The following is a 55,571-nucleotide window of genomic DNA, read 5'->3' as shown; positions in this document are numbered from 1 at the left end:
GTCATCATCTCCGCCCCCGGCACCGACGTCGACGGCACGTTCGTGATGGGCGTGAACGAGGACACCTACGACTCCGCCACGATGAACGTGATCTCCAACGCGTCCTGCACCACGAACTGCCTGGCGCCACTGGCGAAGGTGTTCAACGACCGGTTCGGCATCGAGCGTGGATTCATGATGACCGCGCACGCCTACACCGCCGACCAGAACCTGCAGGACGGCCCGCACAGCGACCTCCGTCGTGCCCGCGCCGCCGCGATCAACATCGTTCCGGCCTCCACCGGCGCGGCGAAGGCGATCGGCCTGGTCCTGCCCGAGCTCAACGGCAAGCTCAGCGGCTCGTCCTACCGCGTGCCCGTGCCCACCGGCTCGATCGTCGACCTCACCATCATCGCCGAGCGCGACGACCTGACGGTCGAGGAGATCAACGCCGCCTACCGCGAGGCAGCGGCGCAGGGGCGTCTGCAGGGCATCCTGGAGTACACCGAGGACCCGATCGTGTCCAGCGACATCCAGCTCAACCCGCACTCCTCGATCTTCGACTCGGCGCTCACCAACGTCAGCGGCAACCTCGTCAAGGTCTCGAGCTGGTACGACAACGAGTGGGGCTACTCGAACCGCCTGGTCGACCTCACCGAGTACGTCGCCGAGCGTCTCTGATCCCCATGGCGCTGCGCACCCTCGACTCACTGGGCCCGCTCCAGGGCAAGCGCGTCATCGTCCGCTGTGATCTGAACGTCCCCCTCCAGGACGGTCGGATCACGGACGATGGTCGCGTCCGGGCGTCCCTGCCGACGCTGAAGACGCTGATCGAGGCGGGAGCACGCGTCGTCGTGTGCTCCCACCTGGGTCGTCCCGACGGCTCGCCGGATCCGAAGTACAGCCTGGCGCCCGTTGCGGATCGGCTCTCGGACCTGCTCGGGCAGACGGTCGCGTTCGCGAGCGACACCGTCGGCCTGAACGCGCGCGATCACGTGTCCGAGCTGCAGGACGGCAGCGTCGTGGTGCTGGAGAACCTGCGGTTCAACCCGGGCGAGACGGCGAAGGACGATGAGATCCGCCGTGCGTTCGCCGCGCAGCTCGCGCAGCTGGGTGATGCGTTCGTCTCGGACGGGTTCGGAGTCGTGCACCGCAAGCAGGCGAGCGTCTACGACCTCGCCGAGCTGCTGCCCTCCGCCGCGGGTCTGCTGATCGCCGCCGAGCTGGACGTGCTCGACCGTCTCACCGAGAATCCGGAGCGGCCGTACGCGGTCGTGCTGGGCGGGTCGAAGGTCAGCGACAAGCTCGGTGTGATCTCGCACCTGCTGCCGCGCGTGGACCGGCTGCTGATCGGCGGGGGAATGCTTTTCACGTTCCTCGCCGCGCAGGGACACCCCGTGGCATCCAGCCTGCTCGAGAAGGACCAGCTCGACACGGTGCGCGGTTACATCGCCGCGGCCGAGCAGCACGGCGTCGAACTCGTGCTGCCGACCGACGTGGTGGTCGCGGAGTCCTTCTCCGCGGATGCCGCGCACGAGGTCGTGGCTGCGGATGCCATCGAGCAGAGCTCCTTCGGCGCGTCCGGGATCGGGCTGGACATCGGCCCGGACACGGCCGCGACCTTCGCGGACGCGATCCGCGGAGCGAAGACGGTGTTCTGGAACGGACCGATGGGCGTGTTCGAGTTCCCGGCGTTCGCCGCCGGCACTCGTGCCGTCGCGGAAGCGCTCACGGAGGTCGACGGCCTCAGCGTCGTGGGCGGCGGCGACTCCGCAGCCGCCGTGCGCCAGCTGGGATTCTCGGACGATCAGTTCGGGCACATCTCGACGGGCGGAGGCGCCAGCCTCGAATTCCTCGAGGGCAAGAAGCTACCGGGCCTGACGGTCCTCGGATGGGAGTGAACCCGTGACCACCGCACAGAACCGCCGTACACCGCTGATCGCCGGCAACTGGAAGATGAACCTGGATCATCTGCAGGCCGTCGCGACCGTGCAGAAGCTGCACTGGACGCTGAAGGACGCGGGGCACGAGGGCGACTCCGTCGAGGTGGCGGTGTTCCCGCCGTTCACCGACATCCGCAGCGTGCAGACCCTCATCGACGCCGATCAGATCCCGTTCGCGCTCGGTGCGCAGGACCTCTCGGCGCATGACTCCGGCGCCTACACGGGCGAGGTGTCCGGCGCCTTCCTCGCCAAACTCAACGTGGGCTACGTCATCATCGGCCATTCCGAGCGCCGCGAGTACCACCACGAGGACGACGCGCTGGTCAACGCCAAGGTGAAGGCGGCCGTCAAGCACGGTCTCGTGCCGGTCATCTGCGTCGGCGAGACGGCAGAGGACCTTGAGAAGTTCGGAGCCAGCGCGGTTCCCGCCGGTCAGCTCGAGAAGGCGCTGGAGGGGGTGCCGGCATCTGCCGACATCGTCGTCGCCTACGAGCCGGTGTGGGCCATCGGCTCCGGTCAGGCGGCGACGCCCGCTCAGGCGCAGGACGTCTGCGCGGCGCTGCGCGGAGTGCTGACGCAGGTGCTCGACGAGGATGCCGCAGCGCGCACGCGCGTGCTGTACGGCGGCTCGGTGAAGTCGGGCAACATCGCCAGCTTCATGCGCGAGCCGGATGTGGACGGCGCCCTGGTGGGCGGGGCGAGCCTCGTGGTCGACGAGTTCGCCGCCATCGTGCGCTTCCAGAAGCACGTCGGCGTGTGAGTCGGCGGGGTGCGCGCGCACCTCGCCGTATAATTGACCGCTAGACGGGCTTCCCGGCCCCGGCGAAAGGCTTCTCCGTGCAGGTTCTCGAGTTCGTTCTGCAGGTGCTGGTGGGCATCACCAGCGTGCTGCTGACGCTCCTCATCCTTCTTCACAAGGGCCGCGGTGGCGGCCTGTCCGACATGTTCGGCGGCGGCATGTCCGCCGCCGTGGGCTCCTCCGGGCTCGCCGAGCGCAACCTGAACCGCTTCACGATCGTGCTCTCGCTCGTGTGGTTCATCGCGATCGTCGCGCTCGGACTCATCACGAAATTCCAGGTGATCTGATGGCAACCGGTGGAAACGCGATCCGTGGCACGCGGGTCGGCTCTGGCCCGATGGGCGAGCAGGATCACGGCTACCACGCCGACCGCATCGCGGTGTCGTACTGGGACGGTCTCGGCAACGAGACGGTGCGCTACTTCGCTGCGGGTCTGCCCGACGAGGAGATCCCCGAGATCATCGATCACCCGCAGTCGGGACTGCCGGCGGGACGCGACCGCGAGAACCCGCCTGCGCTGGCCAAGGCCGAGCCGTACAAGACGCACCTCGCGTACGTCAAGGAGCGGCGCACGGATGCCGAGGCCGAGCAGCTGCTCGAGGACGCCCTCACGCAGCTGCGCGAGCGTCGCGGCGGCCGCTGAGCCGCTGCACGGCGTCACTGCCCAAGAGAAGAACCCCCGGAGCCTCGGCTCCGGGGGTTCTTCTGCAGTGGAGGGGATGACGGGAATCGAACCCGCGTCATTAGTTTGGAAGACTAAGGCTTTACCATTAAGCTACATCCCCGAATTCTCGGAGGATCTGTGCCCTCTCGGGTGCCCGGCGGACCGGAGCACCTCGTAAAGCATAGCGGACGGAGCGACGTGTTCCGTCCGTTAGACTCGACAGGGCCGTTCCCGTGTGCGCGGGTTCAAGCCGGGGCGTAGCTCAGCTTGGTAGAGCGCCCGCTTTGGGAGCGGGAGGTCGCAGGTTCAAATCCTGTCGCCCCGACCACGGTCCGAAGACTTCACGACCGCGCCGTTCGCGCGGAAACCACAAGGAGACACACCAGCATGGCCAACAGCACCGTCGAGAAGCTGTCCCCGACCCGGGTCAAGCTCACCATCACGGTCACCCCGGAGGACCTCAAGCCCAGCATCGCGCACGCGTACGAGCACATCGCTCAGGACGTGCAGATCCCCGGCTTCCGCAAGGGCAAGGTCCCCGCTCCGATCATCGACCAGCGCGTCGGCCGTGGCGCTGTCATCGAGCACGCGGTGAACGAGGCTCTCGACGGCTTCTTCCGCGAGGCGGCCGCCGAGCACAAGGTGCGCATGGTGGGCCGTCCCGCCGCGGACATCACCCAGTGGCCGAACGAGAAGGACTTCTCCGGTGACCTGCTGGTCGACATCGAGGTCGACGTGCGTCCGGAGATCGAGCTTCCCGACCTCGAGGGCATCACGCTGACGGTCGACGCCGTCGAGGCGGACGAGGCTGCCATCGACGCCGAGCTCGACAGCCTCCGCGCACGCTTCGGCACCCTCATCCCCGTCGACCGCCCGGCGGCGACGGGCGACTTCGTCGAGCTCGACCTCGTCGCCACCATCGACGGCGCCGAGATCGACCGCGCCGAGGGCGTGTCGTACGAGATCGGCTCGGGCGAGCTGCTCGAGGGCATCGACGAGGCGCTCGACTCCCTCACCGCTGGGGAGGAGACCACCTTCCGCTCCACGCTCGTCGGCGGCGACCACGCCGGTGAGGAGGCCGAGGTCTCCGTCACCCTCAAGGCCGTCAAGGAGCGCGAGCTGCCCGAGGCCGACGATGACTTCGCACAGATGGCGTCGGAGTTCGACACGGTCGCCGAGCTGCGCGAGAGCCTGGCCGAGCGCGTCGCCCAGCAGGGCGTGTTCGCCCAGGGTGCCGCTGCACGCGATAAGCTCATCGAGACGCTGCTCGAGCAGATCGAGATCCCCGTCCCCGCGCAGGTCATCGAGGACGAGGTGCACGCGCACCTCGAGAACGAGAACCGCCTCGAGGACGACGTGCACCGTGCCGAGGTCGTCGAGGCGAGCGAGAAGCAGTTCCGCACGCAGGTGCTGCTCGACACCATCGCCGAGAACGCCGACGTGCAGGTCTCGCAGGAGGAGCTGAGCCAGTACCTCATCCAGTCGGCCGCGCAGTACGGCATGGCGCCGCAGGAGTTCGTCGAGGCGCTGCAGGGCGCCGGGCAGCTGCCCGCGCTCGTCGGCGAGGTCGCGCGCAACAAGGCCCTGGCCGCTGCGCTCGGCAAGGTGAGCATCGTCGACAGCAACGGCCAGAAGGTCGACCTGTCGGAGTTCATCGGCGACGCCGAGGACGAGGACGCCGCGGAGGCTGAGGAGGCGCCGGCCGACGAGGCTCCCGCCGCCGAGGAGAAGCCCAAGAAGGCTCCGGCGAAGAAGAAGGCTCCGGCGAAGAAGGACGCCGCCGACGCTGAGGCTGATGCGGAGAAGCCCGCGAAGAAGCCCGCCGCGAAGAAGGCACCGGCCAAGAAGGCGGCGAAGAAGGACGAGGCCGAGACGGCCGAGTGATCATCGCATGATCGTGAGGAGAAGGCGGATGCTGCACAGCATCCGCCTTCTTCTGTCTGCCGCCCCGCCACGCTGATATGCCGACGGCGAACACGGCCGGGCGCGCGCGCCGCCGCCGGTAGATTCGAATCACCGAAACACGGAAACAGGAGCTGACATGGCTGAACCCCTGATGGCGACGAGCGTCTTCGACAGGCTGCTCAAGGACCGCATCATCTGGCTGGGCTCTGAGGTGCGCGATGAGAACGCGAACGAGATCTGCGCGAAGATCCTCCTTCTCGCCGCCGAGGACTCTGAGAAGGACATCTACCTCTACATCAACTCTCCCGGTGGTTCGATCACCGCGGGCATGGCGATCTACGACACCATGCAGTTCGTGCCCAACGACATCGTCACGGTCGGCATCGGCATGGCCGCGTCGATGGGGCAGCTGCTGCTGACCAGTGGCACCAAGGGCAAGCGCTACATCACCCCGAACGCACGCGTGCTGCTGCACCAGCCGCACGGTGGCTTCGGCGGCACCGCGAGCGACATCCAGACCCAGGCTCAGCTGATCCTGTCGATGAAGCGCCGCCTGGCCGAGATCACCGCCGGCCAGACCGGCAAGTCGGTCGAGCAGATCAACGCCGACGGCGACCGCGACCGCTGGTTCACAGCCGACGAGGCCCTCGAGTACGGCTTCGTCGACCACATCCGCGAGCACGCCAGCGACGTCACCGGCGGCGGCGGCACCGGCGCAGACCAGTAAGGAAGGAACACACGCATGCACACCCCCACCTTCCGCGCTGCCGGAAACCTGCCCTCCAGCCGCTACGTGCTGCCGCAGTTCGAAGAGCGCACGGCCTACGGCTTCAAGCGCCAGGACCCGTACAACAAGCTGTTCGAGGACCGCGTGATCTTCCTCGGCGTGCAGGTCGACGACGCGTCGGCCGATGACGTCATGGCGCAGCTGCTCGTGCTGGAGAGCCAGGACGCCGAGCGCGACATCACGATGTACATCAACTCGCCCGGTGGCTCGTTCACCGCGATGACGGCGATCTACGACACCATGCAGTACGTCGCCCCGCACATCCAGACCGTTGTGCTGGGTCAGGCCGCTTCGGCCGCATCCGTGCTGCTCGCCGCCGGCACCCCCGGCAAGCGCCTCGCGCTGCCCAACGCTCGCGTGCTCATGCACCAGCCCGCGATGGGCGAAGCGGGGCAGGGACAGGCCTCGGACATCGAGATCCAGGCGCGGGAGATCCTGCGGATGCGCACCTGGCTCGAGGAGACCATGGCGCACCACACCGGCAAGAGCGTCGAGCAGGTCAATCGCGACATCGACCGCGACAACATCCTCTCGGCCCCCGAGGCGCTGGAGTACGGCATCGTCGACCAGGTGCTCACCTCCCGCAAGCGCGGCTGAGTCCGCTTCACCGACGCCCCCTCTGAGGGTCGCCGCTTCTCGCAGATGCGATTCTGCCGAGCAGTGGCGGCGACTGGAGGGGGCGTCGCCGCGCTCACCGACCAGAGGGAGCCAGCGCGGGCCGGGGTCGATGCGGGCCTATGTGCGCAGCACGGGCGTGTGGCGGCGACGCCGCGGGTGGAGTGTGGACAGTCTCGGCGTGCGCCACTTCTGCTCGGCGTCCCACCAGGCCGGTCCGCGGATCTGCGGGAGACCGCCGTTCATGCGGATCTTCCACCCGGATTGGCCAAGCGATCGGTGGTGCCACCAGCACAGTGGCACGCCATTGTCGGTGTGGGTGGGGCCGCCGCGGGCGTGCTCGATGACGTGGTGGATCTCGCACCAGGTCGCCGGGACGTGGCATCCGGGAATCAGGCATTCTTTGTCTCTGGCGACGATCGCCCGGCGCTGGTGAACGGTGAACACCCGGTCCGTGGTCGTGATCCCCACGATGCGGCCTTCGTCGAACAGTACGCGTTGGATGGCTCCGGTGCAGGCGGTGTGGGTGGCGACGTGCAGGGGGACGGCGGTGTCGGATCCGGGCAGGGTTGCCCAGCCGGTGCCTGCCGCCAGATCGGCGGCGTCGACGTGCACGACCAGGGTCGGGGCGGCGCCGCCGAGTGTGGGCATCTCGCTGTGGCGGGCGGCGATGCCGAGGGCGGCGGCGAGGGCGTCGTGGCGTTTCTGGGCGGGGGTGCGCGGGTCGATCAGCTTGCGCGGATCGCTGTTGAACGCGTCGTCGCTGTAGGGGTCGTCGTCGACGAGGGTGAAGTGCACGCCCGTGTCGGGTGCGCCGCCGACTTTGGGGTTGTTGTACGCGTCTTCGATGAGCTGCCATTGCGCGGCGACTTCGGGGGTGAGGTTGCCGTGCACGGGGTGCACACCGTCGCGCAGCCGCCCGATCGTGATCGACCGGCGCGCCTGCGCCCGCTGATCCGCCGGCTCCGCCCCGTCCGGGTCGAGCATGATCGCGAGGGTCGCCGCGAACTGCTTCAGATCCTCCGCCGACGCCCGCGGCGCCCGCCCACCATCACCGTCACCGTCACCGTCACCGTCGTGGTCGTGGTCGTGGTCGGCGTCGGGGAGCGCGTCGCCGCGGGCGAACGCGGCGAGGTTCGCATCCGCCCACATCCGCTGCTCGACAGTGATGCGATCCCGCGCCTGCTCCAGCGGGCCGACCGCCGCCAACAGACCGGCGAGACCGACGGCGCCGTCCAGCAGCGCCTCGCGAAGGGCCGGCCAGCGGGCCGGCATCCGCTCACCCGACACCAGACTCGTCTCACGCTGCACCGCCTCGCCCGCCCGGATGACCCGCGCCGCAGTGGGCGCGTCCACGAGCACCGCCCGGCGCAGCATCTCGTTCATGCCCCGGCATCCGAACCGATGCCCGAACTCCGCATCCGCCGTCGCGACCGTCTCGACGATGCCCGCCTCCGCCAGCCGCGAGATCTCCCCGAGCCCAGCCAGTGCCTCCGCCCGCTCCGCATCCACCAGCCCCGCCAGCACGCCACCCGCCAGCAGACCACGCAGGCCTGCGGCGACCTGAGCGAGAACATCAGCGGGGCTGCTCATACCTCCAGTCTGACGGGGGCCACCGACATCGCCCGGCCCGATATCCCACAGCGAATGCGCACCTGGACAGCGCGACGCTGCTCATATGAGCAGAAATGCGCGCGTGTGTCGGCGGTCTTCTAGGCTGGACGTCGGAAGGAGGATGCCGTGGACGAAGAACTGCTCATGGTGCGCGTCGCCGAGCTCTCGTACGACGAGAGCAAGACGCAGGACGAGATCGGAGCCCTCCTCGGCATCTCCCGCTGGAAGGTCGGCCGCCTGCTGCTGCAGGCCAGGGAGCGCGGCATCGTCCGCATCGAGATCGTGCATCCGCGCGCCCGTCGGCTGAGCCTGGAGCGAGCCCTCGTCGAGAGGTTCGATCTGCGCGACGCCGTGGTCGTGCCCGCTCCGGACGAGAAGGACCTCGTGCTCGAGCGAGTCGCGCGTGCGGCCGCCGACATGCTGACGGCGCTGCGACCCGCCCCGCGCACGCTCGCGGTGAGCTGGGGCCGCACCCTGACCGCCGTCGCAGACGCGCTGCCCGAGGGGTGGACGCACCGCGTCACGGTGGTGCAGGCGAACGGCGGGGTGAGCCTGAACCGTCGCGCCGGCGGCGCGGCATCCCTCGCGGGAACGATCGCCCACCGCGGTGGCGGTCAGGCCATCCTGCTGCCCAGTCCCGCCATCCTCGAGCGCGTCGAGACCGCGCAGGCCATCGTGTCCGACCGCACGGTCGCCGCCGTACTCGCGCAGGCCGCGGCCGCCGACACTCTGCTCTTCACCGCCGGGCCAGCCGATGCGGGCTCCGCGCACGTCGAGAACGGCTACCTCACGGCCGACGACATCGTCGAGCTCGCCCGGCGCGGGGCGGTCGGCGACGTCCTGGGCCGCTACATCGACGCGGACGGCAACGTCGTCGACCCGCAGCTGGACGCGCGCACCGTCGGAGTCGACCTCGCGCAGCTGCGCGCCGCCCCCCGATCCATCTTCGTCACCGCCGGTGCCGCCAAGCACGACATCGCGCGTACAGTCGTGAGCAACGGCCTGTGCAGCATCGTGGTGACCGACGAATCCACCGCACGCGAGCTCTTGGAGGAGACGTGACGACAACAGAACTGGCCCGCCGCAACGCGGTCGACGTGCTGGGCGGTGAGCCCGACGACGCCACCCTGCGCCGTTTCCTGCACGGCCTGCCCGGCGTGGATGCGGTCGGCCTCGAACAGCGCGCGGCGGCGCTGGGCACTCGATCGATCAAGACCACGTCGAAGGCGTGGGCGCTAGACCGCATCATCTCGCTGATCGATCTCACCACGCTCGAGGGCGCCGACACCGCGGGCAAGGTGCGCTCGCTGGTGGCCAAGGCGAAGACCCCGGATGCCGCCGACCCGGCCACTCCGCGGGTCGCAGCAGTCTGCGTGTACGGCGACATGGTCGGCCATGCCGTGGAGGCGCTCGGCGCCCTGCACGGAGACCCCGATGACGGCGGCATCGCCGTGGCCGCCGTCGCCACCGCGTTCCCCTCCGGGCGCGCGTCGATGGCGGTGAAGCTGGCCGACACGCGCGATGCCGTGGCCGCAGGCGCCGACGAGATCGACATGGTCATCGACCGCGGCGCGTTCCTCGAGGGCCGCTACGGACTCGTGTTCGACCAGATCGCGCAGGTGAAGGAGGCATGTCGCCGGGAGGACGGCAGCCACGCATCGCTGAAGGTCATCATGGAGACCGGCGAGCTGAACACCTACGACAACATCAAGCGCGCCTCGTGGCTGTCGATCCTCGCGGGCGGCGACTTCATCAAGACCTCCACCGGAAAGGTGCAGCCGGCGGCCACACTGCCCACCACGCTGCTCATGCTCGAGGTGGTCCGGGACTGGCACCGCGGCACGGGGGAGCGCATCGGGGTCAAGCCCGCCGGTGGCATCCGCTCGTCGAAGGACGCGATCAAGTACCTCGTCACGGTCGCCGAGACCACGGGCGAGGACTGGCTGCAGCCGCACCTGTTCCGCTTCGGCGCCTCGAGCCTGCTCAACGATGTGCTGCTGCAGCGGCAGAAGCTGATCTCCGGACACTACTCCGGACCCGACTACGTGACCATCGACTGATGCTTCGACAAGCTCAGCAACCCCTGGAGTTCTGATGTCATTCCTGGAATATGCTCCCGCGCCGGAATCCACGGCGATCCTGAACCTCAAAGACAGCTACGGACTGTTCATCGACGGAGAGTTCGTCGCCGGTGACGGCGACAGCTTCCACACCATCTCACCTGCAGACGAGAGCCGCATCGCCGAGGTCGCCTCGGCATCCGACGCCGACGTCGACCGCGCCGTCGCCGCCGCTCGCCGCGCCTATGACGAGGTCTGGTCGAAGATGAGCGGCCGCGACCGCGGCAAGTACCTGTTCCGCATCGCGCGGCTGGTGCAGGAGCGCGCACGCGAGCTCGCGGTCGCGGAGAGCCTCGACAACGGCAAGCCGATCAAGGAGAGCCGCGATGTGGATGTGCCGCTGGTGGCATCCTGGTTCTTCTACTACGCGGGGTGGGCCGACAAGCTCGACTACGCCGGACTCGGCGCGAACCCGCGCGCGCTCGGCGTCGCCGGTCAGGTGATCCCCTGGAACTTCCCGCTGCTCATGCTGGCGTGGAAGGTGGCTCCGGCTCTCGCGGCCGGGAACACGGTGGTGCTCAAGCCTGCCGAGACGACACCGCTGACCGCGCTGATCTTCGCCGAGATCCTGCAGCAGGCGGACCTCCCGGCGGGCGTGGTGAACGTCGTCACCGGTGCGGGCGCCACCGGTGCCGCTCTGGTGCGGCATCCGGATGTCGACAAGGTCGCGTTCACCGGCTCGACGGGCGTGGGTCGCGACATCGCCAAGGCGGTCGCGGGCACCCGAAAGAAGGTCACCCTCGAGCTCGGCGGCAAGGCGGCGAACATCGTCTTCGACGACGCGCCGATCGATCAGGCCGTCGAGGGCATCGTGAACGGCATCTTCTTCAACCAGGGGCACGTCTGCTGCGCCGGCAGTCGACTGCTCGTGCAGGAGTCCATCCACGACGAGGTCATCGATCGGCTCAAGAGCCGCCTCTCCACCCTGCGCATGGGCGATCCGCTCGACAAGAACACCGACATCGGCGCGATCAACTCCGCCGCGCAGCTCGCCCGCATCCGCGAGCTCAGCGACATCGGCGAGGCGGAGGGCGCTGAGCGCTGGAGCGCGGATTGCGCGATCCCGGAGAAGGGCTTCTGGTTCGCCCCCACCATCTTCACCGGAGTGGAGGCGTCGCATCGCATCGCCCGGGACGAGGTGTTCGGACCGGTGCTGTCGGTGCTCACCTTCCGCACCCCGGCAGAGGCGATCGCAAAGGCCAACAACACCCCGTACGGGCTGTCGGCCGGGATCTGGAGCGACAAGGGATCGCGCATCCTCGCCGTCGCCGACCGCCTGCGCGCGGGCGTGGTGTGGGCGAACACCTTCAACCGCTTCGACCCGTCGAGCCCGTTCGGCGGATACAAGGAGTCGGGATACGGCCGCGAGGGCGGCCGGCACGGACTGACCGCCTACCTCAAGGGAGCCTCGGCATGAGCATGCGAGCCAAGCAGACCACCCGACTCAGCGTCCCCAAGACGTACAAGCTCGCGATCGGCGGAGCGTTCCCGCGCAGCGAGTCCGGGCGCACCTACGAGGTGCTCTCACCGAAGGGCGCATTCCTCGCGAACGCGGCGAAGGCGTCGCGGAAGGATGCCAGGGATGCCGTCGTCGCCGCGCGTGCGGCGGTGAAGGGCTGGTCGGGTGCGACCGCCTACAACCGCGGCCAGGTGCTGTACCGCGTCGCGGAGATCCTCGAGGGGCGTCGCGCGCAGTTCGTCGCCGAGATCGTCGATCAGGAAGGCGCGAGCGAGACTGCCGCTGCCGCGCAGGTGGATGCCGCGATCGACCTGTGGGTCTGGTACGCCGGCTGGTGCGACAAGTACGCACAGGTGGCGGGCAACGCCAATCCCGTCGCCGGACCCTACTTCAACATCTCGGTGCCGGAGCCGACCGGCGTCGTGGCGACGGTGGCACCGCAGGACTCCGCACTGCTGGGCATCGTGGCGGCGATCGCGCCGGCGCTCGTGACCGGCAACGCCGTGGTCGTCGTCGCCAGCGAGCGCTACCCGCTGTCGGCGATCAGCCTCGCCGAGGTGCTCGCCACCAGTGATCTGCCCGGGGGAGTGGTGAACGTGCTGACCGGCTCGCCCGCGGAGATCGCGCCGTGGCTGGCATCCCACGCCGACGTCGACGCGCTGGATCTCTCGGGCGCCGGAGAACTGGACTGGGTCGATCTCGAGATCGCCGCCGCCGAGACGCTCACGCGAGTGCTGCGCCCCGGCGACGTGTCCGCGAGCCTGGACCGCATCACCGCGTTCACCGAGACGAAGACGGTCTGGCACACCAAGAGCCTGATCTGATCCTCGCCCTCGACTCCGGGGCGGGTGCGGCGCTCCTGCGCGCCAATCCGCCCCGGCGTCGGAGGCACCGGTTAGGCTCGAATGACGATCTCATCTCCCGAGGAGGACGCGCATGGCTCGCATCGGTGAAAGCGCTGACCTGTTCAAATGCTCTTTCTGTGGAAAGAGTCAGAAGCAGGTGCAGCAGCTGATCGCCGGACCCGGCGTCTACATCTGCGATGAATGCGTGGAGCTGTGCAACGAGATCATCGAGGAGCGGATGGCCGAGGCCGGCAGCGGTCCGGTGGCGGACTTCGAACTGCCCAAGCCCCGCGAGATCTTCTCGTTCCTCGAGGAGTACGTGGTCGGTCAGGAGCCAGCGAAGCGCTCCCTTGCGGTGGCGGTGTACAACCACTACAAGCGCGTCCGCGCGCGCGGTACCCTGCAGCCGGCCGAGCAGAAGGCCGAGGATGTGGAGGTCGCCAAGAGCAACATCCTCATGCTCGGGCCCACCGGCTGCGGCAAGACCTACCTTGCGCAGACCCTCGCCAAGCGGCTGAACGTCCCGTTCGCCGTCGCTGACGCCACCGCGCTGACCGAGGCGGGGTACGTGGGTGAGGACGTCGAGAACATCCTGCTGAAGCTGCTGCAGGCCGCCGACTACGACACCAAGCGCGCCGAGACCGGCATCATCTACATCGATGAGATCGACAAGATCGCGCGCAAGGCCGAGAACCCCTCCATCACCCGCGACGTCTCGGGCGAGGGCGTGCAGCAGGCGCTGCTGAAGATCCTCGAGGGCACAGTGGCGTCGGTGCCGCCGCAGGGCGGGCGCAAGCATCCGCACCAGGAGTTCCTGCAGATCGACACGACCAACGTGCTCTTCATCGTCGCCGGCGCCTTCGCCGGTCTTGAGGAGATCATCTCCGCGCGGGTCGGCAAGCACGGGGTCGGCTTCGGTGCGCCGCTGCACGACAAGGGCAAGGACCTCGACCTGTTCAGCGAGGTGCTGCCCGAGGATCTGCACAAGTTCGGGTTGATCCCCGAGTTCATCGGGCGCCTGCCGGTGGTCACCTCGGTGTCGCCGCTCGACCAGGCCGCGCTGGTCGACATCCTCACGGGTCCCCGCAACGCGCTGGTCAAGCAGTACCAGCGCATGTTCGAGCTCGACGGCGTGCAGCTGGAGTTCGAGGAGGACGCCCTGCGCTCGATCGCCGATCTCGCCGTGCTGCGCAAGACCGGTGCCCGCGGGCTGCGTGCCATCCTCGAGGACGTGCTGGGCCCGATCATGTTCGAGATCCCGTCGGCCGAGGACGTGTCGAAGGTCGTGGTCACCAAGGCCGCCGTCGACGAGGGCGCTGCGCCCACGGTCGTGCTCACGCGCAAGCGCAAGAGCGCCTGACCGGCGTGCTGTGACGGTTGCGGGCACCATCGTCACCCTCGGTGGTGGCGGGTTCTCGATGTCGGACGACGGCCGTTCGTCCATCGATGACCTGCTGCTCGATCTGAGCGGACGTGAGACGCCGAAGCTCTGCTTCATCCCGACGGCGAGCGGGGACTCCGTCGACTACTGCCGCCGATTCGAGGCGGCCTTCGAAGGGCGGGCCGAGACCTCGGTGCTGTCCCTGTTCGGCAACTCGGTCTACGACTACAGCGACCCCCGGACGCTCCTCGAGCACGACGTCATCTACGTCGGCGGGGGATCCACGGCGAATCTGCTCGCGATCTGGCGTCTGCACGGCGTTCCCGAGATGCTCCAGCGGGCAGCAGCCGCAGGCGCGATCCTGGCCGGGATCAGCGCGGGCATGAACTGCTGGTTCGAGGCCTCGTCCACGGACTCCTTCGGATCGCTCGCTCCTCTCGATGATGGGCTCGCGTTCCTGCCCGGAAGCGCCTGCCCCCATCATCACGATGAGCCCGGTCGGCAGGCGCTGTACCGCGACTGGGTCGCCTCGGGGGCACTTCCCGCCGGGCACGGGGCCGACGACTACACCGCGATCGTGTGGCGCGACGGCGAGATTGTCGAAGCCGTCGGCGAGCGCTCGGGACGGAGGGTCGTGCGCGTCGAGCGCGACGCCGAGCACGAGATACCCGTCCGTCGGCTGCCGGCGGTGCGGGGCACGTGAACGACGTCCTGCGTCCGTCGCCCTGGCAGGTGGTCCACAGCGAGCGGATCGTCGCCGACCGCTGGATCGACCTGCGCGCGGACACCTGCATCGACGCACAGGGGCGCACGATCAGTCCGTACTACGTCCTCGAGCCCGCCGACTGGGTCACCGTGCTCGCCCTCGACGAGAACGACCGCGCGATCGCCCTCGAGGAGTACCGCCACGGTGCCGGCGTCGTCGGGCTGGGATTGGTGGGCGGCGCGGTGGACGAGGGTGAGGATCCTCGGGATGCCGCACTGCGAGAGCTGCGGGAGGAGACCGGGTGCATGGCCGCCGAGATCATCGACCTCGGCAGCACGTGGGCGAACTGGGGCAACCAGACGAACCGCTCGCATCACTTCCTCGCACGCGGATGCCGCCGCGTCGCCGATCAGTCCCTCGATGACACCGAGATGATCGTCGTTCGCACCGAGGATCTCGAGGATCTGGGTGCGCGTCTCGAGCAGAGCTATCACCTGCTGACGTGGCTCAAGGCGATGAATCATCTGCGCGCCGAACGCGCGAGCTGAGCAGCCCCACACCCCCGTAACGGCCCCCGGCCGAAATCAGAACCGCTCCTGCTTCCGGTATGACTTTCTGCCGCCCGAACGCGGATCAGGCGGCACGAACTCATACCGGAGCGAGAAGCGGTTCAAGGGGGGGGGCGGGGGATACGCCTGACGTGGCGGGGGACTCAGGCGTCGAGACCGCGACGCTTGAGCAGCGGTGCGATCTCGGCATCCCGGCCGCGGAAGTCCCGGTACGCCTCCAGCGGATCCTTCGAGCCGCCGACGCCGAGCAGCCGCCGCCGGAAGCGTTCGCCGTTCTCGCGCGTGAGGCCGCCGTTCTCGCGGAACCACTGCACGGTGTCCGCGTCGAGCACCTCGCTCCAGATGTAGGAGTAGTAGCCGGCGCTGTACCCGCCCGAGAACACGTGCGCGAAGTAGGCGGAGGAGTAGCGGGTCGGCACGACGGGGTTCAGCAGACCGATGTCGTTCAGGGCGCTGCGCTCGAACGCGGTGACGTCCTCGATCTCATCATCCGGACCGATGTGGTGCCACGCCTGGTCGAGCCAGGCCGCCGCGAGGTACTCGCTCGTCGCGTGGCCCTGGTCGAAGGCCTCTGCGGCTCGGAGACGCTCGACGATCTCGGCATCCAGGGGCTCACCGGTCTGGTGGTGCCGGGCGTAGTTCTTCAGGACCTCCGGCCAGAGGATCCACATCTCGTTGACCTGGCTGGGGAACTCGACGAAGTCGCGGAACACGTTCGTCCCAGAGAAGTGCGGGTAGGTGACGCGCGCGAAGAGCCCGTGCAGCGCGTGGCCGAACTCGTGGAACAGGGTCGTGACCTCGTCGAGGGTGAGCAGCGTCGGCAGGTCGTCGCCGGGCCGCGCGACGTTGAGGTTGTTCGCGACCACGGGCAGCGTGCCGCGCAGCGCGGACTCGCTGACGATCGGATTCATCCACGCGCCGCCGCGTTTGGAGTCGCGCGTGTACAGGTCGAGCACGTACAGGCCCACCGGCGTGCCATCCGCGTCGTGGACCTCGAACACGCGGGCGTCGGGGTGGTACGAGGGCAGGTCGCGTCGTTCGGTGAAGGTGACGCCGTACAGCTGCGTCGCGGCGAAGAACACGCCGTCGCGCAGCACCCGCTCTGCCTCGAAGTACGGGAGCAGCGCGGCGGTGTCGATGTCATACCGCGCCTGTCGCACCTTCTCGGTGTAGAACGCCCAGTCGTGCGCCTCGAGCGGGAACGGCTCCTCCTCGGTGTCATCGATGATCTGCTGCAACGCTGCGCGCTCGCGCTCGGCGTTGCGCGCAGCGGGCGCAGCGAGGTCGCGCAGCATCCGCTCGACCGCCTGGGGTGAGCCGGCGGTCTCGTCGGCGGTGATGTACGCCGCATGCGATTCGTAGCCCAGCAGTGCCGCGCGCTGGGCGCGCAGCGCGGTGATCTCGCGCAGCACCGCCCGGTTGTCGCGTTCGTTGCCGCGCGCGGCACGCGCGAGGGAGGCCTGCATGATGCGCTGTCGTGTCTCGCGAACCGTCAGCGCGGCGAGGTAGGGGTGTCCGGTGAACAGCGGAAGCGCGACGAGGTGTCTGCCGTCCAGGCCGCGATCCGCCGCCGCGCGAGCGGTCGCGCTCAGCTCGCCCGCCGAGAGCCCGTCGAGCTCGGACGCGTGGTCGAACACGACCGCGAGGTCGTTCGTGTCGCCGAGGAGATTTCTCTCGAACGTCGTGCTCAGCGTGGACAGGTGCTGGTTCAGGGTGGTCAACCGCGCCTTCGCCTCGTCGTCGAGCGCGGCACCGGCATGCGTCATCTCACGGAAGTGACGCTGCACGAGGTAGCGCTGCTCTGCGCTGAGGTCCCCTCGCTCGGCGAGGTGCTCGTGCACGGCGGCCACGCGGTCGTACAGGCGCCCGTCGAGCAGGATCGCGTCCTGGTGCGCGGCCATCAGCGGCGCGAGCTGCTCGTCCACCGCCTGGATCTCGGGCGTGGCATCGGCGGAGCTGACGGTGTAGAAGGTGTGCGCGATGCGGTCGAGCAGTGCGCCGCTGCGCTCGAGCGCATCGATCGTGTTCTCGAACGTCGGCGCGCCGGGCTCGCCGGTGATGGAGCGGACCTCGTGAAGGTGCTCGGCGAACGCGGCCTCGAAAGCGGGCAGGTAGTGCTCGGGCCGGATGCGGGCGAAGTCGGGCAGCTCGTAGGCCAGCGGGGGCGGCGACAGCAGCGGATTCTCGGCCTCGATCATCCGAAGAGTTTACGGGGCCGGTCGGCCCTGCGCCGGTCCGCCGCGGTTCAGCTGCTCAACCGGGCCATGACGGTCTGCAGGGCGTCCACCACGCGCCGCACGCTGCGCCGCCGCAGGGCTTCCGGACGCGCCAGCACGTCGATGAGGCGGTGCGTGCTGACGCCCAGCAGCGGGATGCGCACGATCTCGCGGTCGTCGACGCTGCGGGAGGTGTAGCGGGGGAGCAGCCCGATGACATCGCCTGCGGCGACGGCTGCGGCGACGGCGCCGTAGTCGTTGATGCGGTGCTGCACGCGCGGAGCGACGTGCGCGACGGCGGCGATCGCGCGCAGCACGTCATCGGGGGAGTAGCCGATGCGACTGGTCACCCACCGCTCGCCCGCGATGTCCGCGGGCGACACCGACGAACGATGAGCCAGCGGATGCGACGCGGCGACGGCCACATCGAGGGGTTCGCGCACCAGGGTGAGGCTGCGCACACCCTGCGCCGGCCACGGCTCGGAATGCTCCATGCGGTGCGCGAGCACCAGGTCGTACCGCGCCGTGAGCGCCGGGAACTCGCTCTGCGCGACGTCCTCGTCGGTGAGCTCGACCGACGGCCCGTCGTCGCCGGCCGCCAGCTCGCGCAGCAGCGCGCCGAACAGGGCCTGGCCCGCGCTGTGGAAGCCGCTGACGCTGACCACGCCGGTGCTGTCCTGTTCGAACGCGTCCAGCGCGCTGCGCGCCGCGGCCATGGCATCCAGCGCCTCGGCCCCTGCCTCGGCGAGCACCCGCCCGGCGGCAGTGAGCGCGAGCGTGCGGCCCTGCCGCTGCGTCAGCGGCGTGCGGAACTCGCGCTGCAGCACGGCCAGCTGCTGCGAGACCGCCGAGGGCGTGACGCGAAGCGCTTCGGCGACGGCCGTCACGCTGCCGAGGGCACCGAGTTCTCGCAGGATCTGCAGCTGGTGAAGCTCCATCCCTCGATCCTACGATTCAGTTCGGCTTCATCGATCCTGCAGGAAGTGGGTGTTGCTCTTCACGATCGGCTGCGGTGGGATCGGAATATGAAGGCACTGTTCAAGAGCGCACCCCGCGCGGGATTCGAGCTCACCGAGCGGCCGGATCCGGTCGCGGGCACCGGCGAGGTCGTCATCCGGGTGCTGCGCACCGGCATCTGCGGCACCGACCTGCACATCCTGCGCTGGGACGACTGGGCGGCGTCGGCGATCCAGACGCCGCTGATCCCCGGCCACGAGTTCTACGGGGAAGTCGTCGAGGTCGGCGACATGGTGCACGACATCGCCGTCGGGGACCGCGTATCGGGCGAGGGGCACATCGTCTGCGGCACCTGCCGCAACTGTCGTGCCGGGCGTCGGCAGATGTGCATCCGCACGATCGGTCTCGGCCTGCAGCGCGACGGTGCCTTCGCGGAGTACCTCTCCCTTCCCGCCACGAACGTATGGGTGCACCACGACGATGTGACGCCCGAGCTCGGCGCGATCTTCGATCCGCTCGGCAACGCCGTGCACACCGCGCTCACCTATCGGGTGATAGGTGAGGACGTGCTGGTGACCGGATGCGGGCCCATCGGGCTCATGTCGATCGCCGTCGCACGTCACGCCGGCGCTCGCTTCATCGTCGCCACCGACGTCAGTGCCCCGCGGCTGGAGATGGCCGAGCAGATGGGTGCAGATGCGGTCGTCGACGTGTCGCAGCAGGACATCCGCGACGTCCAGCGCGCACTCGGGATGCGGGAGGGCTTCGACATCGGGTTCGAGATGAGTGGGGCGCCCGCGGCGCTGCCGGCGATGATCGACAACATGAACCACGGCGGGCAGATCGCCATGCTCGGCCTGCCGAGCGCTGGATTCGACATCGACTGGGGCAAGCTCGTGACCCACATGCTCACGATCAAGGGGATCTACGGTCGCGAGATGTTCGAGACCTGGAACGCCATGGGGGCCATGCTGCAGACCAGTGCCGCGCTGCGCGAATCCATCACACGCGTGATCGCCGACGTGATCCCCGCACGCGACTGGGAGCGCGGGTTCGCCGCAGCCGAGTCCGCCGGCACCGGCAAGATCATCCTCGACTGGACCGAACTGTAAGAGACGACGGAGCTGTCATGTACACCACCTTCAAGGAACACCTGCAGGCCGAGCTCGCCGGGATCGAGCAGGCCGGGCTGACCAAGCACGAGCGCGGGATCTCGGGTCCGCAGCGCGCGGAGATCGTCACGGGTGGAGAGGAGGTGCTGAACTTCTGCGCCAACAACTATCTCGGTCTCGCCGACGACCCGCGCATCCTCGACGCCGCCCGTGGCGCGCTCGACGAGTGGGGCTACGGTCTGGCGAGCGTGCGGTTCATCTGCGGCACGCAGGATCAGCACCTCGAACTCGAGCGCCGCCTCGCCGCGTTCCTCGGCACCGACGACGGGATCCTCTACTCCTCCTGCTTCGACGCCAACGGCGGGGTGTTCGAGACGCTGTTCTCGGCAGAGGACGCGATCATCTCCGACGAGCTGAACCACGCGTCGATCATCGACGGCATCCGGCTCTCCAAGGCGCGTCGGCTGCGCTACCGCAACCGCGACATGGCCGACCTCGAGGCCCAGCTGCAGGCGGCATCCGATGCGCGCTTCCGCGTCATCGTCACCGACGGAGTGTTCTCCATGGACGGCTACATCGCCCCGCTGCGGGAGATCTGCGATCTCGCCGAGCGCTACGACGCCCTGGTGTTCGTCGACGACTCCCACGCGGTCGGCTTCGTCGGGGAGAACGGCCGCGGCACTCCCGAGCTGTGCGGCGTCTCCGACCGGGTGGACATCTACACCGGCACCTTCGGCAAGGCGCTCGGTGGCGCGTCCGGCGGATACGTCGCCGCGCATCGCGACATCGTCGCGCTGCTGCGCCAGCGCTCACGGCCCTACCTGTTCTCGAACACGCTCGCGCCGTCGATCGTCGCGGGAACGCTCACCGCACTCGACCTCGTCGAGGGGTCGGCGGATCTGCGCGCGCGGCTGCGCGAGAACGCGGAGCTGTTCCGCCGGCGGATGACCGAGGAGGGGTTCGAGCTGCTGCCCGGCGAGCATCCCATCGTCCCGGTGATGTTCCACGACGCCGCGCGCACGGCGCGCATCGCGGAGGAGATGCAGCGCCAGGGCGTGTACGTGACGGCGTTCAGCTTCCCGGTGGTTCCGCGCGAGCAGGCCCGCATCCGCGTGCAGCTCTCCGCGGCGCACACGAGCGAGCAGGTCGAGCGCTGCGTGGCGGCGTTCGTCGCGGCGCGGGCGGCGGTCAGCTGACGCTGCTCGGCCAGTAGCGCCGGCGCAGTCGCGCCCAGTCGTTGCCGGGCAGGTGCGGGTACAGCAGTGAGGCGCCCAGGCAGTACTTGCTCACCGCGTGCGGCCGGATGCCGTTCTGCAGCAGCATCCGGTCGAGCGCGCCCGCTGCGGCATCCGACTTCGTCTCCACGAGCACGTCCGCGGGCCCGTCGATGCGGTGCTGGGGCGACGACCAGCTCAGGTCGCTGTCGAGGGTGATGCGATGCGCGCCGTCGGTCAGCGTGCTGCGCCGGTACACCGTCTTCAGGACCGGATGCAGCCGCGCGGCGTCCATGTCGGTGATCGCCTCGCTGAACGCGCTCGCACGCGCATCGAGTTGGTCCCGCGCGAGCGGGTCGTGCGGGATGCGCTGTTTCACCGTGCGGCCGCGCAGTCCCTTCGATTTCACCTCGAGCAGGCAGTCGCCGGAGTCGCAGTACAGCCGCGTGCGCACCTTGAAGCGGTTCCGGCGGCGCTGCACGTGCTGGCGGAAGAGATCGAAGCGCGGCGAGTCGAAGTACATCGTGCGGTAGCGGAACGACCGCCGCCCGTCGATGGTGAGCACCCGCCAGTCATCCCCGAGCCGGTCGAGCAGCTCGGCGAGCAGCGGCTGGGGTACGAAGTACTTCCGGTCGACGCGGCTCAGCAGCGAGGCCGAGGCGTCGAGCTCGGCGAGGGAGATCGGCGCGCGCTCGCCGAGCATCGAGGCCGTGCTCACGCCAGCACCCGCTCATCCGCCGGCACGCGCACCGAGGAGTCCGTGATCTCGGTCGGGTCGGCGTCCGTCCGGCCGGCATCCGGCTGCGCCACCGCGCGCTCACGTGCGGCGGGATCGACCCGGAAGCGCACGTCCACCACGGTGATCTCTCGCACGAGGTCGACCTCGCGCACCTCGACCCGCAGCGTGGATGCGCCCAGCAGGGTGCGCAGCGCCCGCGTGAGTGCCTCCTCGTCGGTGTACGCGCGATCGAGAATCATGCACTGGTGCCGGGTGCGCCCGCCCACCCAGGATCCGTCGACGACGAACATCACCAGCAGCATCAGCGCCGACAGTGCCGGCGTCACCCACGCCTCCGCAGGGTGCAGACCTGCCAGCAGACCCAGGGCGAGCGCGACGAAGTAGTAGGCGATCTCCTGCTGCGTGATCTGATCCGAGCGCAGCCGGATGATCGAGAGGATGCCGAACAGCCCGATCCCCAGCCCGATCCCCACCTCGACGGAGCTCAGGGCGATGGTCACGGCGAGCACACCGACGTTCAGCGCCACGTACGACAGCAGCAGGTCGCGCCGACGATGCCGGCGGAAGTACAGCACGTAGGCGAGCAGGGTGATGGCGACGAGGTCGGTGATGAGGGCGACGATCAGAGACATGGGAACTCCTCCATTGGTTCTCTTCGATGCTCTCGACCCGCGGTGAGGGGCGGGTGAGGGCCGGATGAGAGAGTTCACATGTACGGTGCCGTCCTCGCGCTCATCACGTTCAGGCGCCCGTGCACAGCCGGTAACCGGCCCCGCGCACCGTCTCGATCCGGTCGGCACCGAGCTTGCCGCGCAGATAGCGCACGTACACGTCGACGACGTTCGAGCCCGGATCGAAGGCGAAGCCCCACACCCGGCTCAGCAGCTGCTGTCGGGTGAGCACCTCGTCGGGGTGGCGGAGCAGCGTCTCCAGCAGGGAGAACTCCCGTGTGGTGAGCTCGACGGTCCGCTCGCCGACGCTGGCCCTGCGCGTGCGCAGATCCAGGGCGAGGTCGCCCGCGCGCAGCACCACCGCCTCGGTGGCGCTCTCGGAGACCAGGCGCAGGCGGATCCGCGCGAGCAGCTCGTCGAAGGCGAACGGCTTGCGCATGTAATCGTCGGCGCCGCCCGACAGTCCCGCTACCGTGTCCTCGACGGCGTCGCGTGCGGTGAGGATGATGATCGGCATCTCGACGCGCTCCGCCCGCAGCCGTCGCAGCACGCTGAACCCGTCCAGACCCGGAAGCCCGATGTCGAGGACCATGAGGTCGAAGTCGCCGCTGCGCGCGAAGGCCACCGCCTCGTTGCCGTCCGCTACGGTCTCTGAGCGGAACCCGTTCGCACGCAGGCCCTTCTCGATGAACGACGCGATGCGCTCCTCGTCCTCTGCGACCAGGATGCGGTTCATCGGTGCTCCTCTCGAGCGTGCGGGATATCGATGCGGAACGTCGCCCCGTGGCCGGGAGTGGAGCTCACGCTCACGCTGCCGCCGTGCGCCTCGACGATGCGCGAGACGATCGCGAGGCCCAGACCGCTCCCGGCGTGCCGGGCGCCCGCACCCCGACGGAAGCGGTCGAAGATATGCGGCTGCTCTGCGAAGGGGATGCCGTCGCCCTCGTCGCGCACCCACAGGCGCAGATGCCCCTGGTCGCATGTGCCGCCGATCGCGATCGCCTCACCCTCACCGGTGTGCTGTACGGCGTTGGCGGCCAGCTGCAGCAGGCACTGGGTGAGGCGCTGCTCGTCGACGAGCACCTCGCCCTCGGGAACCGCGTCCAAAGCCCAGGCGCGCGGCGCGAGAGCAGTGGCCTTGGCCAGGGTCTCCACGACGAGATCCGCGGCGTCCGTCGATGCCGGGATGAGGAAGTCGGGCCGCTCCGAGCGCGCGAGCAGGATGAGGTCATCCACGAGCCGCGACATCCGCCGCAACTCGTCGTCGACCAGCCGCAGCGTCTGCTCGCGTTCGACCGGGTCGTCGCCCATCAGCTCCAGATGCCCCCGGACCACAGTGATAGGCGTGCGCAGCTCATGCCCGGCATCGTCGAGGAAGCGCCGCTGCCCGTCGAAGGCGGACTGCAGCCGGTCCAGCATCCGGTTGAAGGTCACGGCGAGCTGCGCGACATCGTCGGTACCGGACACCTCGATGCGTCGGCGCAGATCGCCGCCGTCGATCTCAGCCGCAGTCTCGCGCATCTCGCGGATCGGGGTGAGCGCGCGACCCGCGACGAGCCATCCCGCCCATGCCGCCAGCAGCAGAGCGAAGCAGCCCGCCGCCGCCATGGTGAACACCGTCGACCAGGCCTCGGCCTGCTCCGGGCCGAGGAATTCCACCACCACGAGCACACCAGGCGAGTCGTCACCGCTCACCTGCACCGGAATGGCCGCGTACATGGCGGGGCCGGCCGAGGTCTGCACGCGCCCGAACGTCGGCTCGCGCACCGCGCGTACCTCGGATAGGAAACTCTGCGAGCGGTCCAGGCGCACGAGCGGTTCAGCGTGACTGCGCCGGTCGGGGATGCCGTCGACGATGCTGAACAGGGTCTCGTGCGTCTCGGCGACGTGCTGGCTGAGGTAGCCCGTGAGCAGCTCGCGCGTGTCGGTGGCGGCAGCGCCCTCGCGCGCGTCGGCGCCCTCGGCATAGGCGCGCAGCTTCGCTGCCTCGTGGGTCAGTTCGAGAGCGGCCGTGGACTCCACGCGCGCGAACAGTGATCTGCCGGTCACGAAGATGATGGCGACCAGCGCCAGCGCTACGACGCACAGCGTGGCGGCGAGGATGCGGGTGCGCACTGTGGCCCCGCGGCGACGGCGCTCACCCATCGCCGTCATCATCGCCGTCATCATCGCCGTCATCGTCAGCGCCGTCATCATCAGCGCCGTCATCGTCAGCGCCGTCATCGTCATCGTCGTCGCCGGCCTCGTGCACGGGCGCGGGAGGAACGACGACCGCGTCTGAGGGGGTGGCGGATGGCGAGGGGGCCCGGGTTCCGCGCGCGTCGGGGATCGGAGTCGGCGAGTCCGTCCCGGACGGTGAGCCGGATCCGGGGGGAGTCGCCGGTGTCACGACGATGGCGGGCCCCAGACGAGGGGCGGGTGCCGCGGCGACCTGATCGACGAACCACCAGACGCCGCCGACGAGCAGCACGCCTGCCGCCGCGCCGACGATCGTCCACCGAGACACCACCTCTTCAGTCTCGCTCAGGTCACCGGACGGGAGGTGTCGATGAGAGACTTCTCACCAGCGGAAGGACGCAAAGAATCGTTTGCAAATCAAGTCTTGCAAAGGAGTCTTTGCAAAGCTATCGTTGCACCATGGTGAACGACGACCAGGTCCGCACGCTCGACGCCGGCGCGCTCAAGGCGCTCGCCCACCCCCTGCGGGTGCGGATCTACGACCTGCTCAGCGAGCGGGGACCGCAGACGGCGAGCAGCCTCGCCACGATCATCGGCGAGACGTCCGGGTCGACCAGCTATCACCTGCGTGCGCTCGCCGCTCATCAGCTCATCCGCGAGGTGCACGATCGCGGCACCGCACGCGAGCGCTGGTGGGAGCGTCCGCGCGGCCGCGTGAACTTCCCCGGACCGGACGAGACCATGACGCCGGCGAGTCGGGCCGCCGCGCAGATCGTGACGTCGGAGTTCCTGCGGCTGCGTCACGAGACCCTCATGGAGTACATCAACCGCCCGGAATCCGCCCAGCCGGAGGGCTGGAAAGATGCCGGACTCGTGATGACGACGATGCTCGACATCACGCCCGAGCAGATGACGGAGCTCAAGAACGAGCTCAGCGCCGTGGTGGATGCCGCCATCGAGCGCTACCGCGGGCAGGACTCCCAGCCCGGCACCCGACGCGTGACGCTGCGCGCCGAGGTCTTCGATCTTCCTGCGGCGCCGCGCCGCAGCACCCGCGATCAGGAGTGACCATGACCAGTGCGACCCTTCGCATCGCCACCCCCACCGCCCTCGAGCGCGCTCTGCAGCGCCTCTCCATCGCTCTGGCGCGCTACGTGGAGCGCCGCGTCGCACAGCGCGCGGAGCGTCGTGAGCTCGCGCTCGACCTGCTGCGCGAACAGCACGCCCGACGCCAGGATCCCCGCGCGCTCGACATCGCCCTGCTCGCGATCGGATCCCGTCCCCGCCCCTGACCCGCCGGTGCCGGCAGCCGCGACGGTCAGTCCTGGAAGGGCCGCGCGATCACGTCGCCGGATGCCGTGAGCAGAACCTCCCACCCGGCATCCAGCTCGGCGATCGGGCGGCCCTCCAGCCAGGTGAGCGTCCAGTTCCCCTTCGACGGGCTCAGGGACCCATTCGACGGGCTCAGGGACCCATTCGACAGGCTCAGGGACCCATTCGACAGGCTCAGGGACCCATTCGACGGGCTCGCCGACAGCCGGCCTTCGACCTCCGCGATCGCCGGGCGCAGCGCGGCCGGAACCGAGGCCGGCGGCTCAGCGCCGACCTGCCACCTCGTGCCGAGCTGCATGATCAGGCCTCGACCGGTGCGAGCTCGATCGCGGTGACGACGAGCTCGTCGCCCTCCACGAATTCCAGCTCCGCGATGCGGCCGACCGCGCGCAGGTCGTCCGCCGCCGCGCGCAGCGCATCCAGCGTCGCGGCGGGCGCCTGGATCGTCGCGGTGCGCACCGGCGTCTTCTGCGACGCCTTCGCCTCGGTCTTCGCGCGGCGGATGCCGATCAGGGCTGCACTGGCCGCGGAGAGCACCGATGCGTCCCCGTTCGACGGGCCAGCCGTCCCCTCCGACAGGGGCTCCGGCCACGGTGCGGTGTGGATCGAGCCCTGCTCGAACCACGACCATGCCTCCTCGGTCGCGAACGATACGATCGGCGCCAGCAGACGCAGCAGCGTCGACAGCGCCAGACGCAGGGCGAGGGCGGCGGACGCCTGACCGACGTCGGTCCGGTCGTAGGCACGCTCCTTCACCAGCTCCAGGTAGTCGTCGCAGAACGTCCAGAAGAACGCCTCGGTGACCTCCAGCGCCTTCGCCTGGTCGTAGTTCTCGTACGCCGCCGTCGCCTCGCGCACCACCTGGTCGAGAACCGTGAGCATCGACGCGTCCAGCGCGTGCGTGACCTGCGCGCCCTCGGGCACCGGGAACGACAGCACGAACTTCGCCGCGTTCAGGATCTTGATCGCCAGCCGGCGCCCGATCTTCACCTGCGTCGGGTTCTGCGGGTCGAACGCGGCGTCCATGCCCAGCCGGCTGGACGCCGACCAGTACCGCACCGCATCCGAGCCGTGCTTGTCGAGGATGTCGGCGGGCGTGACGACGTTGCCCTTCGACTTCGACATCTTCTTGCGGTCGGGGTCGACGATGAAGCCCGAGATCGCGGCGTTGCGCCACGGCGAGCGGTGATCCTCGAGCGTCGAGCGCAGCATGGTCGAGAACAGCCAGGTGCGGATGATGTCCTGACCCTGCGGGCGCAGATCGAACGGTGCGACGGTGTTCCACAGCTCCTCGTCGCGCTGCCAGCCCCCGGCGAGCTGCGGGGTGAGCGATGAGGTGGCCCAGGTGTCGAAGATGTCCTGCTCGGCGTCGAACCCGCCGGGAACCCCGCGCTGATCCTCGGTGTACCCCTCGGGCATGTCGGTGGTCGGGTCGATCGGCAGGCTCGCGAGCGACGGGGTCAGCACGCGCTCGTAGTCGCGCTCGCCGTTCTCGTCCAGCGCGTACCACACCGGGATCGGCACGCCGAAGAAGCGCTGGCGCGAGATCAGCCAGTCTCCGGTGAGACCGCCGACCCAGTTCTCGTAGCGCACCCGCATGAAGTCCGGATGCCACGTGAGGGCGCGTCCGTTCTCGAGCAGCTGCTCGCGCAGCCGCGGATCGCGGGCGCCGTTTCGGATGTACCACTGCCGGGTCGAGACGATCTCGAGCGGACGATCGCCCTTCTCGAAGAACTTCACGGCGTGGTTGAACGGCTTGCCGACCTCGAGCAGGTCGCCGGACGCCTGCAGCTGCTCGACGATGCTCTTGCGCGCGCTGAAGACCGTCTTGCCGGCGAGCTCGGCGTAAGCCGCCTTTCCGGCCTCGGAGGCGATGGCCTCGGGGGCCTCGGCGAGTACGCGGCCGTCCTTGCCCAGGATCGTGCGGTTGGGCAGGTCGAGCTCCCGCCACCAGATGATGTCGGTGACGTCACCGAACGTGCAGATCATGGCGATGCCGGAGCCCTTGTCGGGCTGCGCGAGGTGGTGCGCGAGCACGGGAACCTCGACGTCGAAGATCGGCGTGCGCACCGTCTGGCCGAAGTAGGGCTGGTAGCGCTCGTCGTCGGGATGCGCGACCAGGGCCACGCAGGCGGGCAGCAGCTCAGGACGGGTGGTCTCGATGTGGATGTCACCCGACCCGTCGCTCTTGTGGAAGGCGACGCGGTGGTAGGCGGCCTGCTGCTCGCGGTCCTCGAGCTCGGCCTGCGCGATCGCGGAGCGGAAGTCGATGTCCCACAGCGTCGGTGCGAGCGACTGGTACGCCTCGCCGCGCTCGAGCCCACGCAGGAACGCGAGCTGGCTCTGCCGGATCGTGTCGTCGGAGATGGTGCGGTAGGTCTGCGTCCAGTCGACGCTGAGACCCAGCTGGCGGAACAGCGCCTCGAACTGCTTCTCGTCCTCGACGGTGAGCTTCTCGCACAGCTCGATGAAGTTGCGACGGCTGATCGGCTGCTGGTCGGCGGCGCGCGAGGACTTGTTGTCGCCGCCCTCGAACGGCGGGGTGAAGTCGGGGTCGTACGGCAGCGACGGGTCGCACCGCACGCCGTAGTAGTTCTGCACCCGGCGCTCGGTGGGCAGGCCGTTGTCGTCCCAGCCCATCGGGTAGAAGACGTTCTTGCCGCGCATGCGCTCGAAGCGCGCCTTGATATCGGTGTGCGTGTACGAGAACACGTGGCCGATGTGCAGACTGCCGGATGCCGTGGGCGGGGGAGTGTCGATCGAGTACACCCCGTCGCGTCCGGATGCCACCGCTTGGGCCCGGTCGAAGAGGAAGGTGCCCTGCGCGGACCACCGCTCACCCCACTTCGCTTCGAGGCCTTCCAGTGCGGGCTTGTCAGGGATGCTGGACATGACGGTCTCCTCGAGCGATGTATGCGGCACTGTGTGAGCGTGCCTGAGTGTGGGTTGTCCCGCGAGTCTACTTGCTTCCGTCATTCGGCATGTAGATCGACTGAGTCCAAGAACGGCCGTAGAATGGAGCGTTCCCCTTCCGCACTCACAGAGGTTCCTCAATGCCTTCCTTCCCCGTGCGTCGCCTGCTGTCGCTGACCGCTCTCGCCGCAGCATCCGCCCTCGTCCTCTCCGCCTGCGCCGCACCCGCCGACTCCGGCAGCGAGGGTGGGGGCGACGAGCTGGTCTGGGCGATCGAGGGCGCCAACCTCTCGGCCGGGCACATGGACCCGCAGACCAGCCAGCTCGATGTGTCGGCGATGGTGCAGCGCCAGGTGCTCGACTCCCTCGTCTTCCAGCAGCCCGACGGCTCGTTCTCGCCATGGCTCGCCAAGAGCTGGACTGTGTCCGACGACGGGAAGACCTACACGTTCGAGCTGCGTGACGATGTGACGTTCTCGGACGGCACCCCCTTCGACGCCGCTGCGGTGAAGGCGAACTTCGATCGCATCGCCGATCCCGCGACGAAGTCGGCGCAGGCGGCGAGCATGCTCGGCGGCGAGCTGTACGCCGGCACCGACGCCACCGCCGACTACACCGTCGAGGTGCACTTCACCCAGCCCTACGCGCCTTTCCTGCAGGCCGCCAGCACCGCCCAGCTCGGCTTCTGGTCGCCGAAGGTGCTCTCGGACTCCGCCGACCAGCTGAAGGCCGGTGGCCCCGATGTCACCGTCGGCACCGGTCCGTTCGTGCTCAGCGAGTACACCGCGGACCAGGAGATCGTCTACACCCGCAACGACGACTACGCCTGGGGTCCGGAGGGCTCCCAGGCGCCGAAGATCAAGACGCTGCGGGTCGAGCTACTGCCCGAGGCGTCCGTCCGTGCCGGGGTGCTCTCCTCCGGGGAGGCCGATGTGGCCAGCCAGCTGCCGCCGAACACGGTCGCCGACCTCGGCGATGACATCTCCGTGACTGCCAAGGAGTATCCGGGCCTGCCGTACTCGCTGTTCCTCAACGAGAAGTACGGCGTGTTCGCCGACCAGAAGGTGCGCGAGGCATTCTCCCGCGCGATCGACATCGACACCGCGGTGGAGAAGATCTTCTTCGGCGAGTTCCCGCGGGCATGGAGCATCCTCGGCCCGACCACCCCGGGTTACGACCAGAGCCTCGAGGGCAGCTGGCCCTTCGCCCCCGACAAGGCGAACGCGCTGCTCGACGAAGCCGGGTGGACGCAGCGCGACAGCGACGGCATCCGCATGAAGGACGGCAAGCGCCTCTCGGCGCGGTGGATCGCGTGGACGCCGATCTCCGATGACCGAACGGCACTCGGCAACGCGATCCAGTCCGACCTGAAGGAGGTCGGGTTCGAGGTCGTCCGCGAGAAGCTCGAGCCCGCGGCGTACAACGAGCAGTACGGGCCGAAGACGTACGACATCACCGACTGGGACTTCTCGGGCGTGGACGCCGACCTGCTGCGCAGCCACCTCGGCACCGAGGGCTTCCAGAACGCCTCGCAGGTCAGCGACCCCGCCGTCGACGCGCTGCTGCAACGGGGTCTGTCGACGACCGACACCGCCGAGCGGGGGAAGATCTACACCGAGCTGCAGCAGTGGAACGCGCAGCACGTCGCGATCGTGCCGATCTACGTGTCTTCCCTGATCACCGGGGCATCGAAGACGGTGGACGGTCTGGACTACGACCTGTACGGCCGCCCGCTGTTCTACGACGCGAGCGTCAGCCGCTGACGTGCCACGGATCCTGACCAGGACCGCCGGGATCGCCGCATCCGTCATCATCGTGCTCTGGGGCGCGGCGACCCTGGCGTTCCTCGCCTTCCGGATCATCCCGGGCGATGCCGTCTCGGTCATGCTCGGACCGCAGGCGCAGGTCAGCGAAGCGGTCAAGGCCGCGGTGCGCGCCGAGCTCGGCCTGGACCGGCCGCCGCTCGAGCAGTATGTGGGCTACCTGGGCGGATTGCTGCGCGGTGACCTCGGTCAGTCGTACCAGCTGCGGATGCCGGTGAGCGAGGTGATCGGACGCCAGCTCGCGCCCACCCTGCAGCTGACAGCCCTCGCGCTGCTCATCGCGCTCGTCCTCGCCGTGATCGCCGCTCTCGTCGCGCGGCGGGGCGTCGCGCGCGGGATCGTCGCGACGGCGGAGCTGATCGTGCTGTCATCCCCGGTGTTCTGGATCGGCATCCTGCTGCTGGCGGTGTTCGCCTTCGGGCTGGGCTGGTTCCCCGTCGCGGGCACCCGCAACCCCGCGACCATCGTGCTGCCCGCGCTCACGCTCGCCCTGCCGGTGGCAGCGCTGATCGGGCAGGTGCTTCGTGACGGCGTGGACGAGGCTGAGCGACAGCCGTTCGCCGAGACGGCCCGGGCCCGCGGCGCGGGCCCATCCCGCCTCCTGCTGCACCACTCGCTGCGCCACGGGGCCGCCAACGCGCTCACCCTCACCGCGTACCTGGTCGGGTCGCTGCTCGGCGGTGCGGTGCTCGTCGAGACCGTGTTCGCCCGACCCGGGCTCGGCCGGGTCACCCTGACCGCGATCGTCGACCGGGACCTTCCGGTGGTCGCGGGAGTCATCATGCTCAGCGCGCTGGTGTTCGTCGTCGTCAACGTGATCGTCGAGCTGCTGCATCCGATCATCGATCCGCGGCTGACCGTCGCGCGGGGGACGTTCGAGGCGCCGGCCATTCAGGAGCGGCGATGAACGCGCGCCGGGCCGCGGTGGGAGCGGCCGTGCTCTTCCTCGCCGTCGTCGCGCTCGCCGCGCTGCTTCCGGATCTGCTGGCCGCCCACGATCCGCTGCGCGCGGATGTCGGCAGCGCTCTGCAGGCGCCGAGCTGGGCGCATCCGTTCGGGACCGACCAGTCCGGTCGCGATGTCTTCTCGCGGGTCGTGCACGGCGCCGGCCGCTCGGTCGGCATCGGCCTGCTCGCGACCGTGCTCGCCGTGGGGATCGGCCTGGCGCTCGGATCGCTGTCGGGTGCCGCGCCAAGGGCGATCGACAGCGCGGCGATGCGCGTGACCGACATCCTGCTCGCCTTCCCGGAGTTCCTCGTCGCGCTGATCGTCGTCGCCGTGCTCGGGCCGGGCGGGGTGAACGTCGCGGTCGCGGTGACCGTCGCGGCGGTGCCGGTGTACATCCGGCTGGCGCGCACGCAGACCAGGACTCTGCTCGTCGCCGAGCACGTCGAGGCCGCGCGCATCCTCGGCGTGGGCAGAGCGCGTGCCTTCGTGCGGCACGTGCTGCCCGGAGTGCTGTCCACGTTGAGCGTGCTCGCCACGATCGGCATCGGATCCAGCATCCTGGCCGCCGCCGGTCTCAGCTTCCTCGGCCTCGGACCGGCCGAGCCGGCTCCGGAGTGGGGGCTGATGCTCTCGGGCGGACGCAACGTGCTGGGACGCGCCTGGTGGATCTCGGTCTTCCCCGGCCTCGCGATCACCCTGACCGTGATCAGCGCGACCGTGATCGGTCGGGCTCTTCGCGCACGTGCCGAGGGGAGGGCGCTGTGAGCGCGATCAACGCGGTGGCCGTGCGCGGGCTGCGCATCGAGATCGGCGGGCGCCCGGTGGTCGACGACGTGAGCTTCCGGATCGCGCCGGGCGAGTGCGTGGCGATCGTCGGCGAGTCCGGGGCCGGGAAGTCGCTCACCGCTCGCGCCCTGCTCGGGATGCTGCCCGAGGGCGCCCGGATGACGGCGGACGAGCTGACCGTCGACGGCGCCGCAGCCCCCGCCTACGGCGCGCCCGGGTGGCGCGCGCTGCGCGGACGACGCATCGCCCTGGTCGCGCAGGACGCACTCGCCGCGCTGGATCCGCTGCGGCGGATCGGTCGGGAGGTCGCCGAGCCGTTGGAGATCCACGCTCTGCACGCGGGCCGGCGCGACGAGCGGGTCCGCGAGCTGCTGGGATCCGTCTCGCTGCCCGAGCCCGAGCGGTACGCCCGCGCATATCCGCACCAGCTCTCCGGCGGCATGCGACAGCGCGCGCTGATCGCCTCGGCTCTCGCGGGCGAGCCCGCGGTGATCGTGGCGGATGAGGCGACGACCGCGCTGGATGCCACCGTGCAGGCGCGCGTCCTCGCGCTGCTGCGATCGATCGCCGACCAGGGGCGCGCAGTGCTGCTCATCAGTCACGACTTCGCCGCCGTGCGTCGCGTGGCCGACCGCGTGCTGGTGATGCGCGACGGGTGCATCATCGAGGAGGGGACGACGGAGGAGATCCTGCGCGCCCCGCGCGCGGAGTACACCAGCGCGCTGGTGGCGGCGAGCACGCCGACGCCGCGCACGGCGCGGGGGGCGGACGACGTGGCAGGGGAGGTGCTGCTGCACGCACGGGGTGTCAACAGGAGATTCGACCGGCCCGCGGTCGTGGAGGCCTCCTTCACGCTGCCAGCCGGCCGCACCCTCGGGATCGTCGGCGAGTCCGGCTCGGGCAAGACGACGCTCGCGCGGATGCTGGTCGGCGTCGAGCGCCCTGATACCGGTTCTCTGGAGTGGGTGCGGCCCCAGCGCAGGCAGCTCGTGCATCAGAACCCGTTGGGCGCCCTCGACCCGAGGTGGAGCGTCGCGCGATCACTCGATGAGGCACTGCAGGCCGCCCGCGTGCGGCGCCGCGACCGCCCGCGGGCCGCCGCTCAGCTGCTGGCGGAGGTCGGACTCGATGCGGCGCTCGCCGAGCGGCGCCCGCGGCAGCTCTCCGGCGGGCAACGTCAGCGGGCGGCGATCGCGCGTGCTCTCGCCGCCGACCCGCAGGTTCTGGTGCTCGATGAGCCGGTCTCGGCGCTGGATCCCACCGTGCGCTCCCGTGTGCTCGATCTGCTGGCTCGGCTGCAAAAGGATCGCGCGCTGACCACGGTGCTCGTCTCGCACGACCTCGCCGTGGTCGCCGCGGTCTGCGACGACGTGCTGGTGATGCACGCAGGAGAGATCGTCGAGCAGGGCACGGTGGCCGACGTGTTCGCCGATCCTCGGCATCCGTTCACACGGGAGCTGCTCGCGGCAGCCCACTGACGCCGACCCTCGCGAGGAGGCGCTTCACAGCCACGCCGAGGCAATCTCACAGCAACTTCCCAGCTTTGCTACGGTGGGCAGGGACGTGACTATGGCGTCGCGTTCGGAAAGGAAAGCGCATCATGTCCCCGGTCCTGCTCATGCTGATCGGCCTGGCGATCTTCGCCGTCGGCTATCTCGTCTATTCCCGATACCTCTCCCGTCGCGTCTTCCGCCTCGACGACTCGTTCGCGACTCCCGCGCACGAGCTCAACGACGGCGTCGACTACGTGCCCACCAACAGGTTCATCCTCTGGGGGCACCACTTCACCTCCGTCGCGGGCGCCGCCCCGATCGTCGGCCCCGCGATCGCCGTCATCTGGGGCTGGGTGCCCGCCTTCCTCTGGGTCACCCTCGGCACCGTCTTCTTCGCCGGCATGCACGACCTGGGCGCGCTGTGGGCCTCGGCCCGCAACAAGGGCCGCTCGATCGGCGCGCTTTCCGGACGCTACATCGGCAAGCGGGGGGCGGGTCTGTTCCTGGTGGTCATCTTCCTGCTGCTGCTCATGGTGATCGCGGCCTTCGCCGTCGTCATCAAGAACCTGCTGATCTCCACCCCCAGCGCCGTGATCCCGACCTGGGGAGCGATCGGCGTGGCGCTGCTGGTGGGCGTCGCGGTGTACCGCCTGCGCTGGCCGCTGCTGCCTGTCACCGTGGTGGGCGTCGTCGCCCTGTACGCGCTGATCGTCCTCGGCGACCAGGTTCCGGTCGTGCTGCCCGACGACTTCCTCGGGATGGGACCGGCGACGTTCTGGATCCTCGCGCTGTTCATCTACGGTGCGATCGCCTCGCTGCTGCCGGTGTGGGTGCTGCTGCAGCCGCGTGATTACATCAACGGCGTGCAGCTGTTCGTCGGTCTGATCCTGCTGTTCGGATCGGTGCTCACCGCCACCCTTTTCTCGGGTGCTGCGCCCGAGATCGTCGCACCGGCGATCAACACGGCGGTGCCGGACGGCACGCCCAGCATGGTGCCCCTGCTGTTCGTCACGATCGCCTGCGGTGCCATCTCGGGCTTCCACGGGATGGTCTCGTCGGGCACGAGCTCGAAGCAGCTCGACAAGGAGACTGACGCCCGCTTCGTGGGCTACTTCGGTGCGATCGGTGAGGGGCTGCTCTCGCTGGGAACGATTCTGGCGGTCATCGCCGGCTTCCGCACCGTCGCGGAGTGGAACGAGGTCTACAGCGCTTTCGGCGCCGGCGGCGTCGGAGCCTTCGTCACCGGCGGCGGAGCGCTCATGCAGGCCGGCATCGGCCTGCCCGCCTCCCTCAGTGCCACGGTGCTGGCCACGATGGCCGTGCTGTTCGCGGCGACGACCATGGACACCGGCATGCGTCTGCTGCGCTTCGTCGTGCAGGAGATCGGCGACGCGGTCAAGGTGCGCATCAGCAAGGTGCCCGCCACGATCGTGGTCGTGGTGGTCGGTCTCGGCCTGACGTTCTCGCAGGGTCTCGGCGGTGACGGCGGACTGCGCATCTGGCCGCTGTTCGGAACCACGAACCAGCTGATGGCCTCGCTGACGCTGTCGATCATCGCGGTCATGCTCATCCGCAAGCGGCGCAACCCGCTGCCCGCGATGATCCCGCTGGTCATCGTCTTCGTGCTGTCGTTCTGGGCCGCGATCGAGCAGCTCGCCTCGTTCGCCGATCCCGCCAAGGCGGACTGGCTGCTGTTCGCGCTGGATGTCATCATCATCGCCTCGAGCGTCTGGGTCGCCGTGGAGGCGGTGCTCGCAATGCGGCGCGCCGCCCGCGAGGAGCCCGAGCACGAGGACGAGGACGCCCGGCTCGTGGCGGTGCGCGAGGAGGTCTGATCGATGCATCGCACTGAGGCGGCCCGGCGTCTGCGCGGGCGCTGGGCCGCCTTCAGCCGCGCACTCGCGGAGTACTACGCTGGGCCGTACCGTCAGATGCTCGCCCGTGAGCAGCGCGACGAGGACGACCTGTTCACGCTGATCGTGCTCAGCGAGGCGCTGGGCGTGCCCGACCCGGCGGCATACTACAGCGCCGAGCTCATGCCGCTCGTGGCCGGTGACTTCCATCGCTGGCATCGCCGGATGGGCATGCCGCGCTCGCCCCTGAACCACGTCTCATGCTGCTAGAGGTACTGCAGCGTGAGCTGCTGTTCGTGGGAGGCAAGGGCGGCGTCGGCAAGACGTCGCTGTCGAGCGCGCTCGCGCTGGCGCGGGCACGCACGGGAGTGCGGGTGCTCGTGGTCTCCACCGACCCCGCACACAGTCTGGGTCATCTCTGGCGGCGGATGATCGGCGATGAGATCGTCGCGCTGGCGCGCTTCCCCGACGGCGGCGTGCTCGACGGTGTCGAGATCGATCCCGCCGCCACCGTCGAGCGTCACCTTGCCGCCGTGCGCGAGACGATGCTGCGTCTTCTGCCCGAGCAGCAGCATGGCGCAGCTCACGCTCACCTCGAACGTGCCCGCGTCGCCCCGGGCAGCCACGAGTCCGCGGTGCTCGAGCGCATCGCCGAGCTCGCCGAGGTCGGTCGGCGCGACTACGACCTCGTCGTCTTCGACACCGCCCCTTCCGGGCACACGCTGCGTCTGCTGGCCCTGCCGGGGCAGCTGGCGGGGTGGACGGAGTCGCTGCTGCGAAACCGGGACCGCTCGGAGCGGTACGCCGCCGCGATGCGCGGGCTGACCGGCCGCAGTGACGCGCAGGGCGAGTCCGAGGCCACCCTGCGGCGCACGCTGGAGCGCCGTCGAGCGCGCTTCGATGCGCTGGGCACCGCGCTCTCGGATGCCGCGCGCACGGGCTTCGTCGTCGCGTTCGTCGCCGAGGCGCTGCCGGTCGCCGAGACCCTCGATGTGGTCGAGGTGCTGGGCGCCCTGCACGTCGACGTGGCCGCGCTCATCGCCAATCGCCGCTCGCCGGCGGATGCCGGGGAGCTGCTGCATGCCCGGCGCACGGCCGAGGACGCACAGCTCGAGCGGGTGCGCGCACAGGTGCCTGGCACGCCGATCATCGAGGTCCCCCTGATCCCCGGCGAGCTCACCGGCCAGGCCGTGCTGGAGAGGCTCGCGGGTCTGCTGCTCGCACCCGCGTTGTGAATCGCGGCGGCGGTCCCGACGGCAGTTGACACGGGACCGCAGTGCGACCTAGATTGCTAGCATGCAAGCGAAGCAGCAGAAGGTGCAGTTCAACGTGTACCTGCCGCCGGACCTGGTGCGGGCAGTCAAGCACCGCGCCATCGACGACGGACTCAGTCTCTCGGCGCTCGTCGAAGCGGCGCTGCGCGCGCACATCCAGGAGGGATCATGACGTCCGCAGTCACCGTGACCGTCCAGCAGGTCGTCTTCACCCGCGACGCACCGCGCTGGCATGCGCTCGCCGACGCGCTGGGACTCGCGGCACCGTTCGCGCCCTCGCCGGAATGGGGGGAGTTCGTCGGTGACGGAGTGCTCGCGGTGCATCACAGTGCAGCCTGCGCCGACCGCGTGGAGCTGAACGTGCTCGTGCGCGACCTGGATGCGGTCGAGAAGGCGCTCGCCGGGCACGACGTCACACGCGGGGAGATGGCCGGCGTCGGAAGGATGCTCACGGTGCGCACCCAGGCGGGCGTCGAGCTCGCGGTGTTCGCGGGGGCGCGGGCGACAGCGGGTGAAGTGGCGGTGCAGCCGATCTGGTTCCAGGACGACATCGCCGAGGCGCGGGCCATCCTGGAGGCGCTGGGCATGCGCGCGGAGATCGCGGCGGATGCCGGAGGATGGGTGCAGCTGCGAGCGGACGGAGGGGGCACGGTGGGCCTGCACTCGGCATCCGGACGCAGTGAGGCCGACGGCGCGGGCTTCGGCCTGTCGTTCGAGGTGCGCGGCGACCTGGACGCACTCGCTACACGTCTGCGCGAGGCGGGCTTCGACGCCTCGGTCGTCGACGAGGCGTACACGCGCACCATCCGCATCACGGAGCCCGCCGTCACGATCAACGCCGCTCAGACCGACCTGCACGGCTATCACCGCGAGTCGTGACCACTCGCCGGCTGTAGAATGGCTGCACAAGCTGCGATCCGGCCATCACCGGGGAGCTCTCGGAAGAACGCTTCGACCCTTCGTCACGCTCGAAGGCAGAGGCAAGTAGAACCGAGCGGGGCAGGCCCGTCATCGCCGCAGTGAGAGTGGCTTCGCGAGAAGCACGCAGGGTGGTACCGCGGTCCGTGGAAGCACGGGTCGTCCCTGCAGCAGCATCCGCCAGCCACCCAGCACAGACCACTGCGAGAGACGATGACCTACCCCCAGTCTTCCTTCGGTGCAGCAGCCGACGCCGTCAGCCCGAGCCCGCGCTTCCCAGAGATCGAGCGCGACGTGCTCGAGTTCTGGAAGGCCGACGACACCTTCCGCGCCTCGATCGCACAGCGCGAGGGCGCCGACGAGTGGGTCTTCTACGACGGCCCCCCGTTCGCCAACGGACTGCCGCACTACGGGCACCTGCTCACCGGATACGCCAAGGACCTCTTCCCGCGCTTCCAGACCATGCTGGGCAAGAAGGTCGATCGGGTGTTCGGCTGGGACACGCACGGCCTTCCCGCCGAGCTCGAGGCGATGAAGCAGCTCGGCATCACCGAGAAGAGCCAGATCGAGGAGATGGGCATCGACGTCTTCAACGCGAAGGCGCGCGGCTCGGTGCTCGCCTACACCCGGGAGTGGGAGGACTACGTCACCCGCCAGGCCCGCTGGGTCGACTTCGAGCGCGGGTACAAGACGCTCGACCTCGGCTACATGGAGAGCGTGCTGTGGGCGTTCAAGACCCTCTACGACAAGGGCCTCGCCTACGAGGGCTACCGCGTCCTGCCGTACTGCTGGCGCGATGAGACGCCGCTGAGCGCGCACGAGCTGCGCATGGACGACGACGTCTACCAGGACCGCCAGGATCCCTCGGTCACGGTCACATTCCCGCTGGTCGGCGCGAAGGCCGAGACCCTCGGACTCACCGCAGTGCGCGCCCTGGCCTGGACCACCACGCCGTGGACGCTGCCCACCAACCTCGCCCTCGTCGTCGGACCTGCGATCGAGTACGTCGTTCTGCCGGGCGGGCCGAACGGCGCCGCCGACATCGTGCCCGGCGACGATCCGGCCGAGAGCGACGCGCACCGCTACCTGCTGGCCCGCGACCTGCTCGGCGGGTACGCCAAGGACCTCGGCTACGAGTCCGCTGAGGAGGCGCTCGCCGCCGTCCAGCAGACCCTCCTCGGCAAGGAGCTCGAGGACGTCGCGTACGACCGCCTCTTCGACTACTACGCCGACGCCGAGACGTGGGGCACCGAGAACGCCTGGCGGGTTCTCGTCGACGACTACGTCACCACCACCGACGGCACCGGCATCGTCCATCAGGCGCCGGCGTACGGTGAGGACGACCAGCGGGTGACCAACGCCGCCGGCATCCCCACGATCCTCTCGCTCGACGACGGCGGCCGCTTCCTGCCCTCGGTGACCGACGTCGCCGGTCAGCTGTGGATGGAGGCGAACACTCCGCTCATCCGTCTGCTGCGCGCGGCGGGACGGATGCTGCGCGAGCAGAGCTATGTGCACTCGTACCCGCACTGCTGGCGGTGCCGCAACCCGCTGATCTACAAGGCCGTGTCGAGCTGGTTCATCCGTGTCACCGACATCAAGGACGACCTGCTCGCCAACAACGAGCAGATCACCTGGGTGCCCGAGAACGTCAAGCACGGCCAGTTCGGCAAGTGGCTCGAGGGCGCACGCGACTGGTCGATCAGCCGCAACCGCTATTGGGGTTCGCCCATCCCGATCTGGAAGAGCGACGACCCCGAGTACCCGCGCGTCGACGCGTACGGCTCGCTCGAGGAGCTCGAACGCGACTTCGGTGCTCTGCCGCTGGGTCCCGATGGCGAGATCGACCTGCACCGGCCGTACGTCGACGACCTCACGCGGCCCAACCCCGACGACCCCACCGGCAAGAGCACCATGCGCCGCATCGAGGACGTCTTCGACGTGTGGTTCGACTCGGGCTCCATGCCGTACGCGCAGGTGCACTACCCGTTCGAGAACCAGGAGTGGTTCGACAGCCACTCGCCGGCGGACTTCATCGTGGAGTACATCGGGCAGACCCGCGGCTGGTTCTACGTGATGCACGTGCTCTCGACCGCACTGTTCAACCGTCCGGCGTTCACCGGTGTGAGCTGCCACGGCATCGTGCTGGGCAGCGACGGCTACAAGATGTCGAAGTCGCTGCGCAACTACCCGGACGTCAGCGAGGTGCTCGACCGCGACGGGTCGGATGCCATGCGCTGGTTCCTCATGTCGAGTTCGGTGCTGCGCGGCGGCAACCTCGCCGTCACCGAAGAGGGCATCCGGGCCGGCGTGCGTGAGTTCCTGCTGCCGCTGTGGAACTCGTGGTACTTCTTCGCCACGTACGCGAACGCTTCCGGTGACGACGGGTATGTGGCGACTTGGCGCACCGACTCCACCGACGTGCTGGACCGCTACATCCTGGCCCGACTCGGCGACCTCGTGCGCGATGTGCGCGCCGACCTGGAAGGGCTGGACTCCACCACGGCATCCGCTCGTCTGCGCGACTTCGCCGAGGTGCTGACCAACTGGTACATCCGTCGCTCACGCGACCGCTTCTGGGAGGGCGTCGGCGAAGACCCGCGCACTCGCGAGGCGTTCGACACGCTCTACACGGTGCTCGAGACGCTCACCCGCGTGGCGGCGCCGCTCGTGCCGCTGATCAGCGAGCGCGTGTGGCAGGGCCTGACCGGCGGGCGCAGCGTGCATCTGACGGACTGGCCGGACGCTGATGCGTTCCCCGCCGCCGACGACGTGCGCGACGCGATGGATGCCGTGCGCGAGCTCTCCAGCGTCGGCAACGCGCTGCGCAAGAAGGAGAAGCTGCGCGTGCGCCTGCCGCTCGCCCGGCTCACCGTCGTGTCGCCGCTCGCCGCCGACCTCGCGCAGTTCGAGGGCATCCTCCGCGAGGAGCTCAACGTGAAGTCGGTCGAGCTCGTGCCGCTGGCCGAGACCACGGCATCCGAGTACGGCATCAGCCACCGCCTCAGCGTCAACGCGCGCGCGGCCGGCCCTCGCCTCGGCAAGCAGGTGCAGCACGTCATCAAGGCCGCCAAGGCGGGGATGTGGACCGAGGAGGGCGGCGTGGTGACCGCCGACGGCATCGTGCTGGAGCCGCACGAGTACGACCTCGTGCTCGAGACCTCCGGACGCCCCGAGGGTGAGGCGCTCGCGCTGGTTCCCGGCGGCGGATTCATGCTGCTGGACACTGCGACGACCCCGGAGCTCGAGGCGGAGGGTCTGGCCCGAGACGTCATCCGCGCCGTGCAGGACACGCGCAAGAACGCCGGTTTCGACGTGAGCGACCGGATCCGCCTCGAGGTGCGCTTCGACGACGCCGCCGACGGCGATGCCGTGGCATCCGCCTTCGAGGTGGCGAACGTCGCCGGCGAGACCCTCGCGCTCGAGCACGGGCTGCTGCGGGCGGGCGAGGAGCTGGCCGAGAGCGAGTTCTCCGCCGTCATCGCGAAGGGCACCTACGCGAACCGCGGCGACTTCGCTGTCGCCGTCAGCCGGATCGGAGGAAGCAGTGAGTGACATCCAGCGCGCCGACGTGGTCTACGAGAAGCTGCTCGAACGGGCGGGGGAGCGGTGGGTCCAGCCGCGCAAGGAGCGGGTCGCCCGCATCCTGACCCTGCTCGACGACCCGCAGCGCACCTACCGCGTCGTGCACATCACCGGCACGAACGGCAAGACCTCCACTGCGCGGATGATCGAGAGCCTGCTGCGTGCTCACGGCCTGCGCACCGGCCTGTTCACCAGCCCGCACCTCAAGCGCTTCACCGAGCGGATCATGATCGACGGCGAGCCGATCGCCGACGCGGCGATCGCCGACGCGTGGGACGAGATCGAGCCGTTCATCGGCATCGTCGACGCCGAGCTCGAGGCCGCCGGCGACGCCCCGCTGACGTTCTTCGAGCTGCTGACGGTGCTCGCGTTCGTGGCGGCATCCGATGCGCCGGTCGACGTGCTCGTGCTGGAGGTCGGTATGGGCGGGTCGTGGGACTCGACCAACACGGCGGACGGCGACGTCGCGGTGTTCGCCCCCATCGACATGGATCACGCCGACCGCCTCGGTGACACCATCGAGGCGATCGCGGAGGTCAAAGCGGGGATCATCAAGGACGGCGCGGCGGTCGTCTCCGCCCAGCAGCGCCCCGAGGTCGCCGCGGTGCTGCGCCGGGCCGCCGCCGAGAAGGACGCGAGCATCGCGTTCGAGGGCGAGGAGTTCGGCCTCAGCGCGCAGAAGCTCGCCGTCGGTGGCCAGCTGATCGGCATCCGGGGCCTCGCGGGCGAGTACGCAGACGAGTACCTGCCGCTGTACGGCGCGCATCAGGGTCACAACGCCGCGCTTGCCGTCGCGGCCGTGGAATCGCTCATCGGCGCCGGGTCGCAGCGCGTGGCCGGCGACATCCTCGCCGACGGTCTGCAGCACGCCACCTCGCCCGGGCGCCTGCAGCTGGTCGGCATCGCGCCGACCGTGGTGGTGGACGCCGCGCACAACCCGCACGGCGCCGCGGCGCTCGCCCGCTCTCTAGACGACAGCTTCGACTTCGACGAGTGGGGCCTGGTGCTCGGCGTCTTCGCCGACAAGGACGCTGCGGGCATCGTGGACGAGCTGCTGCCGCAGGTGGCGGAGGTGTTCGCCACCGCTCCGGATTCCGAGCGCGCGGCGGACGCGGATGCCATCGCCGACCTCGTCGAGGAGCGCGGGCGTCGAGCCAGCGTGCACCCCACGCTGGCCGATGCCGTCGACGCGGCGCGGGAGTGGGCCGCATCCGCCGAGCGCCGTGCGGTCGTGATCGCCGGGTCGATCGTGCTCGCCGGCGAGGCGCTGCTGCTCTCGGAGGACGATGACTGGAAGTCCGGGTGGCGCGCATGAGCGCGGGCGGAGGCGGCGGCCGTGCGGGCGACGCCCGTGCGCGAGGTGCCCGTCCGGCGCGCACGGCCCGTCCGGCGCGCACGCTCGCGCAGAAGCTCGGCGCGATCGTGCTGGGCTTCGAGGCGCTCGTCGCACTCCTCGCCGGCATGGTCATCCTCGGCCTGAACGCGCTGCCGGCCGCCATCCCGTCGTGGTGGGGGATCGTGGCGGGCGTCGCCGTCGCGGTCGCGCTCGTTGCGGTCTCGGGTGCGATCACGCGCCCCTGGGCTGTTCCGGCGGGGTGGGCGCTGCAGGGGGTCATCGCGCTCGGCGGGCTGCTCGAGCCGGCGATCGTCTTCGTGGCGCTGATTTTCGGCGGCATGTGGGCGTATGCGACGATCGGTGGGGCCCGCATCGACCGCAAGCAGCCGACGGGCCCGCCGGCAGAACCTCACACAGAGAGCGAATGACATGGCCACTGAAGAAACCCTCGTCCTCGTCAAGCCCGACGGCGTCGCCCGCGGCCTGACCGGGGACATCCTCGCGCGCATCGAGGCGAAGGGCTACGCGCTCGTCGACATCCGCCTCGTCGAGCCAGACCGCGACCGCCTGGCCGCGCACTATGCCGAGCACGAGGGCAAGCCGTTCTACGAGCCGCTGCTGGAGTTCATGATGTCGGGGCCGTCAGTGGCCATCCGTCTCGCCGGCAACCGCGTCATCGAGGGCTTCCGTTCGCTGGCCGGCACCACCGACCCGACGACGGCCGCCCCCGGTACCATCCGCGGTGACTTCGGCCGCGACTGGGGCCTGGCTGTGCAGCAGAACCTCGTGCACGGCTCGGACAGCCCCGAGTCGGCATCCCGCGAGCTCGGCATCTGGTTCGACTGACGCCCGCTCCACCCCCACGAGGGGTCAGAATATGTCGCATCCGCACCCCGCCACCCGACATTTTCTGACCCCTCTTGGCGTGTGGGGCGGCGCGCTCGCCCCGCGCGTGGTGAGGGGGGTCAATAAGTGCGGGATGCGCACCCCCGGATGCGGCATTTTTTGACCCCTCATCGGGGAGGGTCAGAAGATGAGCGCCACGACCTCGCCGAGCAGGTCCAGCCCCGCCAGCTGCGCCATCGCGATGATCGCCGCGTACGCGAGGATCGTCGCCAGCGGCACCCACACCATCAAGCGCCCCGCCCGTTCGCGCGCCCGCGCGGACCGGGTCAGCGCGCCGTTGCGCACGACATGCAGTGCCGTCGCGAAGAACGTCGGAATCGTCACCGCCCAGGTGGCCATGCACCAGGGGCACAGCGTCTGCAGGCTGTAGACGCTCTGCGCGATCAGCCAGCACACGAACACGAACGCCGCCAGCGTCCCCGTCGCGAAGAGCAGCCAGAACCACCGCGGGAAGCGCACCCCGCCGATCACCGCCACACCCATCACCAGCACCGCGATCCACGCGCCCACGCCGATGAGCGGGTTGGGGAAGCCGAACACAGCGCCCTGCCACGAGCCGAGATTCTTGTCGCACTGCAGCATCACGCTGACGTAGCAGCTGCTGGTCTCGCCCGGATGCTGCAGCACGTAGAACTTCTCCAGCGTGAGCTGGAACGCCGCCCACCAGCCCCCGACCGCCGCGATGATGAGCCAAACTCCGTAGCCGACGTGGCGGGCGCGCTGGGTGGTCATGGCGTGATTATCCCAGCGCCGGCTATGCGGCCCGGGTGAATCGCGCCCTGCCGAACAAGGCGGGTGCGGTCGGCGGTCTCGGTAGTGCGATAATGACTGAAGACGACGTCGCGATCCTCGCGACGGAATCGACAAGACTTCGGGGTCCTGTGCCCCAGGCGGTCGTGGCATCGGGCCCGCCGCCAGCCGATTGAGTTCGCGGCCGCTGTTTCGCCGCACGAGTTTCCGCGGTGCACCCCGGTGCCCGCGCAGGGAGTAAGCCAGAGATGGCCGATGAGAACGATGACAACAACACCCAGACCCTCGACGCGACGCCGGCGCCGCCGGTAGCCGAGGAAAGCGCGAGCGAGGCGGATGCCGCGTCGGACGCGTCAGCGCAGCCGGATGCCGTTCCGGCAGAGCTGGTCGAGCCCTCGGATGCCGGTGCGCCCGAGCCTTCTGAGGCCGAGCGGTCGGATGCCGGTGTCGAGGCTCCCGCTGAGCCGATCGAAGCTCCGGCAGAGCCCGGTGAGCCGGCCGAGGCCGCACCCGAGGCTTCCGCCCAGCCGGCCGAGGCCGCACCCGCCGAGCCTGCCGAAGCACCGGAAGCTCCCGCCACCCCGGCCGAGCCCACCCCGGCCGAGCCCGCCCCGGCCGAGCCCACTCCGGTCACCGCGGTCTCCCTGGGCCTGCTGCCAGAGGTGTTCGTGTCGAAGGTGTCGACGCAGCTGCACTTCTACGCGCCGGAGATCGTGCCGCTGCCCGCTCAGCAGTCCCGCCGCGATGACGACGAGGACGGGGACGACGAGCGCGGCAGCGCGTTCCGCCGCGGACGCGGCCGCCGCCGTGACGGCGACGACACCCGGGAAGAGCCGCGTCAGCGTCAGCGCCAGGTCGAGTACATCACGGAGCCGAAGGCGATCAAGGGCTCCACTCGCCTCGAGGCGAAGAAGCAGCGGCGCCGTGACGGCCGTGACGCCGGTCGCCGGCGTCCGGTGGTCACCGAGGCCGAGTTCCTCGCCCGCCGCGAGTCGGTCGACCGGATGATGGTCGTGCGGGCGAAGAACGGCCGCACGCAGATCGGCGTGCTCGAGGACGACGTGCTCGTCGAGCACTACGTCGCACGCAACCAGGACGCCTCGCTGATCGGCAACGTCTACCTGGGGCGCGTGCAGAACGTGCTGCCCAGCATGGAGGCCGCCTTCGTCGACATCGGTCGCGGCCGCAACGCCGTGCTGTACTCCGGCGAGGTCGACTGGGACGGCGTCGAGACCGGCAACCAGCCGCGCCGCATCGAGCTCGCGCTCAAGGCCGGCGATCGTGTGCTCGTGCAGGTCACCAAGGACCCGGTCGGGCACAAGGGCGCCCGCCTCACCAGCCAGATCTCCCTGCCGGGGCGCTACCTCGTGTACGTGCCGGGCGGGTCGATGAACGGCATCTCGCGCAAGCTCCCCGACAACGAGCGCGCGCGGCTCAAGCGCATCCTCAAGGAGGTGCTGCCGGAGTCCTCCGGCGTCATCGTGCGCACTGCCGCTGAGGGCGCGACCGAGGAGCAGCTCACCCGCGACGTGCAGCGGCTCACCTCGCAGTGGGAGCACATCCAGAAGCAGGTGCAGAGCCAGCAGGCTCCGGCGCTGCTGCACGCGGAACCCGATCTGCTGGTCAAAATCGTGCGCGACGTCTTCAACGAGGACTTCACGCGCATGATGATCCAGGGCGACGACGCCCAGCAGACCATCCGCGCTTACCTCGAGAGCGTCGCCCCCGACCTCCTCGAGCGCGTCGAGGCGTACACCGACGAGGTCGACCCGTTCGACGCGTACCGCATCACCGAGCAGATCGAGAAGGCCCTCGACCGCAAGGTGTGGCTGCCCTCCGGCGGGTCACTGGTCATCGACCGCACCGAGGCGATGACCGTCGTCGACGTCAACACCGGAAAGTTCGTCGGCTCGGGTGGCAACCTCGAAGAGACCGTCACCAAGAACAACCTCGAGGCGGCCGAGGAGATCGTGCGTCAGCTGCGACTGCGCGACATCGGCGGCATCATCGTCGTGGACTTCATCGACATGGTGCTCGAGTCGAACCGCGACCTCGTGCTGCGCCGCCTGGTCGAGTGCCTCAGCCGCGACCGCACGAAGCACCAGGTCGCCGAGGTCACCTCGCTGGGTCTCGTGCAGATGACCCGCAAGAAGCTCGGCCTGGGCCTGCTCGAGACGTTCAGCGAGGCCTGCGACGTCTGCGCGGGCCGCGGCGTGATCGTGCACCACGACCCGGTCGTCAAGCACCGCGGTGGCAGCTCCAACGGCAACGGACAGGGACGCCGCTCGCGCGGCGGTTCGTCCTCGCCCTCCTCGCAGCAGACCGCGGCCCCGGCGCAGCCCGCCGCCAACGGCGTCACGCACAGCATCACCGAGGGGGCGAAGTCGGCTCTCGCCGCGATCGCCGCGTCCACCATCGTGCCGACGGGGGAGACCCCGCAGGCGGAGCAGCCGCAGAGCGAGGCGCCGACGGCATCCGCTGCGCCCGAACGGCCCAAGAAGTCGCGCAAGAAGCGCGGGGAGCGAAAGGGTCCGCGCAGCGAGGCCGAGCAGCTGCTCGACTCGGTGCTCGACGCTCTGCCCGAGCCGAAGGCGCCCGGTCAGGGGCGCAATCGCCGTCGGGTGACCACGGCGATGCTCACCCCGAACGCGGGTGGTGCACCGGACGTGCAGCCCGGCGCGAGTGCGAGTGCGGGGGCGGATGCCGGCTCAGCGCCGGTCTCGGGCCCGGACGCGCAGTCCTGAGCGGATGAGCCGGCGGGTGAGCTCCTTGCCGCCCACCGGCACCGCTCCGGCGGCGATCAGCCGCGGTACGCTCTGTGCCGGCACGTCGTAGTGATCGCGGTCGAACGCCCGCGATGCCACGCCGTGCGCCGCGGCGAATGCGTGCAGCTCGTCGAGATCGCTGTCGCTGACCAGGTGAGCCCAGAGCCGGCCGTGGGCCGGCCAGATGGGGTCGTCGACGAGAACGGTCATGCCGCGATCATAGGACGCCGACATGCGACATCCCGTTTTTGCGGCATCGGCCTGGATCGGGTAAAGTTGTCCTTTGGTGCGAGACCCCTGACGGCTTTTCCCGGTCGCAGGAGATCTCTTGCGTCAGCACCCGTCGCCGCGGGCGATGTACGCAAGCAACAGTCTTCCCGTGAGATTCCCGGAGCGATGCGCTCCCCAACGAAACAGGTATGAAGTGGTTTACGCAGTAGTGCGCGCCGGTGGACGGCAGGAGAAGGTCGAGGTCGGCACGATCGTTCAGCTCGACCGTGTTCAGGCTGCTCAGGGCGAGAAGATCGAGCTTCCCGCCGTGCTTCTCGTCGACGGCTCCACGGTGACCACCGACGCCGACAAGCTGGCGAAGGTCACGGTCACGGCTGAGGTTCTCGGCGACCTCCGCGGGCCGAAGATCATCATCCAGAAGTACAAGAACAAGACCGGCTACAAGAAGCGCCAGGGCCACCGTCAGGAGCTCACGCGCGTCAAGATCACCGGCATCAACTAAGCACGGAAGAGGCTCAGGACATGGCACACAAGAAGGGCGCGAGCTCGACCCGCAACGGTCGTGACTCCAACGCACAGCGACTCGGAGTGAAGCGCTTCGGCGGTCAGGCCGTGAACGCCGGCGAGATCCTCGTCCGTCAGCGCGGCACGCATTTCCACCCCGGCGCGGGCGTCGGCCGTGGCGGCGACGACACGCTGTTCGCCCTCGAGGCGGGCGCGGTCGAGTTCGGCACCAAGGGCGGCCGGAAGGTCGTCAACATCGTCGCAGCCGCTCAGTAAGAGCAGCAGACTTCCTGGACGGGGCGGGCTTCGGCTCGCCCCGTCCTGGTATCACCGCCCTTCGTCGGGCTCAGGGACCCAGTTCAAGGAGTGGCATGGTCACGTTCGTCGACACCGTCACACTGCACCTTCGCGCGGGCAAGGGCGGCAATGGCTGCGTCTCGGTGCGCCGCGAGAAGTTCAAGCCGCTCGGCGGCCCCGACGGAGGTAAGGGCGGTGACGGCGGCGACATCATCCTCGTCGCCGACCCTCAGGTGACGACGCTGCTGTCGTACCACCACTCTCCGCACCGCACCGGCGGCAACGGCGGCTTCGGCATGGGCGACCACCGCTCCGGCTACGACGGCGAGTCCCTCGAGCTGCCCGTGCCTGTCGGCACGGTGGTGAAGAGCATCGACGGCGACGTGCTGCACGACATGATCATCCCCGGCGAGAAGTACGTGGTCGCCGAGGGCGGACGCGGCGGGCTCGGCAACGCGGCGCTCGCCTCGCCCAAGCGCAAGGCGCCCGGATTCGCCCTCCTCGGCACGCCCGGCCAGGAGTGCTCGGTCGTGCTCGAGCTGAAGACCGTCGCCGACGTGGCCCTCGTGGGCTACCCCTCGGCCGGCAAGTCCAGCCTGATCGCCGCGCTGTCGGCGGCCCGCCCGAAGATCGCGGACTACCCGTTCACGACCTTGCACCCGAACCTCGGCGTCGTGCAGGCCGGCGACAGCCGCTACACCGTCGCCGATGTGCCGGGACTCATCGAGGGCGCGAGCGAGGGCCGTGGTCTGGGCTTGGAGTTCCTTCGCCACGTCGAGCGCTGCAGTGCACTGCTGCACGTGCTCGACTGCGCGACCCTCGAGCCCGGCCGTGACCCGGTGTCGGATCTCGACGTGATCCTCGCCGAGCTCGCCGCCTACGAGGTGCCCGAGGGGCAGACGCCGCTGCTCGAGCGCCCGCAGCTCGTGGCGCTGAACAAGGTCGACGTGCCAGAGGCGCGCGACCTCGCGGAGATGGTGCGTCCGGACCTCGAGGCCCGGGGCTTCCGCGTCTTCGAGATCTCCACGGTCTCGCGCGAGGGTCTGCGTCCGCTGAGCTTCGCGCTGGCCGAGCTCGTCGACCGGCACCGGGCCGAGCTCGCCGTCGAGGCGCCGCGCGAGCGCGTGGTGATCCGTCCGAAGGGCGCCCAGCAGGAGTTCACCATCCGCGTCGAGGGCGGCACCTACGGCAACATCTACCGCGTACTCGGCGACAAGCCGGTGCGGTGGGTGCAGCAGACCGATTTCCAGAACGAGGAGGCCGTCGGCTACCTCGGCGATCGCCTCGAGCGACTCGGTGTGGAGGATGCCCTGTTCAAGGCGGGTGCGGTTCCCGGTGCCACCGTGATGATCGGCACCGGCGACAACAGCGTGGTCTTCGACTGGGAGCCCTCGATCGCCTCCACCGCCGAGCTGATGAGCTCGCCGCGCGGCACCGACATCCGCATCGGCGGCTCGAACCGTCGCACCACGGCGGAGCGTCGTGAGCAGTACCACGAGATGATGGATGCCAGGGCTGCCGCCCGCGCCGAGCTCGAGGAGAAGCGTCTCGCGTCCCGCGAGGGTGAGGAATGACCGCGCGCACACGCGCGGAGCTCGCCACTGCGAGCCGCATCGTGGTGAAGGTGGGCTCCTCGTCCATCAGCGGGGAGGCCTCCTGGCGCATCCCGATGATCGTGCAGGCGCTGGCATCCGCGCATCGCCGCGGAGCTGAGATCATCCTCGTCTCTTCGGGGGCGATCGCCACCGGCATCCCGTACCTCGCGCTCGACTCGCGCCCCACCGACCTGGCGACGCAGCAGGCGGCGGCCGCCGTGGGCCAGAACGTGCTCGTGTTCCGCTACCAGGAGGCGCTGCGTCCCTTCGGGATCGTCGCCGGCCAGGTGCTGCTCACCACGGGCGATCTCGAGAACGCCACCTCGCGCTCGAACGCCCGCCGCGCGATGGACCGCCTGCTGTCGCTGCGCATCCTCCCCATCGTCAACGAGAACGACACCGTCGCCACGCAGGAGATCCGCTTCGGCGACAACGACCGGCTGGCGGCCCTGGTCGCGCAGTTGGTGCACGCCGATGCGCTGGTGCTGCTCAGCGACGTCGAGTCGCTGTACACCCGACCGCCGACCGACCCACGCGCTGTCGCGATCGCGGAGATCCCGGCCGACTCCGACCTCAGCGGCCTGGAGTTCGGCGCATCGGTGGTCAACAGCGTCGGTACCGGGGGAGCGGCGACGAAGGTGTCGGCGGCGCGCATGGCCGCCGCGTCCGGCATCGGCGTGCTCGTGACCAGTGCCGACCTCGTCGGCAAGGCGCTGGAGGGGGCGGCCATCGGCACCTGGTTCGAGCCGACCGTGCTGCAGCCCGTGCAGGACATTCCCGCCCACGAGTCGGCCGTCTCGGCCTGACGCGCTGCCGTCGTCACGACCGGCGGCGACGCGCGCGGCCGTCGATACACTGACCGCATGAGCAATTCGCCCCTCGTCGACGGCGCCACGACCGACACCGCGCAGGATCGCCTGGTGCGCGCCAAGGACGCCTCTCGTTCGATCGCCCGCCTCACCAGCGCCCAGAAGGCGCGCCTGCTCGAGGCGATCGCCGCGGCGATCGAGGGCGGCGCCGCACGCATCGTCGAAGCCAACGCGCGTGACATCGAACGCGGTCGCCAGGACGGCATCGGCGACGCGCTGATCGACCGGCTGCGACTGGACGATGCGCGCGTGGCGTCGCTGGCATCCGCCGTGCGCGATGTCGCGCTGCTTCCTGACCCGATCGGGCAGGTGGTGGGCGGGCACCGGATGCCGAACGGCGTCGCCCTCGAGCAGGTGCGGGTGCCCTTCGGTGTGGTCGGGGCCATCTACGAGGCCCGGCCCAACGTCACCGTCGACATCGCGGCGCTCGCGCTGCGCGCGGGCAACGCGGTGGTGCTGCGCGGTGGCAGCGCTGCCCGGGAGTCCAACACGGTTCTCGTGCAGATCATGCGCGACGCGCTGGAGAGCCTGGGGCACGACCCCGAGGCGATCCAGACGGTCGATGACTTCGGCCGAGACGGCGCGAAGGCGATGATGCACGCGCGCGGCCTCATCGACGTGCTGGTTCCGCGCGGCAGCGCATCCCTGATCGAGACGGTCGTGACCGAATCGACCGTGCCGGTGATCGAGACCGGCGCCGGCGTGGTGCACATCGTGATCGACGAGTCCGCGCCGATGGACTGGGCGCGCGACATCGTCGTGAACGCGAAGGTGCAGCGTCCCAGCGTCTGCAACGCCGTGGAGACCCTGCTCGTGCACCGTCAGGCAGCACCGCAGCTGATCCCGGTGATCGCCAGCGCGCTGCTCAGCGAGGGTGTCGCCATCCATGGTGACGACATGGTGGCGGGCTTGGTGGCCATGACGATCCCTGCGACCGAGGAGGACTGGAAGACCGAGTACCTCGGTCTGGAGATCGCGATCAAGGTGGTGGACGATCTCGACGAGGCGCTCGCGCACATCCGCCGGTACAGCACCGGTCACACCGAGGCGATCATCACCACGGATGCCCGCAATGCCGAGCGCTTCCTGGCCGAGGTGGACTCGGCCGTGGTGATGGTCAACGCGTCGACCCGGTTCACCGACGGCGCCGAGTTCGGCTTCGGCGCGGAGGTGGGCATCTCCACCCAGAAGCTGCACGCGCGCGGGCCGATGGGTCTGGGCGAGCTGACCAGCACGAAATGGCTGGCGCGGGGGTCGGGTCAGACACGCGACTGAGGACTAGAATGGACAGGCGTTTGCTTGTCAGGTCACGAACGGAGTCACGATGAACCTCGTCGCACAGATTGCGATGGCCGCCGCCGAGACGGAGCACCACGGCAACGTGGCTGCTGAAACCTTCATCTTCGGTGTCATCGCCGCGATCGTCTTCACCGTGATGGCCGTCGTGACATTGTCGTTCCGCCACGTCGCGAACCGTCACTCGGCCAAGGCCGAGGCGTACGCGCTCAAGCACGGCAGGGACGGCCACGGCCACTAGGACCGCATGCACGACACGACCGCTCGGGCACCGCGCATCGGCGTGATGGGTGGCACTTTCGACCCCATTCACAACGGTCACCTGGTGGCTGCGAGCGAGGTTGCGCACTCCTTCGATCTCGATGAGGTCGTGTTCGTGCCGACCGGGCAGCCCTGGCAGAAGCAGCACGTCTCGCCGAGCGAGCACCGCTACCTGATGACGGTCATCGCCACGGCATCCAACCCCGACTTCACCGTCAGCCGCGTGGACATCGACCGCGAGGGTCCCACCTACACGATCGACACGCTGCGCGATCTGAAGGCGCGACGCCCCGATGCGGAGCTGTTCTTCATCACCGGCGCGGATGCCGTGGCGCAGATTCTCAGCTGGAGGAACCATGATGAACTGTGGGATCTCGCCCACTTCGTCGCAGTATCCCGGCCGGGGCACGTGCTGAGCACCGACGGTCTGCCCACCGACGGCGTGAGTCAACTCGAGGTTCCGGCGCTGTCGATCTCATCCACCGCTTGCCGGGAGCGCGTCGCCGACGGGCAGCCGGTCTGGTATCTCGTTCCCGACGGCGTGGTCCAGTACATCGCGAAGCACCATCTGTATCGGAGCAAGGCATGAGCACAGAACAGGACGGACAGGCCCGGCTCACGCGCAAGCAGCTGCGTGAGCTCCGCCTGACGGGCTCGACGCCGGTCATCGGCGATGTCGAGCAGAGGGATGCGGTCGTCGAACCGGATGCCGCGCCGCAGGATCCGGTGATCCAGCCGCAGCCCGAGGAGCACGCCCCGCCGATCGGAGCGGGCGCACCGCTGACCCGTCGCGCCGCCCGCGCCCTCGAGCGCCAGGCGGAATCCGCGCCGGAGGCTGCGGAGCAGCGTGACGCTGAGCCGGAGACCGTCGAGCCCGAGATCGTAGAGCCGGAGATCGTCGAGCCGGAGGCCGTCGAGCGCGATTCCGGCGAGTCGGCTGTCGCCGAGCCCGAGGTCGTCTCGGCTGTTCCCGACTTCCCGACGAGCGACGACTCCGCCGAGCACGAGGAGCGCCCCATGGTAGGCGCGGCCTTCGGCATCGGCGTGAAGCGCGCACCGCACGGCCAGCACCCGGCACCGGCCGCGTTCGACGACCTGCTCGAGACCGGATCCAGCGGCTCCCACAAGACCGCCAGCACCCTCATCTTCACGCCCTCGCCTGGCGCCGGCTCGCTCTCGGGCCCGGTCGCATCCACCGGCGAGCTGCTGATCACCGGCACTTACGCGCTGCCCGAGGGCATGGGGTCGCAGGGGCACGCACTCGGCACGACCGACGGCCGTGACGTGGATGCGGTGCTCATCGACGGCGAACTCGCCCCGGCCTCGTCGCCCACGCCGATCGCTGCGAGCTCGGCGATCAGCACCTCCAAGCCCGCCGGTGAGGTCATCCGACCCCCGGTTCCCGACAAGAGCAGCAAGCTCACCCTCACTTTGGCGATCGTCGCGGGCGGCCTGGCCCTCGCGCTGGCCACCGCCCTGGTCATCGCCTTCACCTCAGGAGTCCTCAGTTGATGCAAGCCCCCGAATCCGCTGTCGAGATGCTACAGATCGCCGCGCGGGCGGCGGACTCGAAGGGCGGCGAGGACCTGATCGCCCTCAACGTCTCCGAGCCGCTGCCGCTGGTCGACATCTTCCTGCTCGTCACCGGCAACAGCGAGCGCAATGTCGCCGCGATCGCCGACGAGATCGAGGACAAGCTGCTCGAGGCGGGGCACAAGCGCGTGCGCCGGGAGGGTCGCGCCGAGTCGCGCTGGGTGCTGCTGGACTTCGGCGACCTCGTCGTGCACGTGTTCCACGCTGAGGAGCGCGTCTACTACAGCCTCGAGCGGCTGTGGAAGGACTGCCCGGTCATCCCGCTCGAGGTCACCGCCGGTACGGCTGCGGACACCGCGGGGGAGTAGTCCTCAGCCGGACCGCCCCCGCGGCGCACCGGTATCAGCCGGCCGTCTCCTCGCCGCCCAGGGCCTGATCCTCGTCAGCGCCGCTGGCGAGCCGGTCGGCGTCGATGCTCTCGATGAGGTCGGGGTCGGCGTCCGGGTCGAGTGCGGGCTCTCCGTCCACCTCGCGCAGCGCGGCGTCACCCTCGACCTCGGCATCGGGGTCCTCGGGCAGGTAGTTGAAGGTGGGGTTGGACATGATCGCTCCTCTCTGGCAGTCCGGCGCGTCGGTGGGTCGTCGAGCCGGATGCCAGCACCGTACCGCCGGTGCGATCGAGCGCGCAGCGGGTTGACCCGCGTTGCCCCCACGGCTAGCCATGCTCGACACACCCGGCTGGCTCCGGTGATTTGGTGCTCGCCCACAGCCTCGTAGTATGCTGATCAGGTTGCCGAGTTCGGCAGCAAGATGGGCCTGTGGCGCAGCTGGTAGCGCACCTGCATGGCATGCAGGGGGTCAGGGGTTCGAGTCCCCTCAGGTCCACCACACTGAGAATCCCCGGAGTCCCGTGGGTTCTTCTTGGTTCCAAGCGCATCCGATCGCCGCGCACCTTCGCCATCCGATGTCACCCCATCGTGTTGATGATCAACCCGATGTGCGTGAAGAAGTTGAGGGCCCCGAACAGGAAGAACCCGAGTCCGGGCAGTCCGATGCAGATGCCCACGATCCACTGCCACACGGTGCGATCGGCTCCGGTGCGGAACCCGCGCAGCGCGAGCGGGAACAGCACGGCGCCCACTCCGGCCAGGCCGAACATGCCCGACATGAAGATCGCCTCCACCCACGGCCACTGCGCGAAGGCGCCGCTGATCGGCTCCTCGGGCGGGGCGGCGAACAGTTGGAAGACGAGACCGGCGAACGCGATGGCCCCGAGAGCGAGACCCAGCCCGACGATCACCACGTTCAGGGGCGCGAGGACGGAGGCGAGCTCGGCGCCCCGATCCTCGGTCTCGGGGACGTTGCGACGTCGCCAGAGCAGGATCGCGCTGCCGAGCAGCAGGATGCCGAAGCCGAGGCTGGGCTCGCCGAAGATGATGTTGTCGAAGGGGAAGTACTTCGCGAACGGCCACCAGCGCTGCTTTCGCGATCTCGCTCATTCCGGTTCTTCCAGCTCACACGGCTTCTGCTCCGGAACACCCGGCTGTGCCAGCATGCGCGTGCAGCGGCCCGCTGCATAGAGGGTTGAGGAACGCCCCCGACCTGGCTATCGGCGAATCCTGTCGAGCTGTCGAATCCATCCAGATCGCTGGCCACGGAGTGAGCTCTAGAAATCGGACATGCAGCCTTCGAGCCCGTCCCGGCCCTGCTCGAACGCGCCCACCCGGTCAAGGGCGTCTCCGTGGTCGCGGGAACTGCCCCAAGGCGTGGCGTCCGCCAGGTCGGTGAGCGCGTAGGAGAGGTCCTCCGTATAGCCGTCTTCCCACGCGA

The 55,571-nt window shown here is 69.5% G+C and carries 56 protein-coding genes, 3 tRNA genes and 1 pseudogene (2 of these 60 cut by a window edge); 44 read left to right on the top strand and 16 right to left on the bottom strand.

Features of this window, described 5'->3' with window-relative positions:
* The 5 genes from gap to WFG93_RS09840 all read left to right on the top strand — a co-directional run.
* On the top strand, nt 1-660 hold the 3' portion of the coding sequence (gene gap, locus WFG93_RS09860; RefSeq protein ID WP_336646170.1) for a type I glyceraldehyde-3-phosphate dehydrogenase. The gene continues 351 nt to the left of window position 1, outside the view; 660 of the gene's 1,011 nt are visible here — the last part of the coding sequence; the start codon falls outside the window, past its left edge; the stop codon is at nt 658-660.
* A gap of 5 nt (nt 661-665) precedes the next feature.
* Nucleotides 666-1,880, top strand: coding sequence for a phosphoglycerate kinase (locus tag WFG93_RS09855; RefSeq protein ID WP_336646169.1), 1,215 nt, complete (start codon nt 666-668; stop codon nt 1,878-1,880).
* A gap of 4 nt (nt 1,881-1,884) precedes the next feature.
* The gene (gene tpiA, locus WFG93_RS09850; protein WP_336646168.1) at nt 1,885-2,682 is read left to right on the top strand and encodes a triose-phosphate isomerase; all 798 of its coding nucleotides are present in this window, start codon (nt 1,885-1,887) and stop codon (nt 2,680-2,682) included.
* A gap of 77 nt (nt 2,683-2,759) precedes the next feature.
* Entirely contained in the window at nt 2,760-3,008 is a 249-nt protein-coding gene (gene secG, locus WFG93_RS09845; protein ID WP_336646167.1) for a preprotein translocase subunit SecG, read from the top strand.
* Nucleotides 3,008-3,364, top strand: a complete 357-nt coding sequence (locus tag WFG93_RS09840) for an RNA polymerase-binding protein RbpA (RefSeq protein WP_336646166.1) — start codon at nt 3,008-3,010, stop codon at nt 3,362-3,364. Before secG ends, WFG93_RS09840 begins: the two co-directional genes overlap by 1 nt.
* Nucleotides 3,365-3,432: 68 nt before the next feature.
* Here WFG93_RS09840 and WFG93_RS09835 read toward each other — a convergent pair.
* A tRNA-Gly gene (locus WFG93_RS09835) sits at nt 3,433-3,506 on the bottom strand.
* A gap of 130 nt (nt 3,507-3,636) precedes the next feature.
* On the opposite strand from WFG93_RS09835, the gene WFG93_RS09830 reads away from it, so the two are divergent.
* From WFG93_RS09830 to WFG93_RS09815, 4 genes are all read left to right on the top strand, one after another.
* Nucleotides 3,637-3,713 (top strand) — tRNA-Pro (locus WFG93_RS09830).
* 59 nt (nt 3,714-3,772) lie between these two features.
* The gene (tig, locus tag WFG93_RS09825) at nt 3,773-5,269 is read left to right on the top strand and encodes a trigger factor (RefSeq protein WP_336646165.1); all 1,497 of its coding nucleotides are present in this window, start codon (nt 3,773-3,775) and stop codon (nt 5,267-5,269) included.
* A gap of 157 nt (nt 5,270-5,426) precedes the next feature.
* Nucleotides 5,427-6,017 carry an ATP-dependent Clp protease proteolytic subunit gene (locus tag WFG93_RS09820; protein WP_101186831.1) on the top strand — a complete coding sequence of 197 codons (591 nt, stop codon included), beginning with the start codon at nt 5,427-5,429 and terminating at the stop codon, nt 6,015-6,017.
* A gap of 15 nt (nt 6,018-6,032) precedes the next feature.
* Entirely contained in the window at nt 6,033-6,674 is a 642-nt protein-coding gene (locus WFG93_RS09815; RefSeq protein WP_336646164.1) for an ATP-dependent Clp protease proteolytic subunit, read from the top strand.
* Between the two features lie 138 nt (nt 6,675-6,812).
* On the opposite strand, the gene WFG93_RS09810 is transcribed toward WFG93_RS09815, so the two are convergent.
* On the bottom strand, nt 6,813-8,285 hold the full coding sequence (locus WFG93_RS09810; RefSeq protein WP_336646163.1) for an HNH endonuclease signature motif containing protein: 1,473 nt from the start codon (nt 8,283-8,285) through the stop codon (nt 6,813-6,815).
* A 147-nt stretch (nt 8,286-8,432) separates the two neighbouring features.
* On the opposite strand from WFG93_RS09810, the gene WFG93_RS09805 reads away from it, so the two are divergent.
* The 7 genes from WFG93_RS09805 to WFG93_RS09775 all read left to right on the top strand — a co-directional run bounded on the left by WFG93_RS09805 (nt 8,433) and on the right by WFG93_RS09775 (nt 15,365).
* Nucleotides 8,433-9,368, top strand: coding sequence for a sugar-binding transcriptional regulator (locus WFG93_RS09805; protein WP_336646162.1), 936 nt, complete (start codon nt 8,433-8,435; stop codon nt 9,366-9,368).
* Nucleotides 9,365-10,366, top strand: coding sequence for a deoxyribose-phosphate aldolase (deoC, locus tag WFG93_RS09800; RefSeq protein WP_336646161.1), 1,002 nt, complete (start codon nt 9,365-9,367; stop codon nt 10,364-10,366). Before WFG93_RS09805 ends, deoC begins: the two co-directional genes overlap by 4 nt.
* Nucleotides 10,367-10,400: 34 nt before the next feature.
* Nucleotides 10,401-11,843 (top strand): aldehyde dehydrogenase family protein, encoded by a 1,443-nt coding sequence (locus WFG93_RS09795; protein WP_336646160.1) that lies wholly within the window; start codon nt 10,401-10,403, stop codon nt 11,841-11,843.
* Nucleotides 11,840-12,709, top strand: coding sequence for an aldehyde dehydrogenase family protein (locus tag WFG93_RS09790; RefSeq protein ID WP_442928254.1), 870 nt, complete (start codon nt 11,840-11,842; stop codon nt 12,707-12,709). Before WFG93_RS09795 ends, WFG93_RS09790 begins: the two co-directional genes overlap by 4 nt.
* A gap of 112 nt (nt 12,710-12,821) precedes the next feature.
* A complete protein-coding gene (gene clpX, locus WFG93_RS09785; protein ID WP_336646159.1) occupies nt 12,822-14,090 on the top strand; it encodes an ATP-dependent Clp protease ATP-binding subunit ClpX in 1,269 nt (422 codons plus the stop codon).
* 10 nt (nt 14,091-14,100) lie between these two features.
* On the top strand, nt 14,101-14,814 hold the full coding sequence (locus tag WFG93_RS09780) for a peptidase E (RefSeq protein ID WP_336646158.1): 714 nt from the start codon (nt 14,101-14,103) through the stop codon (nt 14,812-14,814).
* Nucleotides 14,811-15,365, top strand: coding sequence for an NUDIX hydrolase (locus WFG93_RS09775; protein WP_336646157.1), 555 nt, complete (start codon nt 14,811-14,813; stop codon nt 15,363-15,365). The genes WFG93_RS09780 and WFG93_RS09775 overlap by 4 nt, the downstream gene beginning before the upstream one ends.
* Nucleotides 15,366-15,529: 164 nt before the next feature.
* Here the strand turns inward: WFG93_RS09775 and WFG93_RS09770 are convergent, their stop codons facing one another.
* Both WFG93_RS09770 and WFG93_RS09765 read right to left on the bottom strand, forming a co-directional pair.
* Nucleotides 15,530-17,584, bottom strand: a complete 2,055-nt coding sequence (locus WFG93_RS09770; RefSeq protein ID WP_336646156.1) for a M3 family metallopeptidase — start codon at nt 17,582-17,584, stop codon at nt 15,530-15,532.
* Nucleotides 17,585-17,631: 47 nt separating this feature from the next.
* Complete coding sequence (locus WFG93_RS09765) at nt 17,632-18,540, bottom strand: LysR family transcriptional regulator (protein ID WP_336646155.1); 909 nt, start codon at nt 18,538-18,540, stop codon at nt 17,632-17,634.
* Between the two features lie 87 nt (nt 18,541-18,627).
* On the opposite strand from WFG93_RS09765, the gene tdh reads away from it, so the two are divergent.
* Entirely contained in the window at nt 18,628-19,671 is a 1,044-nt protein-coding gene (gene tdh / locus WFG93_RS09760) for an L-threonine 3-dehydrogenase (protein ID WP_336646154.1), read from the top strand.
* A gap of 17 nt (nt 19,672-19,688) precedes the next feature.
* The gene (locus WFG93_RS09755; protein ID WP_336646153.1) at nt 19,689-20,867 is read left to right on the top strand and encodes a glycine C-acetyltransferase; all 1,179 of its coding nucleotides are present in this window, start codon (nt 19,689-19,691) and stop codon (nt 20,865-20,867) included.
* Here WFG93_RS09755 and WFG93_RS09750 read toward each other — a convergent pair.
* The 5 genes from WFG93_RS09750 to WFG93_RS09730 all read right to left on the bottom strand — a co-directional run bounded on the left by WFG93_RS09750 (nt 20,860) and on the right by WFG93_RS09730 (nt 24,804).
* Nucleotides 20,860-21,603 carry a polyphosphate polymerase domain-containing protein gene (locus WFG93_RS09750; RefSeq protein ID WP_336646152.1) on the bottom strand — a complete coding sequence of 248 codons (744 nt, stop codon included), beginning with the start codon at nt 21,601-21,603 and terminating at the stop codon, nt 20,860-20,862. The two genes, WFG93_RS09755 and WFG93_RS09750, sit on opposite strands and share 8 nt — an antisense overlap.
* The gene (locus WFG93_RS09745; protein WP_336646151.1) at nt 21,600-22,256 is read right to left on the bottom strand and encodes a DUF4956 domain-containing protein; all 657 of its coding nucleotides are present in this window, start codon (nt 22,254-22,256) and stop codon (nt 21,600-21,602) included. The genes WFG93_RS09750 and WFG93_RS09745 overlap by 4 nt, the downstream gene beginning before the upstream one ends.
* 109 nt (nt 22,257-22,365) lie before the next feature.
* Nucleotides 22,366-23,031: a response regulator transcription factor gene (locus WFG93_RS09740; protein WP_336646150.1), complete on the bottom strand. Its 666-nt coding sequence runs from the start codon at nt 23,029-23,031 to the stop codon at nt 22,366-22,368.
* Nucleotides 23,028-24,518 (bottom strand): sensor histidine kinase, encoded by a 1,491-nt coding sequence (locus WFG93_RS09735; RefSeq protein ID WP_336646149.1) that lies wholly within the window; start codon nt 24,516-24,518, stop codon nt 23,028-23,030. The genes WFG93_RS09740 and WFG93_RS09735 overlap by 4 nt, the downstream gene beginning before the upstream one ends.
* The gene (locus WFG93_RS09730; RefSeq protein WP_336646148.1) at nt 24,433-24,804 is read right to left on the bottom strand and encodes a hypothetical protein; all 372 of its coding nucleotides are present in this window, start codon (nt 24,802-24,804) and stop codon (nt 24,433-24,435) included. Before WFG93_RS09730 ends, WFG93_RS09735 begins: the two co-directional genes overlap by 86 nt.
* Before the next feature lie 128 nt (nt 24,805-24,932).
* Here WFG93_RS09730 and WFG93_RS09725 point away from each other — a divergent pair, with 128 nt between their 5' ends.
* Both WFG93_RS09725 and WFG93_RS09720 read left to right on the top strand, forming a co-directional pair.
* A complete protein-coding gene (locus WFG93_RS09725) occupies nt 24,933-25,541 on the top strand; it encodes a helix-turn-helix domain-containing protein (RefSeq protein ID WP_336646147.1) in 609 nt (202 codons plus the stop codon).
* Between the two features lie 2 nt (nt 25,542-25,543).
* Nucleotides 25,544-25,765 (top strand): hypothetical protein, encoded by a 222-nt coding sequence (locus WFG93_RS09720; protein WP_336646146.1) that lies wholly within the window; start codon nt 25,544-25,546, stop codon nt 25,763-25,765.
* Between the two features lie 26 nt (nt 25,766-25,791).
* Here WFG93_RS09720 and WFG93_RS09715 read toward each other — a convergent pair whose 3' ends face one another.
* Together WFG93_RS09715 and valS are read right to left on the bottom strand one after the other, a co-directional pair.
* On the bottom strand, nt 25,792-26,103 hold the full coding sequence (locus WFG93_RS09715) for a hypothetical protein (RefSeq protein ID WP_336646145.1): 312 nt from the start codon (nt 26,101-26,103) through the stop codon (nt 25,792-25,794).
* A gap of 2 nt (nt 26,104-26,105) precedes the next feature.
* Nucleotides 26,106-28,697, bottom strand: a complete 2,592-nt coding sequence (valS, locus tag WFG93_RS09710) for a valine--tRNA ligase (RefSeq protein WP_336646144.1) — start codon at nt 28,695-28,697, stop codon at nt 26,106-26,108.
* A gap of 161 nt (nt 28,698-28,858) precedes the next feature.
* Between valS and WFG93_RS09705 the strand changes: the two genes are divergently transcribed.
* From WFG93_RS09705 to ndk, 13 genes are all read left to right on the top strand, one after another.
* On the top strand, nt 28,859-30,481 hold the full coding sequence (locus tag WFG93_RS09705) for an ABC transporter substrate-binding protein (protein ID WP_336646143.1): 1,623 nt from the start codon (nt 28,859-28,861) through the stop codon (nt 30,479-30,481).
* Nucleotide 30,482: 1 nt separating this feature from the next.
* A complete protein-coding gene (locus WFG93_RS09700) occupies nt 30,483-31,448 on the top strand; it encodes an ABC transporter permease (RefSeq protein ID WP_336646142.1) in 966 nt (321 codons plus the stop codon).
* Nucleotides 31,445-32,254, top strand: coding sequence for an ABC transporter permease (locus tag WFG93_RS09695; protein WP_336646141.1), 810 nt, complete (start codon nt 31,445-31,447; stop codon nt 32,252-32,254). The genes WFG93_RS09700 and WFG93_RS09695 overlap by 4 nt, the downstream gene beginning before the upstream one ends.
* Nucleotides 32,251-33,753: an ABC transporter ATP-binding protein gene (locus tag WFG93_RS09690; protein ID WP_336646140.1), complete on the top strand. Its 1,503-nt coding sequence runs from the start codon at nt 32,251-32,253 to the stop codon at nt 33,751-33,753. Before WFG93_RS09695 ends, WFG93_RS09690 begins: the two co-directional genes overlap by 4 nt.
* Nucleotides 33,754-33,875: 122 nt before the next feature.
* Complete coding sequence (locus WFG93_RS09685) at nt 33,876-35,603, top strand: carbon starvation CstA family protein (protein ID WP_336646139.1); 1,728 nt, start codon at nt 33,876-33,878, stop codon at nt 35,601-35,603.
* A gap of 3 nt (nt 35,604-35,606) precedes the next feature.
* Nucleotides 35,607-35,891 (top strand): cory-CC-star protein, encoded by a 285-nt coding sequence (locus WFG93_RS09680; RefSeq protein ID WP_336646138.1) that lies wholly within the window; start codon nt 35,607-35,609, stop codon nt 35,889-35,891.
* The gene (locus tag WFG93_RS09675) at nt 35,882-36,856 is read left to right on the top strand and encodes an ArsA family ATPase (RefSeq protein WP_336646137.1); all 975 of its coding nucleotides are present in this window, start codon (nt 35,882-35,884) and stop codon (nt 36,854-36,856) included. The genes WFG93_RS09680 and WFG93_RS09675 overlap by 10 nt, the downstream gene beginning before the upstream one ends.
* 61 nt (nt 36,857-36,917) lie before the next feature.
* Complete coding sequence (locus WFG93_RS09670) at nt 36,918-37,067, top strand: CopG family transcriptional regulator (RefSeq protein WP_336646136.1); 150 nt, start codon at nt 36,918-36,920, stop codon at nt 37,065-37,067.
* On the top strand, nt 37,064-37,774 hold the full coding sequence (locus WFG93_RS09665) for a hypothetical protein (RefSeq protein WP_336646135.1): 711 nt from the start codon (nt 37,064-37,066) through the stop codon (nt 37,772-37,774). Before WFG93_RS09670 ends, WFG93_RS09665 begins: the two co-directional genes overlap by 4 nt.
* Nucleotides 37,775-38,026: 252 nt before the next feature.
* Entirely contained in the window at nt 38,027-41,368 is a 3,342-nt protein-coding gene (ileS, locus tag WFG93_RS09660) for an isoleucine--tRNA ligase (protein ID WP_336646134.1), read from the top strand.
* Complete coding sequence (locus WFG93_RS09655; RefSeq protein WP_336646133.1) at nt 41,361-42,713, top strand: bifunctional folylpolyglutamate synthase/dihydrofolate synthase; 1,353 nt, start codon at nt 41,361-41,363, stop codon at nt 42,711-42,713. The genes ileS and WFG93_RS09655 overlap by 8 nt, the downstream gene beginning before the upstream one ends.
* Nucleotides 42,710-43,162, top strand: a complete 453-nt coding sequence (locus tag WFG93_RS09650; RefSeq protein ID WP_336646132.1) for a DUF4233 domain-containing protein — start codon at nt 42,710-42,712, stop codon at nt 43,160-43,162. Before WFG93_RS09655 ends, WFG93_RS09650 begins: the two co-directional genes overlap by 4 nt.
* A gap of 1 nt (nt 43,163) precedes the next feature.
* Entirely contained in the window at nt 43,164-43,580 is a 417-nt protein-coding gene (gene ndk, locus WFG93_RS09645; RefSeq protein ID WP_336646131.1) for a nucleoside-diphosphate kinase, read from the top strand.
* 180 nt (nt 43,581-43,760) lie between these two features.
* Here the strand turns inward: ndk and WFG93_RS09640 are convergent, their stop codons facing one another.
* Entirely contained in the window at nt 43,761-44,372 is a 612-nt protein-coding gene (locus tag WFG93_RS09640; RefSeq protein WP_336646130.1) for a vitamin K epoxide reductase family protein, read from the bottom strand.
* A 266-nt stretch (nt 44,373-44,638) separates the two neighbouring features.
* Here WFG93_RS09640 and WFG93_RS09635 point away from each other — a divergent pair, with 266 nt between their 5' ends.
* Complete coding sequence (locus WFG93_RS09635) at nt 44,639-47,134, top strand: Rne/Rng family ribonuclease (protein ID WP_336646129.1); 2,496 nt, start codon at nt 44,639-44,641, stop codon at nt 47,132-47,134.
* On the opposite strand, the gene WFG93_RS09630 is transcribed toward WFG93_RS09635, so the two are convergent.
* Nucleotides 47,099-47,365 (bottom strand): DUF4031 domain-containing protein, encoded by a 267-nt coding sequence (locus tag WFG93_RS09630; RefSeq protein WP_336646128.1) that lies wholly within the window; start codon nt 47,363-47,365, stop codon nt 47,099-47,101. The genes WFG93_RS09635 and WFG93_RS09630 overlap by 36 nt on opposite strands.
* Nucleotides 47,366-47,579: 214 nt before the next feature.
* Between WFG93_RS09630 and rplU the strand changes: the two genes are divergently transcribed.
* The 9 genes from rplU to rsfS all read left to right on the top strand — a co-directional run bounded on the left by rplU (nt 47,580) and on the right by rsfS (nt 54,109).
* A complete protein-coding gene (rplU, locus tag WFG93_RS09625; protein WP_336646127.1) occupies nt 47,580-47,888 on the top strand; it encodes a 50S ribosomal protein L21 in 309 nt (102 codons plus the stop codon).
* A 20-nt stretch (nt 47,889-47,908) separates the two neighbouring features.
* The gene (gene rpmA / locus WFG93_RS09620; RefSeq protein WP_101186808.1) at nt 47,909-48,166 is read left to right on the top strand and encodes a 50S ribosomal protein L27; all 258 of its coding nucleotides are present in this window, start codon (nt 47,909-47,911) and stop codon (nt 48,164-48,166) included.
* A 95-nt stretch (nt 48,167-48,261) separates the two neighbouring features.
* Nucleotides 48,262-49,761 carry a GTPase ObgE gene (gene obgE, locus WFG93_RS09615; RefSeq protein ID WP_336646126.1) on the top strand — a complete coding sequence of 500 codons (1,500 nt, stop codon included), beginning with the start codon at nt 48,262-48,264 and terminating at the stop codon, nt 49,759-49,761.
* Entirely contained in the window at nt 49,758-50,588 is an 831-nt protein-coding gene (proB, locus tag WFG93_RS09610; protein ID WP_336646125.1) for a glutamate 5-kinase, read from the top strand. Before obgE ends, proB begins: the two co-directional genes overlap by 4 nt.
* Nucleotides 50,589-50,645: 57 nt before the next feature.
* Nucleotides 50,646-51,926 carry a glutamate-5-semialdehyde dehydrogenase gene (locus tag WFG93_RS09605; protein ID WP_336646124.1) on the top strand — a complete coding sequence of 427 codons (1,281 nt, stop codon included), beginning with the start codon at nt 50,646-50,648 and terminating at the stop codon, nt 51,924-51,926.
* Nucleotides 51,927-51,975: 49 nt separating this feature from the next.
* Nucleotides 51,976-52,188: a hypothetical protein gene (locus WFG93_RS09600; protein ID WP_336646123.1), complete on the top strand. Its 213-nt coding sequence runs from the start codon at nt 51,976-51,978 to the stop codon at nt 52,186-52,188.
* Nucleotides 52,189-52,194: 6 nt separating this feature from the next.
* A complete protein-coding gene (nadD, locus tag WFG93_RS09595; protein ID WP_336646122.1) occupies nt 52,195-52,797 on the top strand; it encodes a nicotinate-nucleotide adenylyltransferase in 603 nt (200 codons plus the stop codon).
* Nucleotides 52,794-53,720, top strand: coding sequence for a hypothetical protein (locus WFG93_RS09590; RefSeq protein WP_336646121.1), 927 nt, complete (start codon nt 52,794-52,796; stop codon nt 53,718-53,720). The genes nadD and WFG93_RS09590 overlap by 4 nt, the downstream gene beginning before the upstream one ends.
* Nucleotides 53,720-54,109, top strand: a complete 390-nt coding sequence (gene rsfS, locus WFG93_RS09585; protein ID WP_336646307.1) for a ribosome silencing factor — start codon at nt 53,720-53,722, stop codon at nt 54,107-54,109. The genes WFG93_RS09590 and rsfS overlap by 1 nt, the downstream gene beginning before the upstream one ends.
* 34 nt (nt 54,110-54,143) lie before the next feature.
* Here the strand turns inward: rsfS and WFG93_RS09580 are convergent, their stop codons facing one another.
* Nucleotides 54,144-54,344, bottom strand: coding sequence for a hypothetical protein (locus WFG93_RS09580; protein ID WP_336646120.1), 201 nt, complete (start codon nt 54,342-54,344; stop codon nt 54,144-54,146).
* Nucleotides 54,345-54,553: 209 nt separating this feature from the next.
* On the opposite strand from WFG93_RS09580, the gene WFG93_RS09575 reads away from it, so the two are divergent.
* Nucleotides 54,554-54,629 (top strand) — tRNA-Ala (locus WFG93_RS09575).
* Between the two features lie 79 nt (nt 54,630-54,708).
* On the opposite strand, the pseudogene WFG93_RS09570 reads toward WFG93_RS09575, so the two are convergent.
* Both WFG93_RS09570 and WFG93_RS09565 read right to left on the bottom strand, forming a co-directional pair.
* Nucleotides 54,709-55,200: pseudogene (locus WFG93_RS09570) on the bottom strand (DUF981 family protein); the annotation flags it as partial.
* Between the two features lie 207 nt (nt 55,201-55,407).
* Nucleotides 55,408-55,571 carry the final stretch of a hypothetical protein gene (locus WFG93_RS09565; protein WP_336646119.1) on the bottom strand. It continues 1,081 nt past the right edge of the window, so the window shows 164 of its 1,245 coding nt (coding positions 1,082-1,245); its start codon lies off the right edge, out of view; its stop codon occupies nt 55,408-55,410.

Origin of the sequence: Microbacterium sp. USHLN186 (genome assembly GCF_037145155.1) — a bacterium.
In the GTDB taxonomy this organism is placed as follows: Bacteria; Actinomycetota; Actinomycetes; order Actinomycetales; family Microbacteriaceae; genus Microbacterium.
The sequence above is the reverse complement of the archived record's forward strand: the minus strand, read 5'-3'. Positions and strand labels throughout refer to the sequence as shown.

Excerpts from the sequence above, each read along its gene's own strand:
- WFG93_RS09855 (WP_336646169.1), top strand. The coding sequence starts at position 666 with ATGGCGCTGCGCACCCTCGACTCACTGGGCCCGCTCCAGGGCAAGCGC.
- WFG93_RS09840 (WP_336646166.1), top strand. The coding sequence starts at position 3,008 with ATGGCAACCGGTGGAAACGCGATCCGTGGCACGCGGGTCGGCTCTGGC.
- tig (WP_336646165.1), top strand. The coding sequence starts at position 3,773 with ATGGCCAACAGCACCGTCGAGAAGCTGTCCCCGACCCGGGTCAAGCTC.
- WFG93_RS09820 (WP_101186831.1), top strand. The coding sequence starts at position 5,427 with ATGGCTGAACCCCTGATGGCGACGAGCGTCTTCGACAGGCTGCTCAAG.
- WFG93_RS09815 (WP_336646164.1), top strand. The coding sequence starts at position 6,033 with ATGCACACCCCCACCTTCCGCGCTGCCGGAAACCTGCCCTCCAGCCGC.
- WFG93_RS09810 (WP_336646163.1), bottom strand. The coding sequence starts at position 8,285 with ATGAGCAGCCCCGCTGATGTTCTCGCTCAGGTCGCCGCAGGCCTGCGT.
- WFG93_RS09795 (WP_336646160.1), top strand. The coding sequence starts at position 10,401 with ATGTCATTCCTGGAATATGCTCCCGCGCCGGAATCCACGGCGATCCTG.
- WFG93_RS09790 (WP_442928254.1), top strand. The coding sequence starts at position 11,840 with ATGAGCATGCGAGCCAAGCAGACCACCCGACTCAGCGTCCCCAAGACG.
- clpX (WP_336646159.1), top strand. The coding sequence starts at position 12,822 with ATGGCTCGCATCGGTGAAAGCGCTGACCTGTTCAAATGCTCTTTCTGT.
- WFG93_RS09770 (WP_336646156.1), bottom strand. The coding sequence starts at position 17,584 with ATGATCGAGGCCGAGAATCCGCTGCTGTCGCCGCCCCCGCTGGCCTAC.
- WFG93_RS09765 (WP_336646155.1), bottom strand. The coding sequence starts at position 18,540 with ATGGAGCTTCACCAGCTGCAGATCCTGCGAGAACTCGGTGCCCTCGGC.
- tdh (WP_336646154.1), top strand. The coding sequence starts at position 18,628 with ATGAAGGCACTGTTCAAGAGCGCACCCCGCGCGGGATTCGAGCTCACC.
- WFG93_RS09755 (WP_336646153.1), top strand. The coding sequence starts at position 19,689 with ATGTACACCACCTTCAAGGAACACCTGCAGGCCGAGCTCGCCGGGATC.
- WFG93_RS09745 (WP_336646151.1), bottom strand. The coding sequence starts at position 22,256 with ATGTCTCTGATCGTCGCCCTCATCACCGACCTCGTCGCCATCACCCTG.
- WFG93_RS09740 (WP_336646150.1), bottom strand. The coding sequence starts at position 23,031 with ATGAACCGCATCCTGGTCGCAGAGGACGAGGAGCGCATCGCGTCGTTC.
- WFG93_RS09735 (WP_336646149.1), bottom strand. The coding sequence starts at position 24,518 with ATGACGGCGCTGACGATGACGGCGCTGATGATGACGGCGCTGACGATG.
- WFG93_RS09725 (WP_336646147.1), top strand. The coding sequence starts at position 24,933 with ATGGTGAACGACGACCAGGTCCGCACGCTCGACGCCGGCGCGCTCAAG.
- WFG93_RS09720 (WP_336646146.1), top strand. The coding sequence starts at position 25,544 with ATGACCAGTGCGACCCTTCGCATCGCCACCCCCACCGCCCTCGAGCGC.
- WFG93_RS09715 (WP_336646145.1), bottom strand. The coding sequence starts at position 26,103 with ATGCAGCTCGGCACGAGGTGGCAGGTCGGCGCTGAGCCGCCGGCCTCG.
- valS (WP_336646144.1), bottom strand. The coding sequence starts at position 28,697 with ATGTCCAGCATCCCTGACAAGCCCGCACTGGAAGGCCTCGAAGCGAAG.
- WFG93_RS09705 (WP_336646143.1), top strand. The coding sequence starts at position 28,859 with ATGCCTTCCTTCCCCGTGCGTCGCCTGCTGTCGCTGACCGCTCTCGCC.
- WFG93_RS09695 (WP_336646141.1), top strand. The coding sequence starts at position 31,445 with ATGAACGCGCGCCGGGCCGCGGTGGGAGCGGCCGTGCTCTTCCTCGCC.
- WFG93_RS09685 (WP_336646139.1), top strand. The coding sequence starts at position 33,876 with ATGTCCCCGGTCCTGCTCATGCTGATCGGCCTGGCGATCTTCGCCGTC.
- WFG93_RS09680 (WP_336646138.1), top strand. The coding sequence starts at position 35,607 with ATGCATCGCACTGAGGCGGCCCGGCGTCTGCGCGGGCGCTGGGCCGCC.
- WFG93_RS09675 (WP_336646137.1), top strand. The coding sequence starts at position 35,882 with ATGCTGCTAGAGGTACTGCAGCGTGAGCTGCTGTTCGTGGGAGGCAAG.
- WFG93_RS09670 (WP_336646136.1), top strand. The coding sequence starts at position 36,918 with ATGCAAGCGAAGCAGCAGAAGGTGCAGTTCAACGTGTACCTGCCGCCG.
- WFG93_RS09665 (WP_336646135.1), top strand. The coding sequence starts at position 37,064 with ATGACGTCCGCAGTCACCGTGACCGTCCAGCAGGTCGTCTTCACCCGC.
- ileS (WP_336646134.1), top strand. The coding sequence starts at position 38,027 with ATGACCTACCCCCAGTCTTCCTTCGGTGCAGCAGCCGACGCCGTCAGC.
- WFG93_RS09650 (WP_336646132.1), top strand. The coding sequence starts at position 42,710 with ATGAGCGCGGGCGGAGGCGGCGGCCGTGCGGGCGACGCCCGTGCGCGA.
- ndk (WP_336646131.1), top strand. The coding sequence starts at position 43,164 with ATGGCCACTGAAGAAACCCTCGTCCTCGTCAAGCCCGACGGCGTCGCC.
- WFG93_RS09640 (WP_336646130.1), bottom strand. The coding sequence starts at position 44,372 with ATGACCACCCAGCGCGCCCGCCACGTCGGCTACGGAGTTTGGCTCATC.
- WFG93_RS09635 (WP_336646129.1), top strand. The coding sequence starts at position 44,639 with ATGGCCGATGAGAACGATGACAACAACACCCAGACCCTCGACGCGACG.
- WFG93_RS09630 (WP_336646128.1), bottom strand. The coding sequence starts at position 47,365 with ATGACCGTTCTCGTCGACGACCCCATCTGGCCGGCCCACGGCCGGCTC.
- rpmA (WP_101186808.1), top strand. The coding sequence starts at position 47,909 with ATGGCACACAAGAAGGGCGCGAGCTCGACCCGCAACGGTCGTGACTCC.
- obgE (WP_336646126.1), top strand. The coding sequence starts at position 48,262 with ATGGTCACGTTCGTCGACACCGTCACACTGCACCTTCGCGCGGGCAAG.
- proB (WP_336646125.1), top strand. The coding sequence starts at position 49,758 with ATGACCGCGCGCACACGCGCGGAGCTCGCCACTGCGAGCCGCATCGTG.
- WFG93_RS09605 (WP_336646124.1), top strand. The coding sequence starts at position 50,646 with ATGAGCAATTCGCCCCTCGTCGACGGCGCCACGACCGACACCGCGCAG.
- WFG93_RS09600 (WP_336646123.1), top strand. The coding sequence starts at position 51,976 with ATGAACCTCGTCGCACAGATTGCGATGGCCGCCGCCGAGACGGAGCAC.
- nadD (WP_336646122.1), top strand. The coding sequence starts at position 52,195 with ATGCACGACACGACCGCTCGGGCACCGCGCATCGGCGTGATGGGTGGC.
- WFG93_RS09590 (WP_336646121.1), top strand. The coding sequence starts at position 52,794 with ATGAGCACAGAACAGGACGGACAGGCCCGGCTCACGCGCAAGCAGCTG.
- rsfS (WP_336646307.1), top strand. The coding sequence starts at position 53,720 with ATGCAAGCCCCCGAATCCGCTGTCGAGATGCTACAGATCGCCGCGCGG.
- WFG93_RS09580 (WP_336646120.1), bottom strand. The coding sequence starts at position 54,344 with ATGTCCAACCCCACCTTCAACTACCTGCCCGAGGACCCCGATGCCGAG.